The sequence below is a fragment of the Borrelia persica No12 genome, assembly GCF_000500045.1.
Lineage (GTDB): Bacteria > Spirochaetota > Spirochaetia > Borreliales > Borreliaceae > Borrelia > Borrelia persica.
On the sequence record NZ_AYOT01000223.1, the window covers coordinates 1 to 57,671 of the forward strand.

Here is a 57,671-nt window from a genome sequence, read left to right on the forward strand (position 1 = left end):
TTGTAATTATCATTGAAATTGTCATAGAATAATTTTATAAGTTTTGTATTATTAGGATGTTCCACGTAGAACATTCTTTTTTTTGTGGTTGTGATTTTAATTGTAATTATCATTGCAGTTGTCATGGAATAACTTTGTAAAATTTTGTATTATTAGGATGTTCCACGTGGAACATCCTTTTTTTTGTGGTTGTAATTCTAATTGGAGTTGTCATAGAACAACTTTATAAAATTTTGTATTATTACAGGAGGGTTTTGATAAAATGGATGAAGTTTTAAAAATTATAGATATAAATCTTTTAGATATAGATAAATCACAGCCTAGAAAGTCTATTAATCTTGCTGAGCTTGAAGAATTAAGTATCTCTATAAAAGAAAATGGGATATTGCAACCTATTGTTGTTTATCCTAATAATAGTAGGTATAACCTAATAATAGGGGAGAGAAGATTTAGGGCTGCTAAACTGGCAGGTATGAAACGGGTTCCTGTGATAGAGATAGAGCCTTCTAGGCGAAATAAAGATTTTATGTCCTTAATTGAAAATATTCAACGGGAAAATTTAACTCCTGTTGAAGAAGCATATGCTTATAAAAATCTTATGGACAAGCATGCTTTAACTCAAAAAGCCTTATCTGAAAAAATAGGTAAAAATAGATCTCATGTTGCCAATTTGGTTAGAATTTTAGAGCTTGAACAAGAGATATTAAATTCTTTGCATAAAAAAGAAATATCATTGGGGCATGCTAAAGTTTTATTGTCACTAAAGGATAGTCAAGATAGATATGCTCTTTATCTTTTAATCATTAAAAAAAAATTGTCTGTTAGAGATGCAGAGAATTATGTTAAAAATTTTTATAAGGCTGTCAGTGATAAATCAGAAATTTCTAGAGATCCTTTTTTAAATAGCATTAAGGAATTTTTAATAAGTAGAATACAAACTAAAATAAGTATTAAAGGAAGTAAGGAAAAAGGGAAAATAGAAATAAGTTATTTTACATCTTCTGATTTAAAGAGAATTATTTCTATTTTTGAGAATATTAGGTAATTTTTTTATATTATTTATTTTTTGTTGTATTTCTTTTAAAATGAGCATAAATTCTTTTTTGTTTTTTATCTTGTCTATATCACTGTTTTTAATTTTTTCTAATTCTTCTAAAAGCGATTTTATTAATTTGATAATGTCTTCTTTTTTAAATTGAATTTTTGTATTATTTTGATTGTTATTATCTTTTTGATTGCGTAATTTAAATTCTTTTAAAGTTTTTATCTTTCCATTAAGAACTTCCATTTTTAGATCAGTAGGACACGATTTTTTAGAAATCTCATACGATAGTGATAGTGGTAGATTTTTTATTATTAATTGCTTGTCGGAATTTTCGACAAGCAACTCATATCGGGAAATTAATGAATAAACTTTGTCTTTTTTAAATCCCATGCTAGTAAACCATTTATAAAAAAGGCCGTCATGTTGATTATTTCCACGTAGTGTCTCTTGTGCTTCTTTTAATATTCTTCCGATTTCTGTGTATGTATTGTTAAATATATGAAAGATTTCGTATTGTTTCTTTTTTAAAAAATCGGCCGTTTCTTTATCTAATTTTTCATATTGAAAATTTTTCTTTTGAATGACTATTAATTCTTGTTTAGTTAAAGTGTTTTCATCTTTTTCATGTTTATTTAATTTTTGGCCCATTAAAGCCATTAAAGTATCTAAATTATCTGACATTTTTACCTTCAATTTTTTTTATTATTTCTTTTGTAAGTGCTAAGAAATCTTTTGCAGCATTGCTTTCTTTATTATATATGTATACTGGTATGTTTTTTTCTTGGGATTTAGAAATACTGATGTTTTTTCTTATCTTGGTATTTAAAAATTTGTCTTTAAATACTTTTTTTAATGAATCTATGTATTTTTCTTTACTTTTATTTCTAATATCATATTTATTGATGAATACCCCAGCAATTTCTAGATTGTTATTGATCTGTTTAACGGCACTGATTGTGTCTAATAATAGATTAATTCCTTCAAATGCAAAAAATTCTGTTTCTATTGGTATTAAGAGGTATGTACTTGCAATAAGAGCATTTATTGTAAGTATTGATAGGGTAGGAGGACAATCAAGGATTATGAAATCATAATTGTCTTCTTCGTATTTTTTTAAAGCATTTTTTAGAAAATTTTCTCTTGCTATTTCGTGTATTAATTCTTTTTCAAGTAATGCCAATTTTAGACTTGAAGGGATTATATCCAAATTGAAATTTCTGATAGGTGTGATTTTTTTCTTTTTGTAAATCAGTTCATAACTTGAATTTGAGGTTTCTTTTTTTGAAACATTGACCCCACTACTGGTATTTCCTTGTGAATCAATGTCTATTAAAAGAGTTTTTTTATTAAGCAATGTTATTGAATATGCTATGTTTATAGCACTAGTTGTTTTTCCAACACCACCTTTTTGATTAATAATGGATATTATTTTCATATAAATTTTCTCTTATTATTTATTTTGATAACATTTTATTGTAAAACATAAATAATAAAAATAATACTATGCTAAAAATTATTTCTAAATAATTAACTAATAAATTTAATGATATTTACAATTTAGACATTTAGATTGATTTAATGTCTAAATTGTGATAAAATTGTATGGGTAGATTGTAAATTAATTTAATATACGGAAACTTATATGAGTGAGTTTTCTTGTAAAAATGCAAGAATATTATTTTTGTGTTTTGTGTTAAATTCTATTTTAGTGTTTATTTTATCTAAAAAGTTTGCATCTATAATTTTAATTCCCATTTTGTTTTGCATGCGTGTTAGTAAATTGTATTGATTGTAATTGAGATTAAGAGATACTGTTTCAGTTGTTTCCTTTTCTATTAAATTTGCTTTGTTTATTACTTCATATGCTGATTTAGAGTATGCTCTGCTTAGGCCTTGTTTTCCAAGTAGAGTGCCACCAAAATACCGTACTGTAAGTATAAGAGTATCTGTTAAATTTTTGTTTAATATGGCATCTAAAGTAGGTTTGCCAGCTGTAAGTTTGGGCTCTTTGTCATCGCTCATACCATTCATAAATGAGTTTGAGTTACCAATTCTAAATCCATAAACTACATGAGTTGCTGTTTTAAATTTTAATTTGTATTCTTTTAATATTTTATTTATTTCTTCTCTTTTCTCTACATGGAAAATGTATGATAAGAAAATTGATCTCTTTACTTCAATTTTTGAATAAATATTTTCTTTAGGAATTAGCATCATCTAATTTAATAATATATCATCTTTTTTATGTTGAAGTATTTTTAATTTATGTATATTATTAATAAGGATTATTTTTTTAAAGAAATTTTGGGTTCAAGTGTTTAAGAGGGTTTTATAATGATATCAGGCTTAAATCCTACATTGAGGTTGTTTAAAGAACATAGAATACTTTACTCTAATATGGAGAGGGGTTTAAAACCTCTTTTAGAGGTTGATAATTTTATTAATAAATACATTCAAAATAAAGAAGGTTTAGAGATTTATGACAAAGTTGTAGGCAAGGCAGCCGCTGTTATTATTTATAATATTGGGTTTCAAAATGTTCAAGCAGGTGTTATTTCACAGCCAGCTAAAGATTTTTTGGAAAGTAGAGGAGTAAAGGTAAGTTTTAAGAAACTGGTAGAAAAAATAAATGATAAGACTGAAAACTTAATTGAAAGTTTGGAAAATCCAGAAGAAGTGTATAAATACCTCATTAAAAGAGGAATTATTGTAAGTAATTTTTAGGTTTGAATTTTATTTACTCTTTGTTTTAGAATATATAGAAAGGATTAATCCTATGTTGTATATTAACATTAATAGGCTTCCCCAACTTAAGTAAAAATTTTCCTTTTCATAATCAAAAAGCCATATTCCCGAATAAGTTCCCAAGAATCCTCCGATTGCAGAGGTAAGCATAATTATATTTGGACTTATTGTGTGTTTAATAATTTGAGTCTTACCATCTTGAATAGTTTGTTTTTCAGAAAATTTACTGTCAATGAAAACCATAGCAAGTCCAGCAAGTGTGATACATAGAAAATAGATTATGAATATCTTTTTAACAAGTTTTAACATAAAACCCTACCGCCTCTTAGCTTTCGATTGTTAAATTTAAGTAACAATATAAATATAACATAAAAATAAATATTTTCTTATATAGGTATATGAAAACTATGTATTTTTATTACAGTGTATATATTTTACGGATAATTAAGTTTATATTTGATTTTTTGCAAATTGGCTTTTATTGAGTATTAAATATTATTATTAGACAGTATTAAATTAATTTAGTTCTTATAGATTGATATATCAAATTTTGAAGGAGATTATGTGTTATATATTGTGGGAACACCTATAGGTAATTTAGGTGATATTACATACCGTGCAATTGATATTTTAAAGTTGGTTGATGTTATATTTGCTGAGGATACAAGAGTTGCTAGAAAGCTTTTATCGCATTATGGTATCGTTAAAAAATTAATTTCTTGTAATGCGATAACAGAACATAGGCGAATTGGTTTATTGTTGAGTTATTTGTCTGATGGAAAAATTGTGGCTTTTATTAGTGATGCGGGAACTCCTTGTCTTAGTGATCCTGGTAGTTTGCTTGTTGATGCAGCTTTGCAAAACGGGTATAAAATTTGTCCTATTCCGGGTATTAGTTCTTTTAATACAATCATTAGTGTTAATCCTTTTAAAGACAAAGTTATAGTGTTTGAAGGTTTTTTGCCGAATAAAGGAGTTAAAAGGGTAAAGAGAATTGAAGAGCTTTATTGCAGAGGAGATGCATTTATTTTGCTTGAGTCTAGTCATAGAATTTTGAAATTATTGTATGAGATTTCTTTGGTGGATTTAAATGCCAATGTTCTTGTTGGTCGTGAAATGACTAAGTTGTATGAAGAATATAAAATTGGTAAGCCTTTGGAGTTGAGAGAATATTTTGAAATGCATAATAAAAATAAAGGAGAATTTACAGTTTTGATTAGTAGAAAATCTAAAAGCTAATATTATTTTTGATTTTTTTATAAATAAATGATTTTAAATGACTTTATGTATTAATTTTTTGCAAAAATGTATTTGTGTTTGGTTGATATTTTAAACATTGATTGAGTGTTTGCTGGTGATTGATGGAGTTTGTATAACATGATAATATTCTTTCTTTAAGTAATGATGTAAAAAAATAAAGATTAAGTATTGACAAAGAATAGAGTATGTTATAAAGTAGTATGAGTTGATATTAAAAATTGGCAGAGAAGAGAAGGGAAGAGTTAAGTAAGGTTTAAAAGCCAAATGAATAAATAACCTGTTAATTTTAAAAGAAGAAAATAAAAATAACGAAGAGTTTGATCCTGGCTTAGAACTAACGCTGGCAGTGCGTCTTAAGCATGCAAGTCAGACGGGATGTAGCAATACATTCAGTGGCGAACGGGTGAGTAACGCGTGGATAATCTACCTATGAGATGGGGATAACTATTAGAAATAGTAGCTAATACCGAATAAGGTCAGTTGAGATGTCAATTGATGAAAGGAAGCCTTTAAAGCTTCGCTTGTAGATGAGTCTGCGTCTTATTAGCTAGTTGGTGGGGTAAGAGCCTACCAAGGCTATGATAAGTAACCGGCCTGAGAGGGTGAACGGTCACACTGGAACTGAGATACGGTCCAGACTCCTACGGGAGGCAGCAGCTAAGAATCTTCCGCAATGGGCGAAAGCCTGACGGAGCGACACTGCGTGAACGAAGAAGGTCGAAAGATTGTAAAGTTCTTTTATAAATGAGGAATAAGCTTTGTAGGAAATGACAAGGTGATGACGTTAATTTATGAATAAGCCCCGGCTAATTACGTGCCAGCAGCCGCGGTAATACGTAAGGGGCGAGCGTTGTTCGGGATTATTGGGCGTAAAGGGTGAGTAGGCGGATATGCAAGTCTATGCGTAAAATACCACAGCTCAACTGTGGAGCTATGCTGGAAACTGCATGACTAGAGTCTGATAGGGGAAGTTAGAATTCCTGGTGTAAGGGTGGAATCTGTTGATATCAGGAAGAATACCAGAGGCGAAGGCGAACTTCTAGGTCAAGACTGACGCTGAGTCACGAAAGCGTAGGGAGCAAACAGGATTAGATACCCTGGTAGTCTACGCTGTAAACGATGCACACTTGGTGTTAATTGAGAGATTAGTACCGAAGCTAACGTGTTAAGTGTGCCGCCTGGGGAGTATGCTCGCAAGAGTGAAACTCAAAGGAATTGACGGGGGCCCGCACAAGCGGTGGAGCATGTGGTTTAATTCGATGATACGCGAGAAACCTTACCAGGGCTTGACATATACAGGATGTAGTTAGAGATAATTATTCCCCGTTTGGGGTCTGTATACAGGTGCTGCATGGTTGTCGTCAGCTCGTGCTGTGAGGTGTTGGGTTAAGTCCCGCAACGAGCGCAACCCTTATTGTCTGTTACCAGCATGTAAAGATGGGAACTCAGATGAGACTGCCGGTGATAAGCCGGAGGAAGGTGAGGATGACGTCAAATCATCATGGCCCTTATGCCCTGGGCTACACACGTGCTACAATGGCCTGTACAAAGCGAAGCGAAACAGTGATGTGAAGCAAAACGCATTAAAGCAGGTCTCAGTCCAGATTGAAGTCTGAAACTCGACTTCATGAAGTTGGAATCGCTAGTAATCGTATATCAGCATGATACGGTGAATACGTTCTCGGGCCTTGTACACACCGCCCGTCACACCACCCGAGTTGAGGATACCCGAAGCTATTATTCTAACCCGCAAGGGAGGAAGGTATCTAAGGTATGTTTAGTGAGGGGGGTGAAGTCGTAACAAGGTAGCCGTACTGGAAAGTGTGGCTGGATCACCTCCTTTCTAAGAGAAAGGTATTATTAAAGGTTAAATTATACTTTAACTCTTCCTTTGTTTTCTTAAATGCCATTTTTTGGGGGTTTAGCTCAGTTGGTTTAGAGCATCGGCTTTGCAAGCCGGGGGTCAAGGGTTCGAGTCCCTTAACCTCCATTTGTTTTTAGGTCGAATAAATGGAGGTTTTGCTTTTTAGTATTGCTACGTGAGTTGTATTCGATTTTAAAACTGTAGTAAAATCCATCAAATTTATTATAGTCTTTATCCTAGAATAAATTGTTTTTTATAATTTTTGTATATTATTCATTTTTATTTGTGTTCTTTAAGTAAGTTCGTGATTTTAAATATGCGTGTTAGTGCTTTGCTTTAACAAGCATTGAGCTTGAGCTTTGTCTTTAAAATATTTGATTATTGCTTAGATGGACCTTTATCGATTTTCATTGATTGGGACCAGGAGGAGTTGAACCTCCGACCTCAGGTTTATCAGACCTGCGCTCTAACCACCTGAGCTATGATCCCTTAAATGTTCTTATCCTATAAGATTCTATTGAACTTTATTAGATTTGTCAATATAAGATTTATTTTTCTATGATTTTATTTTTCTTGTGATAATGGTTTATTGTTGTCAAATTGTTATTTGACGTACGTTTTGATTATAAGAAATTTTGAATTTGATTTTTATTTTGTTTAGAATTGTATTAATGAATAGAGAGTTTTTTATGCATGATGCTGTTATTGTTGCTAGATCTTTACTTGGACATTTATTAGTGAGGAAGATAGATGATAGAGAAATTGTGTCAAGGATTGTTGAAACAGAAGCGTATATGGGTGTTCTAGATAAAGCTTGTCATGCTTATGGTGGAAAAATAACGAATCGTACTGGTGCCATGTATAATATTGGCGGATATGCTTATATTTATATGATCTATGGTATGTATTATATGTTAAATGTCGTGGCATCTGATGAGCATAATCCTCATGCTGTTTTAATAAGAGGAATTGAACCTATTTTGCCAAAAATTGACGGGGTATTGACTAATGGGCCTGGTAAACTTACCAAGTTTTTGAATATAGATTTAAGATTTAACAAAATAGATCTTTTGAGTAATAGTGAGCTTTTTTTAAGGAAGGGTTTATCTTTGGATTTTGAAATTTCATGTTCCAAAAGAATAAATGTTGATTATTCAGGTGAAGAGTATGCAAATAAACTTTGGAGATTTTATATAAGAGGTAATAAATTTGTTTCTAAATATTAGTTTGATGATTATTATTCAATAATAGGATCAATTGTTTCTTTTATAAAATCTTCAACTTGAGATGGTGCAAACCCTATATTGTTATTTGGATTTAAGATCTCCTCTATGTCTTTGGATGTTAATTTAAAACTTTCATCATTGAGGATTAATTGAATTAGATTGTTTTCACTTATTCCTGAGTATAACTTTTCTTTTACTTGCATTGCATAATTTCTTATCTTTTCGTGTAAAATTTGTCTATCGCCACCATTTTTTGTTGCTTTCATTAGTATGTCTTCTGTCAATATAAATGGCATTTCTGTTTTAACATGTTTTTCAATTATTCGTTCATTTACCTTAATATTGTTAAATATTTTATTGAGTAATATCAAGATAGCATCAGCAGATAGAAAAGCTTGAGGAATATTGAGTCTTTTGCAGGCTGAATCGTCTAAAGTTCTCTCAAGCCATTGAGTTGTTGCTATAAATCCACCACTGGATTGTAGACTCATTATAAACTTGGCAAGTGAAGCTACTCTTTCGCTGTAGATAGGGTTTCTTTTATAGGGCATTGCTGATGATCCTATTTGATGTTTTTCAAAATTTTCTTCGATTTCTTTAAGATGTTGCATGAATCTGATGTCATTTGTAATTTTATGTGCACTTTGAGCTAGATTGCTTAAAAAATTTAGTATTGATGAGTCAAATTTTCGATCGTAAATTTGACTAGTTATTTTGTAAACTTTTTCAAATCCCATTTTTTTTGCTAGATTAATATCTAGATCTTTTACTTTTTCAAAATTAGATAGGAATAATTCTTTAAAGCTACTTTGATTGCCAACTGTTCCCTTTACTCCTCTGAAACACATATTTGACATTATGAATTTAAGTTCTCTAAAGTCAAAAACTAAACTTTGCAACCACAGACTACTTCTTTTTCCAAGAGTTGTTAGTTGTGCTTCTTGTAGATGTGTATATGCAAGTGTTGCTAGATCTTTGTATTTTATTGAGAATTGTTTTAAAATTTTTATTAATTGTATTAGTTTTTTTTCAATTAATAATAAAGCCTCTTTGATTTGGATTAGATCTGTGTTATCCATTAAATATGCACTTGTAGTACCAAGATGTAAAATTTTTCTAGCATCCTTTCCAACTAAATCGGCATAAGCATAAAGATGTGCCATAACTTCATGTTGGAATTTTGCCTCATATTTTTCTACAAGTTTAAAGTCAATGTTTTCAATTTGTAGAAATAGTGCGTTAAGTTGGGTATTATTGATATTTAGTCCCAATTCTTTTTGTACCAAAGCCAAGTTATACCATAGTTTTCTCCATGTGGTGTACTTAAATTTTGGTGAAAAAATGTAAAGCATTTCTTTGCTTGCATATCTTGATTTTAATGGGTTTAGGTATTGATCCACTCTTGATTCCTAAAAATAGTTTTTTCTCTTTCTGCTCCAATAGATAAAATTGAAATTTGAGTACCTACTTCTTTTTCTATAAATTCAATGTATTCTCTAGCCTCAATAGGTAATTCATCATAATGATTAATATTTTTAATATCTTCTTTAAATCCTTTAAAGACTTTGTATACGGGCTTAACTTTTTCAAGTATTTCGCAAGAAGCTGGTATATAATCATATATTTTACCTTGAAATTCATAGGCTGTGCAAATCTTGAGGTATTCTATATTATTTAATATGTCTAGTTTAGTTAATGCTAAATGATTTAATTCATTAAGAGCTATTGCTTTTTTTATTGTCAAAAGGTCAAGCCAACCAATTCTTCTTGGTCTTTTTGTTGTTGAGCCGTATTCTTGTCCCTTTTCCCTAATTTCATCTCCAATGTGGTCGAAAATTTCAGTTACAAAAGGCCCTTCACCAACTCTTGATGAAAATGCTTTTACTATTCCAATCTTGTGTTTGATTTTTGAAATAGGAATACCACATCCTGTTGCCGCTGTAATTAATGTGTTGCTTGAAGTTACAAATGGAAATGTGCCATGTTCAATGTCAAGCATTGTGCCTTGTGCGCCTTCTATTAAAATATTTTTTTCTGAATTGATGGCATTATGTATTATTGTTTCTATATTGGTGACTTTAGATTTAAATATCTCTATATATTGTTTATACTCATTTAGAACCTCTTCATATTCAAAAGGTTTGTCATTATATATTTTTTTTATAATTTCATTTTTTTCTTCTAAATTTGTTTTTAATTTTTTTGCAAAAATTTCTATATTGAGTAAATCAATAGTTCTTATTCCTATTCTGTTGATTTTGTCAGCGTAGCATGGCCCAATTCCCTTTTTTGTGGTGCCAATTTTATGGATACCCTTTCTTTGTTCACTAAGTTCATCAAATTTAATGTGATAGGGCATTATTATGTGTGCTTTATCGCTTATGAATATTTCTGTTTTTATATTGTTATTTTTTAGTAATTCTAGTTCTTTAATTAAAATTGATGGGTTAATTACTACACTAGGTCCAAGTATGCATTTTGCTCCCTGCAAAACACCTGATGGTAATAGATTAAAAATGAATTTTTTGTCATTTGCAACTATTGTATGTCCAGCATTATTTCCGCCGTTAAATCTTACAACATAATCTATTTTTGATGAGAGGAAATCTATAATTTTTCCCTTTCCCTCATCACCCCATTGAGTTCCAACAACTGCATAAATTGTCATTCCTATCTCCTATTGATTTATTTTTGCTACATTCTTTAGAGTCCTATGTTTTTCGTTGAAATCAATGCCATATCCTACTATGAAATCATTTTTAATTTCAAATCCTGTATAGTCTATTTTGACTTCTGTGAGTCTTCGAGATGGTTTATTGAAAAGAGTGCAAATTTTGATCTCTTTGGGTTTTTTAGTTTGTAAGTGTGCAATGACTTTTTTGTATGTAAGTCCGGTATCTATAATGTCATCAAAAATTATTACATAACTATTTTCTATATTGATTTCAATATCTTTTTTAATTAATACGTTTAATGAAGATAGGGTTTTATTTCCATAACTTGAAGCTTGAAGAAAATCTATTTTTGCGTTAAGTCCAATCTCTCTTGTAATATCTGCAAAAAACATGAAAGAACCTTTAAGAAGTGATATAAAAACGATATTATTTTTGTCTTTATAATAATTTCTAATTTTTTGGGCCAATTCTTTAATTTTGCTTTTTATTTTTCGCTCTGTAAACAGAGTTGAAATTTTATCACTCATTATTTTTTACATTTAACTCTCTGTTTTTGACCTTTGTAGACATAGTAATTATATTTTTTTTATTGATTTAATTCAAGCGACAATTGTGATTCATAAATTTGGTATGGTATTATTTATTAAAAAAGAGGGTATTCAAATGAATGTTAATTATAAAAAGTATAAGATGTTAGTTTTTGATCTTGATGGGACTTTGCTTAACAACAATCACAAAATCACACCATTGACTCTTAAAGTTCTATTAAGATTAAAGAATGACTTTCATATTATTATTGCTACTGGTAGGAGATTGTATGAGATTAGGGATGTCTTGGATCAAGTTAAAGATTTAAAGATTGATGAGAGTTATATTGTAACAGCCAATGGAGCTGACGTATTTTTGAGAAATGATTTATTCTTAAGATATAAGATTGATTATGGTATAGTGAGGGAAATTTTTAAGATAAGACTGGAAGATATTGATATTAATCTTTATGATCTTCATGATTGGTATTCTGATGGAGATATTAGAAGTCCCATTATGAATCATTTTATTTCGGATTTGGGAATTAAACCAATTATTACCGATTTATCTGAACTTAAAATAGATGCTTGTTCTAAAATAGTTTATTATTCTCCTGATTGTTTGAAGCTTGAAGAGTTTGCAAATAAAATTAGAGAGAAAAATTTTAAAGACATAAGCATATTTTATTCTACTAGCGATCTTGTGGAAATCACGAGTGTTGCTGCTAGTAAATATAATGCTATTAGGGATATTGCTTTGTCTGAATGTATTGATGTTGGTTCTATTTTAGCATTTGGAGATAATGATAATGATTATGAGATGTTGCTAAATGTTGGGAAAGGCATTTTAATGAAAAATGCAAATGATCGTCTTAAGAGTAATTTACCAAATAATGAGATTACAGCGTTTTGTAATGATAATGATGGGGTTGCAAGATTTTTAATTGAGTTTTTTAATCTTGATATTGATATTTAGTATTTTTTCTTTTATTTTCTTTTCTTTGATTTAAAAAAATATTTTATAAAAAGTTTGATAATGGTATTGACATAGTAAAATTAAAAGTATATATTATCTTATGTTGTATAAACGATTGGCAAATTAGAGATGGAAGATAAAAATATGGTCAAAGTAATAAAGAGTCTATGGTGGATGCCTAGGAGCTTTAAGGCGAAGAAGGTCGTGGTAAGCTGCGAAAAGCTTGGGGGAGAAGCAAACATTCTATGATCCCAAGATTACCGAATGGAGTAATCCAATTAGCTAGATGCTAATTATCTACTACTTATGTAGTAGAGGCGATACCAGGGGAAGTGAACCATCTAAGTACCCTGAGGAAAAGAAATCAAAGAGATTCCCTAAGTAGTGGCGAGCGAAAGGGGAGGAGCCTAAACTTTAAATGTGTCAAGCTGCAGAGCGTTGCATTTAGAGGGTTGTAGGACACTTGAAGCTTAGTCTGCAATAAGCTGAGAAGTTACAAAATATTTATATATAAGAATAACTTGGAAAAGTTAGCCAGAGAAGGTGAAAGCCCTGTAATTTAAATGTAAATATCTTCTTAGAGATGTTCCTAAGTAGGACGGGACACGAGAAACCCTGTCTGAATCTGGGGAGACCACTCTCCAAGGCTAAATACTATAAAGCTACCGATAGTGAAGAGTACCGTGAGGGAAAGGTGAAAAGAACCCCGGGAGGGGAGTGAAATAGAACTGAAACCGTGGACTTACAAGCAGTCAAAGCCATGAATATTCATGGTGATGGCGTGCCTTTTGCATAATGAACCTGCGAGTTATCATGTCTAGCAAGGTTAAGGCATAGTAGTGCTGGAGCCTCAGCGAAAGCGAGTCTTAAACGGGCGATTTAGTTAGATGTGGTAGACCCGAAGCCGAGTGATCTATTTATGGCCAGGCTGAAGCTTGGGTGAAACCAAGTGGAGGGCCGAACTCTAGTCTGTTTAAAAAGGCAGGGATGAGCTGTGAATAGGAGTGAAAGGCTAAACAAACTCGGAGATAGCTGGTTCTCCTCGAAATGGATTTAAGTTCAGCCTTATTTTAGTGCAATAGAGGTAGAGCACTAATTGAGCTAGGGCCTGTCAAAGGGTACCAAACTCAGTTAAACTCCGAATGCTATTGTATGATGAATAGGAGTGAGACTATGGGCGATAAGGTCCATGGTCGAGAGGGAAACAACCCAGACCAACAGCTAAGGTCTCAAAAATGTATTAAGTGGAAAAGGATGTTTAGGTACGTAAACAGCCAGGAGGTTGGCTTAGAAGCAGCCATACCTTTAAAGAGTGCGTAATAGCTCACTGGTCGAGTACTTGAGCGCCGACAATGTAACGGGGCTAAATACATTACCGAAGCTTTGGATTCTAATTTCGATTAGAATGGTAGAGGAGCGTTCTGTAAGCCTTTGAAGTTAAACTGAGAAGTTTGATGGAGGTATCAGAAGTGAGAATGCAGGTATGAGTAACGAAAAAATGGGTGAGATCCCCATTCGCCGAAAACCTAAGGTTTCCTGGGTGAAGGTCGTCTTCCCAGGGTTAGTCGGCCCCTAAGGCAAAGCTGAAGAGCGAAGTCGATGGGAAACGGGTTAATATTCCCGTACCTCTTATAGTTTCGATTGGAGTGACGCATGAGGTTAACTACTGCTAGGCGATGGTTGTCCTAGTTTAAGCATTAAGGTGTTGATTTTAGTAGGCAAATCCGCTAAAAGAGCTGAGATGTGATGATGAGTGTTGTTTCGGCAACACGAAATGTAGGTAGTCAAGGTGCCAAGAAATAACTTCTAAGGTTAGGCTATAAGGGACCGTACCGCAAACCGACACAGGTAGGTGGGATGAAAATTCTAAGGCGCGCGAGAGAATCCACGTTAAGGAACTCTGCAAAATACATACGTAACTTCGGGATAAGTATGACCTAAGAGATTAGGTAGCATAAAAATGGTCCAAACGACTGTTTACCAAAAACACAGGTCTCTGCAAATCTGTAAAGAGAAGTATAGGGACTGACACCTGCCCGGTGCTGGAAGGTTAAGAGGAGATGTTAGTGTAAAAGCGACGCATTGAATTCAAGCCCCAGTAAACGGCGGCCGTAACTATAACGGTCCTAAGGTAGCGAAATTCCTTGTCGGGTAAGTTCCGACCCGCACGAATGGTGTAACGATTTGGACGCTGTCTCAACGTGGAGCTCGGTGAAATTGAAGTATCGGTGAAGATGCCGATTACTTGTGGTTAGACGGAAAGACCCCGTGAACCTTTACTATAGCTTGGTATTGAGATTTGGTTAAATATGTGTAGGATAGGTGGGAGACTTTGAAGCTATCTCGTTAGGGATAGTGGAGTCGTCCTTGAAATACCACCCTTGTTTAATTAAGTTTCTAACTCATAGCGATATGAGGAGAGTGCCAGGTGGGTAGTTTGACTGGGGCGGTCGCCTCCCAAAGAGTAACGGAGGTGCGCAAAGGTTACCTTAGAGTGGTTGGAAATCACTCTGTAAGTGTAAAGGCATAAGGTAGCTTAACTGTGAGACTGACAAGTCGAGCAGATACGAAAGTAGGTCTTAGTGATCTGGCGGTAGCGAGTGGAAGCGCCGTCACTTAACGAATAAAAGGTACTCCGGGGATAACAGGCTTATCCTTCCCAAGAGTTCACATCGACGGAAGGGTTTGGCACCTCGATGTCGGCTCATCGCATCCTAGGGCTGGAGCAGGTCCTAAGGGTATGGCTGTTCGCCATTTAAAGCGGTACGCGAGCTGGGTTCAGAACGTCGTGAGACAGTTTGGTCCCTATCTGCCACAAGCGTTGGATATTTGAGAGGCGCTATCTCTAGTACGAGAGGACCGAGATGGACGAACCTCTGGTGTACCAGTTATCCTGCCAAGGGTAAGTGCTGGGTAGCTACGTTCGGAAGGGATAACCGCTGAAAGCATCTAAGTGGGAAGCCTTCCTCAAGATTAGATATCCTATTAGAGGGTCCTGGAAGAATACCAGGTTGATAGGTTAGAAGTGTAAGTATAGTAATATATTAAGCTGACTAATACTAATTACCCGAATCTTTGACCATATTTTTGTCTTCCTGTAAATACCCTGGTGATTAAAGAAAAGAGGAAACACCTGTTATCATTCCGAACACAGAAGTTAAGCTCTTATTCGCTGATGGTACTGCGAGTTCGCGGGAGAGTAGGTTGTTGCCAGGGTTTTTTTGTTTTATTATACTCTTAATGTGTATCTTAAGACATATAAATAGCATGAATTATGCGAAGTTTAAATGTTTTTTTAGTTGTACTTTTTTTTTCTTATATCAGTTTGTCTGCCAAACAAATTCTTAAATTTAAGCTTGTGGATCAATATTATCCGTTATATTATAAAAATCAAGAAGGTAAGATTACGGGTATGATTTTTTATCTTCTTGATAAATGGGCAGAAGATTATGGTTATGAGATTAGTATAGAGTCTATTGACTATGTTGATCAAAATACAATCGAAGATGATGTGGTTTATTTGGGATTAACATATAATTCAGATTTAAGTGAGCATCTGTATTTTAAAAATGAAATTAGCAAATGTGTAACAGCATTGGTTTATAATTCAAATAAAAAACAAAAATTTACAAATTCATTTTTTTCAAAAGATTTGCGTGTAGGGGTTGTAAAAAATAGCTTATATGAAAATATTTTAAGATTGCATGGTCATGATGACAATATTTTTTTATTTTCAGATACAGAACAGTTATTCTTAGCATTAAAAGATAATAAGATTGATTTGATTTATGGAAGTTATAAATCATTATATTTTTTATGGCATATCTATTTTGATCCATCTTTTTTAAAAGTATTTAGTTCTGATTATTTTTATAGTTTTGGTATACGAGCTGCTATTAGTAGAAATGCTATTAGTGAACTAAAAGGCTTAAATATTGATCTGTTAAGTTATATGAAAGCCCTCTCTAAGAGAGAGTATGCTTCTTTTAAAGAATTGGATTACTTGTTTAAGCTTGATGTTGGAATATATAATGATTATCCTCCTTTTAGTTTTATTAATTCTAAAGGTCAATTTTCAGGAATTTTAGTTGATTTATGGAATGAGCTTTCTAGAGAATATTGTTTTTCAGTAAAATTTGTAGGATTTCCAAAGGAAAGCATTAAATGGGGTCTGGATGATAAATATGTATCTGTTTGGGGTGGAATCATTGAAGATAATAATGTTTTAAATTCGAGGATATACAAGGCAACAGATCCAATATGTTTACTTGATTTTAATTTATACTTTACTAATTCTAAAAATAGTAATAAAGTTTTAAATTCACAAATGATTGATTTTTCATTAACTGGAGTTACATCGGATAAAAGTACAGATATAGTTAGTAATTTTACAGATATAATTAGTAATTCGCATGGATTTATAGAAAATTCAATTACCACAAACTATTTATCAAGATTGTATGGACATAATAATGTGTTAAAGTTCAAAGATTCAAATTTTAATAAGCAGAAGTATTTGGTATTTTTTATTAATAGTAAAAAATTACAATTGTTTTCGTATATGCTAGATGCGTTAACAGCAAATATTTTATTTAATACTTTTTTAGAGATAGGTAAAAATTGGCTTAGTCAGAATGGGATTGAAGATTATCAAAATCATTTTTATGGAAATGTAAACAGCACCAATTTTAATATTGAAGAAAAAATTTGGTTACAATACAATGAAAAATTAAATCTTGCTGTTAAGGATTGGTATCCTATTGATTATATTGATTCTGGTCGTTACAAGGGAATAAATGAATGGTTAATTAAAAAGATAAGAAGACTAACAAAGTTGAATTTTAATATTATAAATGCTCCTGAGAAGGAGCTTGAAGAGTTGATGAAGTTGGGGAAAATCGACATATTGTCTTCTAATTTGGATAGTTCAAATACAGATTATGTTTTTAATATTAAGTCAGTTTCAGGGATTCCTTTGTATATTTTTTCTAATAAAACAAGCTTATTTGTTCCCAAAACATCTGATCGTATTGCGGTGCTTGATTTTTTGTATTCTAAAAAATTGGAAACGCAAGTAAAAGCACAATTGGTACAAGTAGGTAGTTTTAAAGAGGCTTTGGATCTTATATACAGGGGAAAGGTTAATGGAATTCTTAGTGATGAGTATACTGCTAATATTAATTTTGAAGATTTAAATGTTAGAGATATTAAAAAAATTATTACTGTTTCAAATTTATCATTTGATTTAAATATTGCCGTTTACAATCAAGATTATATTTTGGGGAGAATTATACAAAAAATTTTATTTCGTACAAATCTTAGTAGTAAATTATATTTTGATGATTGGGTATTTAATATCTATGAGCATTCTAAAGATATGAGATTGAAAAAATCTGGCATGTTAGTATTAACTGTTGTCTTTTTTGTTTTAACTATTTTAATGTCTTTCCTATTTAAGTTATTGAGAGAAATAGGATTTAGAAAAAAAATGTATTCTTATGTAATTAGTGAAAAAAAAGTTATTGAGGATGCTATTGCTGCTAAAACTATTTTTTTAGCGAGTATGAGCCATGATATTCGTACTCCCATCAATGGAATAATAGCGGCTACCGAACTTTTATGTAATACAGATCTTTTGGGCGTTCAAAAAGAGTATGTTCAAATGATCAATTATTCATCTACTTCATTACTCTTTTTAATTGATGAGATATTGTATATCTCTAAAATAGATATGAATGGTATATATATTGAAAATAATGAGATAGATTTAGAACATGAAATTGAAGAAGTTGTCAAAAGTTTTCAGTCGCAAAGTGCAAAGCAAAATCTTGATTTAATTTTTTATTCAAAAACAGACTTAAAAAATTATTTAATAGGGGATAGGTCTAGACTTAAAAAAGTGCTTATTAATTTGATAGGTAATGCTTTTAAGTTTACCCAGGACGGAATTATAGTTATAAACTATGAAATGATATTTTCTGGCGAAGATAATGATGGAAACAAAACAATTACTATTGAATTTAAAGTCAGAGATACAGGTAAGGGAATTAAAGAAGAAAATATACCCGTAATATTTGAATTGTTTAAACAGGGAGATGATTTTGATTCAAAAAAATATGGAGGAACGGGACTTGGACTTGCAATATCTAGAAAGCTTATCAGTTTGATGGGTGGCCCTGGCATTGCGGTTGAGAGTGAACTTGGCAAGGGAACAACTTTTTCATTTATGTTGCCTTTTATTTTGGGTAATAAGATTAAAGATAAGGAGACAAGTAAATTTGAATTAGTTAAGAATAAAAAGATTTTAATTTTGTTTTCAAGTAAGAGAACAGTTACTCTGTTAAATGAGATAAGTGAAATTTTGGATTATAAAGAGAATGTAATTAATTTTTATTCTTATGAGGATGCTTATAAAGAGTGTTATAAATATCCTTATTATGATTTTGTTTTTATCAATGTTGATGATTCTGGTTTACACAATTGTTTGCAATTTGCTGATCGGATTAAAAAATTAAATTTAAATGTAAGAATAGTATTTGTGTTCTACTATTTAAAGAGTGATGAGATCATTAATTTTAAATATGAATGTATTCAAAAACCTTTTAAAAGATGGGATTTTTATTCTGACTGGATTGTAAATGGTTCACTTGTAGATACTCCAGTAATTAGTGATTCTAATGTCCTTAAACTTAAGGATAATATTGGTATATTGATAGCTGAGGATAATGAGATTAATCAAAAAGTTTTAAAAAATATTTTGATTGTTATAGGTGTTAGGGAAGAGTATATTGATATTGTGGATGATGGTGTTAAGGCTATTGAATATTTAAAGACAAATAAATATGATATGGCTTTTATTGATATAAGAATGCCAAATTGTGATGGATTTACGGTATCTAAGAAAATACGAGAGTATGAAAGCCAAAATAACTTAAATCCATGTGTGTTGATAGCTGTTACTGCACATGCTTTAAGAGAATATAAGGATAGATGCTTGGAGAATGGAATGAATGATTATCTTGCAAAACCCATACGTATTAGTTCAATTAAGTGTATTTTAAAAAAATACTTACATATTGAAGTTAAGGATAATAGTGTTATAAGAGATGTAAGAGATGAGAATTTGGATGCATTGTCTGATTTTACCAATTTAGATATTAATCGTGCCTTAGAAGATTTAAATATTTCTTATGATATGTATATTGATTTATGCAGGGGCTTTGTTGAGATGAGTGATAATATTATACGTGATTTTGATGAGGCATTTAGTGTAAATAATGTGGTGTTAATAAAGGAATTGGCACATTCAATGGCAGGTGCTCTTGGTAATATGCGTAGTGGTTTATTTGATGCTTTTAAACAAATTGAGAATAGTCCAGATTCAATACGTGAACTTAAAATACTATACTCTAAGGCACGTCAAGACTTAGTTTTGCTTGTGACACAAATAAGAGAGCGTATATTGGGTATTGTTGAGATTGATAATAATCAGAAGATGGAATTTCAAAGCAATGATGAGTTTTTAGGTATTATGCAAAACCTTTTACATGGTATAGAAAGTAGGAATCCAAAAGAATATAAGAATATGCTTGAAATTCTTAAAAAATATCGTTTGGAGGGCGATAATATTGTATTATTTGATTCTCTTGTTACATATTTAAGATTATATAAATTTAATGAGAGTGTTAACATTGTTAAACGTATGATAAGCAATAATAAGATAGAGAAGTCATGATGCAAGGTATGATTTTAGATAGTTTTGAGGAAATTGCAGTTGAACCTCAAAAATTATTACTTGTGGATGATACGCCCACAAATTTGGATTTGTTAGTAGATATATTGCAACATGATTATGATATTAGAGTTGCACTGAGTGGGTTTGATGCTTTAAAACAAGTGGAGGCTGATAAGCCAGATTTAATATTACTTGATGTATTACTTCCAGATCTTAATGGTTATGAGGTTTGTAGCAGACTTAAAAATGATCCTGAAACTAGAGATATTGCTGTTATATTTATAAGTTCAAGAGATTCTATTGATGCTCAACTTGAAGGATTTAATGTTGGTGGTGTTGATTATATTTTAAAACCTTTTAATGCAAAAATTATTAATGCAAGAATTAAAACCCATCTTGAACTTAAAAGACTTAGGGATTATTTTAAGAATCTTGCAAGAATTGATGGATTAACCCAAATTCCTAATAGAAGGTTTTTTACAGATCAATTTGCCAAGTCTTGGATGCAGGCATTGGAACAAAAAAATAATGTTATTGTAGGAATGTTAGATATTGATTATTTTAAAAAATATAATGACAATTATGGACATACCAATGGTGATGAATGTCTTAAATTAATTGCAAAAAGTTTAAATAAAATTGCTATTAAGTATAAGATAGATGTTGCACGTTATGGCGGTGAGGAATTTATTTTATTTTCTGTAAATAAAAGCTTAAAAGAAATGATCGATATTGTAAGTATTTTAATTGAAGATATTAGAAATTTAGCAATAGTGCATGATTATAGTAGTGTTTCTAATTTCGTTACAGTGTCAATTGGTCTTGCAGAGCAAATTCCACAAGATTCCAATTTTACTAGTATCATTAAACTTGCTGATGATAAATTGTATGAAGCTAAGATTTCAGGACGTAATCAATTTAAATATTAATTTTTAAATAAAATTAAAACTTATAAGTCAAAGAAAATCCAATAGAGTCATAATAAATATACGAATTATTTGTAATTATTCTTTTTGTAATGTCAGCTAGTCCTATTGTATTTGCTGTATATACAGGCGCTGTTGAGAATTTTAATAGCATATCTAATGTTAGATTTTCTATAATTTGAATTTTTGCAACAAAGGATAAATTGTGGTAAAAGAAGTCACTTCCCCATCCTTTATTTTTTGTTGTACTTATACCTCTTGCATTGCCAATATATGTTTGACCTTCATATAAGAATCCAATTAAATTAAGCGGTATTGGCATTTTATATGCCAGAAGCGCATAAGGGCTCGTTATAAGTCCATTTACATTTTTGCCCTCATCAGCCTTATATTTCCAAAGTTGATTACTATGAGCATGAGGATTATTTCTATATGTAAAATTATTTCCAGCTACTGTTATAATGTGTGTCCACTCTCCATCAAGTATGGCATTTAGATCAAATTGTAGCCTACCTCCCATCATAATTTCAGAATAAAATTCAGGAGAAGTTGAGTATTCCCCATTGCCAAGATGTACTCCAACGCCTTTAAATCCAAATCCTTGCCAACCCATTCCAAATTCAATTCCTGTGTATAAATTTACAAATGCTATGGGAGTAAAACTGACTTTTCCTTGCAATAGTGCAATTACGGGTGCAAGTCCAAAACAGGCATCAATGTCTATTCCATTATTTTGAAGTAAAGGTGAATCGGGATTATCTGCTAGTTTGAAAAACTTATGGTATCCAAAATATGATATCAATTGAGCACTTCCCCAAGAGCTGGATTCAATCTGTTTGTTTGGTGCTACCGATTCGAATTTAGGAGTAATAAAACTTGGAGAAAATTTACTATCCAAAGTTCCAAGTGCATTTGGTGGATAATAGGCCATTTGAATGTTTATGTAGAAATATTCTGTTTTGTCTTGTTTTTTTTCTGACTCTTCTTTTGAGTATCCCAAAGTAGCTTTTAACAATATTAGTATTGTAAATAATTTTCTTAACATATGAAACCTTTAACACCTTTTTTATATAAAATATTTTCATTGTTTATTTTATTATACTTTATTTTTTTGCATAAAGTTAATTGTTTTAATTGTAATTTTAGATTACTTTTCAAGTTTTTGATATAATATCGATTAAGCTTTTTGCTACTTCATTAATATCTTTTGATGCGTCTATATTATGAAGCCTATTGCTTTGTGAGTAAAAATTTATTAGTGGTTTTGTTTGTAAATTATATTCTTGGAGTCTAATTTTTAGAGACTCTTGTGTATCATCTTTCCTTTGGTAAAGAGTACCTTTGCAAAAATCACAAATCTCTTTTTCTTTTGTTGGAAGTGTGTATATGTTGAATATTCCGCAACAAGATTGGCATATTCTTCTTCCAGAAAGCCTTTTTACTAAAAGTTCTTCGTCAATTAAAAAGTTTATTATTTTAATATTATCTAATAATTTATCTAATTCTATGGCTTGATTGATATTTCTGGGAAATCCATCGAGAATAAAGTCGTTTTTATGTTCAATAGTATTGATTTTATCTGTGACGATTTTAATTGTAATTGAGTCGGGTACTAGTTGTCCATTTTCAACTATTTGTTTGATTTCTTTACCAAGGGGTGTAGCATTTGCTATGCTTGTTCTAAACAAATCACCTGTTGAAATGTGATAATAATTTAGTTTATTTGATAAGATCTTGGCAATTGTACCCTTTCCAGAACCTGGAGGACCTAAAAAAACAAGTTTCATAATATAACTCCTGTATAATTTATTTGATATTTAACTGAAGATATTTAATAAGAATTTAAAACCAACAATTGTTCCAATTGCGGATCCGATGTTTACGAAAAATACTATTAATAAAATTTTTGTAACTTTATTCCTAAAATATCCTTTTATGTTGTGCAAATCTTCTTGTAGTTTTTCAAAATCTTTTATTTTTGGTTTATTGATATATGCCTCAACGAGTCCTGCTACCATACCTGTTCCAATAAATGGTATTAGAGAAAATATTGGAGCGCCAAGTGCTGCTGTTAGTATGGTGATGATATTAGCTCTTAGTAAAATGGCTGCAATGCCTGCAAATACAGAATTGCATATTATCCAGATCTCTAAGTTTTTATATGCAAATGCAAAGTCTTTAAAGTAGAATGAACTTGCTATCAGCATAATAATTGAGATTGTTATTAAGTAAGATATTAATTTGCCGATTGTGAACTTATTTTTAGGTACAGTATTGAGTTCGTCAATGTTAGTATTTTTTTTATTATCTTGAATTTCTCTTAAGTTTTTTATTATTCCCTTTACATGACCAGCTCCAACAATGGCAAGAATTGTTCCTGAGCCTTCGAGTATTTTACTTGCTATAAATTCGTCTCGTTCATCAATTAAGACTTTTTTTACAGTGGGGATTTCTTTTGCAAGTTCTTCCATCATATTTGATAGGGCATCTTCTTCTTTAAGTTTTTCAATTTCGTCTTCTGTAACTTTTATATCTGAAAATGAAAACAGACTTGATATTATTTTGGCTTTTTCAAAAATTGGCACAAGGTTCCAAGCTCTCTTTAGTGTTGTCTCTACTTTTCTGTCTGCAAGTATTAAAGGTATGTTATATTCCTTGGCTTTTAAAATGGCTGTTTTCATTTCTTCTCCAGGGTTAATTCCTTGTTCTTTTGCTAATTTGTTTTGAAAGTTACTTAAAATGATTTGTACTATTAATAAAAATGCCTTTCCTTGTTTGATTACCTTGTATATGTCTAGATTGCGCCATTTTTCATTTTCATCTGTTTCTAAAATTTTATGGTAACGAGCCTCATCAAGCTCAACTGCGATAAAGTTTGGTTTTAATGTATCAATTAAATCAGCTGTGTCTTGTGAGCTTTTTTTTGATACATGTGCTGTTCCCAGTATATATATTTTATATTGGCCTATTTCGAGAGTATTGACGTGTGAAAAGCAGTTTTTTGTGTTCTCTTGTTTGTTTTCCAAAAGTTATCCTTGTCTTTTTAAAATTTAACCATCAAGAAGGATGGTTTCTAATAATTTTACCACATGACCTATTGAAACTATATAGTCTACATTATTTTCTTCTATTGCTATTTTGGGCATTCCAAATACTACTGAGCTTTCTTCATCTTGTGCAATAGTCACTCCGCCAGCTTTTTTAATGTCTCCAATTTCTCTAGAACCGTCATTTCCCATTCCGGTCATTATAAAAGCTATAGCTTTGTCTTTGACGTTTTCTGATATTGATTTAAATAGTACTCCTATAGAAGGTTTATGTCCGTTGACATTTTCCGCATCAAAAATTTCTATTTGATAATTATTATTTACCCTGTTTATTCTTATATGATATCCTCCGGAACCTATGTATATAAATCCTTTTTTAATTATTTCTTTATTTTGTGTCTCTTTTACACTTAAGTTACAAATGTTATTAAGGTTTTTTGCAAATTCTTTGGTAAATCCTTTTGGCATATGTTGAACAATCACTATTGGAATGGGAAAATTTTTGGGAATTTTTGGCAAAATTGTTTTTAATGCTGCAGGACCTCCTGTGGATATTCCAATAACAATTATTTCAAATTTTCTATTTTTAAGTTTTTTTAAATCTTTTTCGTCTACTATTTGTTTTTGATTAAGGCTTGTTATTGTGCTTTTGTCTTTTGTGTTAGCTAAGTTACGATTTGTTATTTTTATTATATGCAATTTATCTTCTTTGGCTTTGTTCTTTGTGGGAGAATTGTGTGTTTTTGAATTAGAGTTAATATTAGTTATGATTTTGGTCTTTATGGTTTTATTTCCATAAATTGTAAGTAAATTTATGATTTTATCTTTTATTTTTTCTAATTTGTTGTCAATTTTTATTATAGAATCATCAGCGCCTTTGATTATGGCATCTATTGCAATGTCTTTGTTGGATGATAGTATGATGACGGGAATTTTTTTGTTGATATTTTGCTTTTTCTGTATGAATTCAATTTCTTTTATAGTTTCTGTTTCTAAGCTGAGTAATACTACATCTGGTTGCTTTTTTAATTTTTTGAGTGCAAAGTCTGTATTTGCTGCGGTTGCAACAACTTCAAGTTTTGAAGAGGAATTTATTATGTCTGATATAGTCTTTCTATTGACAGACGAAGCTTCAATAACGAGCACGTAAATTTTTGTTCGCATTTCTTTTTGCTCCTATAGACCTGCTTGTGTCGAATTATAGTTTATATTTGTTTCGGAACGTTAGTTTTCCTTTGGGAATATTATCGTCATCCTTTTCATATATTATGGTCCAAGGTGTCCTTAAGAATTTAAAAGGAAGATTTAGACCAAAGAGCGATTCTGAATGCCCAATAAATAAATAACTTTTCATTGCCATAGAAGAGTAAAACTTGTTTAAGACTTTAATTTGTGATTTCTCGTCAAAATATATAAGTACATTTCGACAAAATATGACATCTATATTTGAAAATCCGTTTTCATAATTTAAATTATGATAATCAAATCGTATGTGTTTTTTTATGTCGTCTACTACTCTATAACCATTCATGTGAGGTTTAATGTATTTTCTATACTGTGCTGGAATATATTCACATTTTTGAGTTGAGTAATATCCGTCTTTTGCTATCATTAAAGATTTTAAGCTTAAATCGGAAGCTATAATAATAAAGTCAAAATTTTCTGGAAGATAATATTTAAGCACAAATGCCAATGAATATGGTTCTTCTCCTGTTGAGCATCCTGCAGACCATATAACAATTCTATTTTTATTTTCTTGTGTTTTAATATTTATTAATTTTGGAATTATAAATTTTTCAAAAGTTGTAAAATGAGCTGTATTTCTAAAAAATCTTGTTAAATTTGTAGTAACTAGATCTAAGAAATATTCTTTTTTCAATTTATCTGAAATTATTAGTTTATATAGTTGTTGTGGGGTATTGATATTTTCAAGTTCATGTATTGCATCGTGAATTCTACTTTTTAATACAATCTTGTTTTTTTCATCAAAACAAATACCACTATTGTCATATATGAAATTACAAAATTTGATTAGCAGTTCATCATTAATGTTCAACATTTATAAAGTCCAATTATATGAAATTTCTTATATATTATTAACATAGTATTATTAAATTGCTTCAAATTTCCAGTGAATTTACATAATTTTTTTCAAAAAAATTGTACAATTAGTGCTGGTAAATTTAATTTGAATATTAGTCTTTAGTTTAAGGAATACATTTGTGAATAAATATTTATTGTGTTTTGTTATTATTTTAATGCTAGTAGCTTGTTCTAGCAAAAAGGAAGATTTAATGAAAAAAAATGGAATATTTGCATTAATTGATACAAATAAAGGTACTATAAAAATTGAACTTTATTATAAACTTGCTCCTTTAACCGTGATGAATTTTATTGGTCTTAGTGAATGTGTTATTAAAAATTCTGTTACAAATCAACCTTATTTTGATAATCTTATTTTTCATAGAGTTGTTGATGGATTTGTTGTTCAAACAGGTGATCCTACTGGTACTGGTACTGGAGGGCCTGGTTATGTATTTCCTGATGAGTTTAGTAAAGATTTAAGTCATAATGAGGCAGGTATTGTTTCCATGGCTAATGCAGGTTCTGATACTAATGGGAGTCAATTTTTTATTACTCTTTCAGATAATCTTACGTATCTTGATTATAAGCATTCAATTTTTGGTAAGGTTATTGAGGGAATGAACATAGTTCAGAGTATAAGTCAGGGAGATAAAATAGAGAAAGTAAGGATTGTTCGTGTTGGTGATGATGCAAATTCTTTTAAAGTTGATGATGAAGAATTTGCAAAGTTGAAAAGTAGTTATGAAGCAAAAAAGAGAGAAGAAGTTGAAAAATATATGTCTTTGCAACTTGAGATAATTGATAAGGATTACAAAGATTTTAAGAAAGATAAAAGTGGTGTTTTGTATAAATTGACAAAATCGGGAAGTGGTAAATGCGTTAAGGATGGTAGTGTTGTAAGAGTAGATTATGAAGGTTTTTTGCTTAATGGAGTGAAATTTGATAGTTCTATTGATAGGGGCAATCCAATAGAGCTTGTGGTTGGTAGTGGTCAAGTGATTGAAGGTTGGGATGTAATGTTGTCAAATATGTGTGAAGGAGAAGAGAGAGTGATAATAATTCCTCCAAATCTTGCTTATGGAAATAAACAGATTGGGGATCTTATCAAGGCAAATTCTTTTTTAAAATTTAATATTATTTTAAGGAAAGTTACTTAATGTTCAATCGAGTTTTTTTTGACGAAAATATTAAATATGAATTTTATAGAAAATTTTTTCATATCTCTACTTTAGTATTTTTATTGCTTTATAAAGTAAATTTTTGGATAGGTTTTTTTGCTAGCTTATTTTTTATGGTTGTTTACTTAATATTAGAATTATTAAGAATCATGGAAAAAAATTTGTTTTTTTTCAAAAATTTATCAGATATATTGGTGAAGACTAGGAAAGTACCTTCTTGTAAGATATATCTCTCTCCAATATTTTTGATAGTAAGTATATTTTGTACTTATTTTTTTATAGAAAAACCTTTTAGTTATATTGGGATATTGTCTGCATGTCTTGGAGATGGTTTTGCAAGTCTTTTTGGTAAACTTATTCCGTCTTTTACGCTTGTAAATAATAAAACATTTGCAGGAAGTTTTTCTGTGTTTTTAGTTGCTTTTATAGTGTGCTATTATTTTTTTCCAAATTGCTTTCTGGCGTCAATTGTTGGGATGGGAGCTATGCTTGTAGAACTTTTTGATTTTGCAAAATACGATAATTTGTTTTTACCTTTAGGGGTTGCAACTTTATCTTTTTTATTGGTAACTTAAATTTATTGGTTTTAGATTACAGCCAATAAAAGAAAAGTTTGCCTGCTTCTTTTAAATATATTGGCACTCCTATTAAAATTGGGATAAATTCGTAAGGCATTTCTGTAAAATTGAGATATGTTCCAAGTATTATTGATGATATTGATATGAAAAGTAAAAAGTAACTTAAATTTTTTTTCCTTAAACAGGCTACTAAAAAATTTATTAATATTAGTAGTAGGAATAAATAAACATAAAATTTATTTTCTCCTATTGGCGAGAGAAAGTTATTTGTGTTTTGATAAGTATTGATAGGTATTAGGTAGCTATAGATCATAGAAAAAGTAAAAATTAAATAAATGGCATAAGTTATTGATTTAATTTGAAAATCGCATATGTATAGACTTAAAAAAAATAGATTTAATAATGAGAATATAACTATTAAGTGATAAAATTTCATAAAGAAATAAAGTTCTAAACTCAATGTATTGCTTAAAAGATAGTATTTAAAAATTGCAATGGGCTCAAGTATATAAGAACAAATAAAACAATAAAAAAATACAAATTGTATATTGTTTGTTCTCTTGTAATTGATATATGTCCAAATTGATCCTATGACTCCGATGTTGAATATAAAGAATTTATTAACCAAGGTCAATAAATTTGTATTATAGATTTTAATAAGATAGTTATAGAAGTTTATGCTAGTATGTGCGTAGTAAATAAATATTGATATAACAATTATTCCTAAGCTTAAGGTTGTTAATAAAAAAAAGTTTAATTTTAAAAATAATGTTTTCATTGAAATTCCCAAGTAGATATATCTTTTTGCATTTTAATTATCTTTTTTATTTTAGCATCAAGTCTAGCAAAAAAATCTATTTGTGTTTTCTCTTCAATTGAATCGACATTCACAACATAATTTCTTAAATCTGTATCTTGTGCTTTTTCGTTTGGGATAATAAAAGCTACAATTTCATAATTATTACTATTATTGTTTAATGCCAACACGATTTTGTAAAAGTCTTTTGGTATTAAAATCTTGTTATCTCCAATAAATCCTATGTTTTCTGTTAAAATTCCTGCGCTAATAATATAGATCTTTTCTTTTGAAATAGCCCATTTTCTAACTCTTTGTTCAAGTCTAAGCCAGATTCCTGAGTTAAATGACCTGTCTTGAGGAGAAATGTTCGATAAGAAGTAGGTTTCTAGCATTGCTTCTTTAGAAAAAGACATATCAGCGGAACTGATGATATGTCCCCTATCATATCCGCTGTGTAGATAGTCACTTAGTTTTGGTGCAATACCTTCTATATCTGGATCTTCAAAAAATCTTCTACTTCGAGTTATTTTTCTTTCTCTAAGTAAAGTTAAGGCCAGTTCGACCATTTCTCTTTTTAATTGGTAAGCTACCCATTCTGATTGTCTTGCGCTCTCAGCATATCCTAAGGAATAATATTTTTTGTGTAATACTTGGGTAGTAAGATATCCTTGTGGTAATAGGTATTCTTCTTGTAGTTCTGCTGGAGTTTGAGGTCCGTAAATCCTATCTTTAATGGCTTCTAAGCAATTAGAAGCCATTTCCTTCATTTTGTCTACGATTTTTGGATTTGTATATAAAAATAAGATTCCTAGTATAATTGCTATATTAAGAGCGATCAGATTTTTTAGCTTTTTTTTCATTAATTTTCTCCTTTTTGATTATTTAGATTATATCTGATACCAAAGTCAAAAGAAATGTTAAAAGTATCAAGAAATAGGCATTCAATTTTTGAATATATATTGAGGTTAGAAATGGATTCTTTTGTCGAAAATTCAAAAAATATGTAAGGTTCTATTACGTAGGGTATTCTTTTATAAAATCTAAAATTTCCTATTAGATTTGTTGCTAGATAAAATCGTCCTCCAATACCCGTGCTAATAGATAAGTACTTTGATTGGTTAAATAGGTTTATGATATTCCAATTTATTCCTATACCAATATAAGTACTTGAAAATTGGATTTTTTTGGATATGTTATAGTCTTCAATCATTAGAATCATACAAACGGCCATAAAATCAAGATTATTGGTTGCAAATATATAGTAGGGTCTAAATATTATGTGATTGGTTTTTGCATTTAGAAAAAATCCCGTTCCAAGTCCTATGCCTGTTGAATAAGTGAAACCTCTATCTATTAAAAATAAACTATTTTTCTTTCCTTTTTCTTTTGAAGTTGGATTTTCTTTATTATTTATTTCATTATTTAATGAATATAAGTTAACGCATAATAGTAAGTAAAAATATATTCTTTTTTTCATAATTAAATTATTTTAAATAATATACAATAATTTGCAAATAAAGAAGAGTGAGTGGGATGGAGAATAGAAATTTAATCTTTATACTGTGATAAAATTAATTTAAGTACTTAGGAGGTTTAAGGTTATGTTTTTAGATTTTTTAAAAAAGGAACTTATTTTTGTATCGACTAATATTAGTGCCAAGGATGAAGCAATTGATTTTTTAGTAGATCAAGTGAGTGAAAGAGGTTATACGTATGATAAATCAGAATTTATGCAAGGATTACTTGATAGGGAAAATGTTGGTGATACATCTTGGGAGAATGGAGTTGCTGTTCCACACTTTATAGGAGATGTTTTTAAAACAAGTTTTATTTCATTACTTTACATAAAGGGCGATGGTATAAAGTGGTCTGATGACAATCCACCTGTTAATTTAATATTTTTGATTTGTATGTCAAAGGATCAACAAGGTACTGAACATATTAAGTCAATTGCCTTCATAGCCAGATTGTTTGAGGATGATGATTTTAAAAATTTTTTAAAAGATAAAAATAATCCTGATGAAATTTATTCTTACATAGAAAATGTTGAAAATAATTGTTCAGAGGGTGATATTGGTATTCATAAATCAGACAAGATATTGGCTGTATGTGCTTGTCCTGTAGGAATTGCACATACATATATTGCTGCTAAGAAACTTGAATTTGAAGCTAAAAGACAGGGATACGATATTAAAATAGAGACCCAGGGTTCTATTGGTATTGATAATCCTTTAAGTAGAGAGGATATTGAGGCTGCGGATGTTGTAATACTTGCAGTAGATAAGGATGTTGATGAGGCAAGATTTGCGGGTAAGAGGGTTTATAAGACTTCAACGGCAAGGGCTATTAATGATGTAGAGAATGTTATTAGAGAAGCATTTAGTGCTCCAGTATTGGCACTTAAAGATATTCATGCCTTTAAAGATAAGTCTAATAAGGGCAAATCTGGTTTTTATAAATATTTAATGAGTGGTGTCTCTCCCATGGTTCCAATTGTGGCAAGTGGTGGTATTTTAATAGCTCTTGGAATATCTCTTGCAGGAATTGGTTCTGATGGTCCAAATTTTGCTCAATATCCTTTTTATGAAAAAATTACAAATATTGGTGGCGTGGCTTTTAGTATGATGTTACCAGTACTTGCGGGATTTATTGCAATGTCAATTGCTGATAAGCCAGGTCTTGCACCAGGTCTTGTGGGAGGAGTACTTGCCAGAGATGTTAAGGCAGGGTTTCTTGGAGCAATACTTGTAGGATTTATGGCAGGTTTTATTGCACGATGGATAGCAAGAAGACAAGTACCTGAATGGCTAAGACCTGTAATGCCTATATTTGTAATTCCTTTAATAAGTACCGTTATTATTGGATTTTTTATGATGTATGGAGGTGTTTATATTAGTCGATTTATGGAAGTTCTTGAAAATGGTCTTAGGGAGCTTCAGGGTAATTCAGAGGTGCATGGCATTATAGGAAAGTTGTTACTTGGGGCAATACTTGGCGCTATGGTATCAATTGATATGGGAGGGCCTTTTAATAAAGTTGCATTTTTGTTTGGTGTTGGTATGATTTCTCAGGTTCCACAAATAATGGGTATGGTTGCATCAGCTATTCCTGTTGCTCCTATGGCTATGGGACTTGCTACTTTTATTATGCCTAAATTATTTGAAGAAGAAGAGAGAGAATCTGGAAAAATATCATTCTTGATTTCATTTATTGGTATTAGTGAGGGTGCTATTCCTTTTGCTGCTAGTGATCCTGCACGAGTTTTGCCTTCAATAGTGCTTGGAGGTGCTGTTTCAAGTATTGTTGCAGCATTTTGGGGTGTTGCGGATCACGCTCCACATGGAGGACCAATAGTGTTACCTGTTGTTGATCATAAATTTGGATTTATTATTTCAATAGCCATTGGTGTTGCTGTGGCTACGTCTATGGTTCTCTTCTTAAAATCTTTAAAGGTTAGGGTATCTAAATGAATGTTGATAATATATTTTTGATGAAAAATGAAATTAAAGAGTATGATTGGGGTGGAGCTAGCTTCATTCCCTTTCTTTTAGGTCAAGAGGAAGATGGTTTACCTAAAGCTGAAATGTGGCTTGGGGCTCATAAGACATTTTCTAGTCAAATATTGGTTGATGGGGAGTATGTTTCTCTTTGTTATTTTTTAAAAAAACATACAGATCTCTTGGGACTTAAGAATGAATTGCCATTTTTATTAAAAATTCTCTCGGCTTATAAACCTTTGTCAATTCAAATACATCCTTCAAAAGATCTTGCGTTAAAAGGCTTTGAGCTTGAAAATCATAAGGGCATAAGTATTAATGATTCTAAGAGAATGTATAAGGATGAAAATCCTAAGATAGAACTTATTTATGCTTTAAGTGACTTTTATGCTATTAAAGGTTTTTTGCCTCTAACTGAAATTAACCATATATATAGAAGATTGGGATTGGATTTTAATTTTGCAACGCATGAGTCATTTGTAAAAACGGTATTTGATTTACAAGAATTCGAAATTGATAATGTTATTAATAAAGTGATAGGCAATTTAAATTTTATAGACGAGTTTAGAGCTTCTTGGTTTAGTGGAATTTATAAGATTTATGGTGTTGATATTGGTCTTTTGTTATTTTTAGGAATGTATATTTTTAAATTAAAACCAGGTGAAGTGATTTATACGGAGAGTCGGGAAGTACATGCTTATCTTAGAGGTGAGTGCATTGAACTTATGACTAATTCTGATAATGTGATTAGAGCAGGTATTACGACTAAGCATGTTGACAGAGATGAAATTTTGAAGGTTGCGAGGTTTGATGAAGGAGTGTTTTCATTGTTAAAAAGTGAAAATATTGATGGTTTTAATGTATTCAAATTACCAGGTACCAACTTAAGTTTGTTTCAAAAGTATATAGTCGGAGAGAGTTACTTTAAAAGAGTTGGTGTTATGATATTGTTGGTTATAAGAGGAAAATTGTGGATTAATAATAAGATTGCTCTTAAGATGGGAGAGAGTGTGTTTATAGGAAATTGTGATTGTGAGAGAGAATTACTGATTTGTGGTGATGGAGAAGTTTTTATTGCACTTTCTTTGTGATTAGTATGTTTCATATGTTAATTTTTGGTTTTAAGGTAAACTTAATGTTTATATAAGTTTTATATAGATATTTTAATAAACCCAATTGCGAAAAACTTAAATCGCATTCCTTCGAATATTATCTTTGGTTCTGTTAAAAATATTGTTGGACCAAGTGTGGGGTAAATTTTAAATCCTAACAATAAATTCTTGGTTATTTTGTATTCTATTGATAGGGGTAGCCTGGTTACTATTCCTATTCTGTCATAAGGTGATGGCTCTGTGGCTTTCTTAGGAGTTAAATTTGCTTGGGACCAATCTGCTCCGATTCCAAAACCTCCTCCGACTATTAAATGTTTTCCTATTTGTTGTCTAAAAATTAAATCGATGGCAATTAAATTGTAAGGTTTAAAGTTTTGAGTATTGAAGTACAAAAAGCTACCATATCCAAGATCTATGTCTATGTATGGAATTGAAATTAAAAGATTAACGAAAGGATTTCCTGTTCCTGTTCCTGCTGCAAATGAGTACGGATGTTTGTTTTTCTTATTACTTGCAGCCTTATGTGGTTTAGGTTCTGGCTTAGGTTCTGGTTTAGGTTCTGGCTTAGGTTCTGGCTTAGGTTCTGGCTTAGGTTCTGGTTTAGGCTTTGGCTTAGGCTTTGGTTTCTTGGGAACAGTGGGTTTGTTATTGGTGGTACATATAGTTCCATCATTTTCGTGTTTGCATTCTATAAAATACATACTATCAGATTGAGAGAAGGCAGAATGGTATAAGCTGAAGATTAACAATAATGTAAATATTTTTCTAGTCTTTTTTTTCATTCATTTTCCTTTATATCATGTTTTACATGTATAGTTTTATGAATCCAAAACCAAGAAAACTAAATCTTATTCCTTCCATTGATGTGCTGGGATTAAATTTTATTGTTCCACCAATTGTTGTAATAGCTTTAAAACCTATGACAACATTCTTTAAAAAAGCATATTCCAATATAATGGGAAGTCTAAGTGTAATGCCCAATCTGTTGTTGGATGAAGTTAATGAAAACTCTTCTTGTTTATTTTGATTTTGGTTATTTAGTGTTACATTGGAAGCATCTTGTTCGTTTTGTTTTACTTGAGATAAGTCAACACCTATGCCAACTCCACCGGTAAGAGTTGTATTGTGATAGACTTCTTCTTTAAATAAAATATCAGTTCCAACGACAATGTAAGGTATAAAATTATTGGGATGTAGTCCGTTAAAACCTCCATATCCAAAATCTACTCCTACATAAGGGAAATCGAACATGATATTGGTTATAGGGTTTCCAATTCCAAATCCTATGCTAAACTGTTGTTTTTGATGAGAGCTGTTCTTGGAATGTTGTTTATTTAATGCTTTATTGAGCGCGTCTGTATCGATGGTTGTTGCGACAGATAAACTTATGCTCATGAAAATCATAATTATTTTTAATTGTGTTTTCATAAATTTTCCTCCAATTTATGTTTGATTAGATGTGTATGATTTTAAAAATTATATTTCATAAAATGCAAGATGTTTATGTTTTCTTGTATAGTCGATATTGTTTGCTTTATTTTGTTTATTGTATATGTTTTTTATATTGATATTATGTGCGTATTACCATTTTTCTAATAATTTAAATTATTAATAGTTTTTAATATGGATATAAATTTATATAGATTTTGCTTATAAATTATTTTTTTTATTGTTTGATATCATTGTAAAATTAATTTTTAATGTAGAATTTATTAAATATCTTTATTTTGTTATTGTTCTAAGGTTATGGTGTGAATGAATTTAGAATATTGAGATAATGTTGGGATTGAGCTTATTATATATATTATTATATATAATAAGAGCTTTATGATAAAAAATAAATTTTTTGCTTTTAAGTGCAAATTATTTTATGTCTTTATAGGTAGGTTTTAAATTTTTAGGTAAGGTGAAGTTTATGGATGATTTTATTGCTTCAAAGGAAGAAGAATTTTCTAAGTGGTATTTGGATATAGTGCAAAAGGCTAAACTTGTTGATTATAGCCCTGTTAAGGGTTGTATGGTTATTATGCCTTATGGATATGCTATTTGGGAACGAATTCAGAGTATACTTGATGATAAATTTAAAGAGAGTGGACATGAGAATGCGTATTTTCCATTGCTTATTCCTTATGAATTTTTAGAGAGAGAAAAAGAGCATGTTAAGGGATTTTCACCAGAATTTGCTGTTGTAACAACAGCTGGTGGTGAAAAGTTGGCAGAACCTTTGGTTTTAAGACCTACTTCTGAGACAATTATTTGGAATATGTATAGCAGATGGATAAAATCTTATAGAGATTTACCTATTAAAATAAATCAGTGGGCAAATATTGTTCGTTGGGAAAAGAAGACAAAACCATTTCTTCGTACTACTGAATTTTTGTGGCAAGAGGGACATACTGCTCATGAAACTTCCGATGAAGCTAAGGAAGAGACTCTATTTATTTTAAATCTTTATAAAAAATTTGTTGAAGATTATTTAGCTATTCCCGTATTTTATGGCAAGAAAACAGAGAAAGAAAAATTTGCGGGTGCTGTATCTACTTATACAATTGAGGCGTTAATGCAAGATAAAAAGGCTTTGCAAGCAGGAACATCGCATTATTTGGGATTAAATTTTGCCAAAGCTTTTGATGTTAGATTTCAAAATAAAAAAGGTGAGATGGATTATGTTTTTGCCACTAGTTGGGGAGTTTCAACGAGGTTAATTGGTGCACTGATTATGGTTCATTCTGATGCTAAGGGTTTAATTTTGCCGCCTAAGATAGCGCCAATTGAAATTATTATTGTTCCTATTTTTAAAAAGGATGATGATATTAATAAAAAAATTCTTGAATATACAAATAGTATTTTTGATATTTTAGTAAACGAAAAATTTAGGGTTAAGATTGATAAAGACTTTAAAAACACACCAGGGTTTAGATTTGCTGCTGCAGAATTTGCAGGAATTCCAATACGAATTGAAATAGGTTCTAATGATATTGTAATGGATTGTGTTACTGTTGCAAGAAGAGATAGAGATAAAAATTCTAAGTATCAAGTATCGGTTAAAGAGTTGTTGTCTAAAATGAAAGAAGAACTTGAAGATATGCAGTGCGAATTATTTAATAAAGCGTTAGAGTTTAAAAATTCAAATACCAAGGAAATTATTGGAGTTGAGGGAAATGATTATGGTACTTTTAAAACTTATATCAATGAGCATTTAGGGTTTGTACTCTCTTCGTGGTGTGGTGGTGAGGTTTGTGAAGAGAATATTAAAAATGATACTAAGGCTACAATACGGTGTATTCCAGAAGGTTTACAAAATACAAAATCCTTAGATAGTGTGACTTGTATTTATTGCAATGCATCGGCTAAGCATTTTGTTTTATTTGCAAGGGCTTATTGAGTCCTTACTTTTTTAAAATCAAGATGTTAAAGATGCTAAGTGTCTTTTGATTCATTAAAATCTATTATTTGCATTATGGCAATGCTTGAGGCAAAGTCGATCATTATGGCTAGTGATGTTAGGATTGGAAGGATTGGTATTATATTTGAATAACTAAGTTCAATTCCTTTTGTGTAAGTTGAGCATAACATTGTAATGATGTAAATTAGACTATTTGGAATGTGTGGAAATGCAAAGGTAAAGATGAATGCCAATATGCTCATGTAGCTTGTTTCGTAAATTGCTATGGGTAAGCTAGAATAAGATTTTAAAATAATGAAAAAAGAAATTGTTGAAGTGAAAATTGTGCCAAATTTAGAGACAAAGTTTATTATTGGTATGTTTATAATTATCGATTTTTTGATGTTTATTTTTTCGCTTTTGATGTTTGCTATTAAAAGCGAATAGGGAGCATAAGCATCCATTGTTAAGCCTGCAAATATTATATTGTGAAGAGATGTTAATATGTTTTTATATGATAGTTTGAAATTTTTAGTTAATCGATAACTCATCATTGGGATTATTATTAAAATAATAACAACTGTGCATGATGATAGCAAAATTATGCTATCAATGTAATATTGATAATTCTTAAAATTTTTTAGGTTAGTGGTATATGCTGCTGTTATGAAAATAATTCCAAATTGTGATATTTTAACAATAATGTCGTTTGTATTATAAAAAAGATTGGATACGCTTAATAGAAGTTCTTTGACGATTCTTCCTTTTTGTTTGGCATAATAAAAACTGATACCCATAATTATTGAAATTAAATAAATACTTAAAAGATTTGGATTACTGTTTATTAATATGGTGAGAATATTTTTTGGGAAAAAAGTTTCAAGAAATACTTTTTTGTCGAATAAATATTGATGTTGAATATTTTTGTCTAATATTGGAATTCTTTGTGGTAGATATATTGTTGCAACAGCAATGGACATGATTATTCCTGCAATATTAATTAATATGCCATAATAAATTATTTTTCCAAATAGCCTTTTAAATTTTTTATTTTCTATAATGTTTTCTATTCCAAGTGAAATTGCAAATGTTAAGAAAGGAATTAAAGCAAAATAGGTTAGTCTTATGAAAATGTGTGCTAGTGTATTGTAAATTTCATATGGAAGAAGTAGTCCAAATAATATTCCAATAGGTATGGTGAGAAAAAATTTTATTTTTTCATTCATAAATTCTTCCTTTTTGAGTTTGTAAAGTAGCACTTAATAGTATAATAAATTTTACTAGATTTTTGTAAATATAGATCTTGATAGTATATTCTCCATGACTCAAATATATGAGCACTATTTATGTGCAAATATTTCTTTGCAAATTTTAATTTTGCTTATACATACGATATTTTATATTATTTTGTGTTTTTTTAAGATGTTTATTATTTTTTTATTTTTTAGTTTTTTAATTTCTTTTTTGTATTCATCTTTGATATAGACATTTTTTTTAAGCAATAATTCAATGAAATTTATGTTTTCAGTTTCTATTGCGGCTTGTATGGGTGTTTTTCCATTTTTAAGAGTGAAGCTTAAATCGGCCCCCTTTTCTTTTAAAAGGTTAAATATTTTTTCATTATTAAGATATATTGCCCAAAATATTGATGAATATTTTGTTTCGTCTGTTTTATTAATTTTAATACCATAATCTATTAATATTTTGGTGGTTTTAAAATCATTGTTAATTATTGCAATTGATAGAGGAGATATTTTATATTGAAAATTTATTTCTGCAGATAGACTTAGAGCTATTATAGTGCCCTTTATATTTTGAAAATATACGGATGTTATAAAAAATTCATTTTTGATTTTTTGTAATTTTTGTACGATATTTTTGTTATATAAGTCTATTGATTCTATAAATTTCTCTAGTTTTTCTTTATTTGTTTCGTATTCTTGATTGTTGAAGTTATAAACCGTTTTTGATAATTCTTCTATTATTTTTATGTCTTCATTTGCATTTAGAGGTATGATAAGTTGTGTTAATAATAGTATCAATATTATTTTCATTGATTTCACCTCTAGATAATTTTTTGCAACCTTTTTGTAATAATGTCTTGGTTTGAATATTCACTGTGAAATATAATAATTACGATTTTGTTTTTATCGTCTTTGATTATCAAGTTGTTTTCTACATTTTTATGAGATATGAATATAAGTTGTAATGCGTTATTTGTATAGTCTATCAAACAAAAATATTCTTTGCCCTCTTTGTTTGTAAGCTTTAAGGCATTTTTATATGATATTTGCAAATTTGGATTTAATCCTATTATTTCAAATGTTCCGGAACTTGGTAGATTGTAAATTTTATTATCTATTTCCCAAATAAAAGTTTTGTCATTGTTAAATTTGATATTTCCGTATTGTGTATTCATTAAGGTCCCGTAAGAAGTTAATCTGTTTATAAGGTTTTGATTTTGTCTCTCATATTCAAGTATGATTTTTTCAATGTTTTGTTCCATAATAATGAAATTTTCTTCAAGTTGCTTTTCTTTAACTTTTATGTTTATTTTGTAATAATTTTGGTTTGTTTTTGTTATTAAAATAAAATCTTTTTCTGAGTTTTTGGATTGAAATAAAAATCCATTAGGTTTTACCTTTTCAACAATATCAAATTTAAAAATTAAACTCGATTTGGGCGTATTAATTTTTATTTCATTTCTTTGTGTGAAAAATAATCCATATTCATTTTTTAATAGATTTTTATCATAGGTGTTATTTGCAATCATTTTTTCAAAATACAGTGGCCTTAAGTATTTAATGTTTTTAAATGTGTTTATTACATTATCTTGTGAGGCTTGATCTAGTGGAGTTTTAATTATTTTTCCAGGAATATTATCAAAAATTTCAACTGCATAGTCAAAAACATAACCCTTGTGTCCATTTTTTGTTAATGCGTATAGCCATTTTCCTTTAAGTGCACCTGCTTCTGTTTCGTCTCCAATATGTATTATTTTGAGTATGGTGTCTTTTGGTATTCTGTGTATTATGTTTTCTCTGTAATTATTTGGAGATGTTCTTAGGGGTAAGAGATCTTTTTTGCTTATAGCATATTTATTGATATATGGTTGAATGCTGTTCTTAAATTCTTCTGCGTCTTCTTTTGTTTGAAATTCTTCTATTGTAAATTTATGTACAATAAATTTTATTCCATTATAATTTATCGTTATTTTGTTCTCTTTATTAATGTTTTCTATTTCTACAAGAGATCCATTTGGTAATTTTTTTCTATCGTTTGAATCTAAAACAATACCGTACTTATTATTTTTATTAAGACAAGATAAAAATAATAAGTACAATAAAAGATGGATTAATTTTTTATTCATATTATATCCCAGTAGTTGTTATTTAACTTAAGATGTGTTTTGTTATGCATGACCTTTATTATATAATAAAAACAATGAAGTTATTAATTCGAGCGTTTGGACTAGTGTTAATTTTGAGCTGTTATAAAATTAAGCAGAGTGAAATTCAGAGTCTGATGAGTCTTTTAGAAGCTTCAAACAAAAAAGGCCTCGATAGATTTCTTATCATTGATAGGATTGTTGATATTCATATGCATAATAAAGATTATGAAGATGCTTTGAGATTTGTGAATCAAGGAGTTGCTAATGACGAGAGTAATGAATATTATCCTTTATATTTTTATTTGATGGGTAATATATATTCTTCTATTAAGGAAGATTCCGTAGCTTTTACTTATTATAGATATGTTGTTGATAATTTTGATGATTATATTTATGAAAATAGTTCCATAAAGTTAGATATTGCAAAGAGAGTGATCGGTTTAAATATTGATGCTGGATATAAAGTAAACTACTATAAATTATTGCTTAATTATGATTCTGAAAATCTTACTAATGAGGATAGAGGTAATTATTATTATAATCTTGCTTTAAGTTTAGAGAGTATTCAAAGTTATGATGAGGCGTATTTTTATTATAAAAAATTACTCACAATACCAAGAGCAAACTTGAAAATAGATTCAAGAGATTATTCTGGTGTTATTACCAAAGTTAATTATTATGATAATCCAGATTTTGTGATTTATAGAAATTTGAATGATTTGATTTACTATGTTAAGAGGTATATTTTTTCAGGCAATACTACAAGCTTATTAAGTATAAGAGATAAGCATAATTTTTTTATTCAAAGTTGGGATCAACGAGGTGGAAGAAGTAATTCAATTAATACAAATAGCTTTTTGACAACTATGATTAAGCTTAGTAGTAGACGAAAAAATGGCATACAGTTCGCAACTACTTTTGAAGAGGATTCTAGTGATGATATATCTTATCTTGGATCTACTGGTTGGGAGCATATTCGGGAATGGTATTTTGTTTTTAAAAAGATTTCTTATCCAAAAGATCCAGAAATTAATAATGGTTGGGCTTGGATAGGTGTTTACTTGGGTAAAAAATAGGGAGATTTGTGTGAATTTACTTAATGGTCTTTTGAATTTTTTATTTTTGTTTTATTCTAATGTTTCTACTATAAATGATGTTTCATCTAAATCTAGCATAAAGAGAACAATTGATTGGAATGAAAAATTGGTTTATTTTGACATTATTAAACCCGTAGATGAAGACAGATTTGGTAAGGTTGGGATTGATTCTACTTCTAGATTAGTGTTTAGTGTTAATGATTTTAAGGATACTTTGATAAGAGAGTCTCTTTTTGAAATGATAATTGATTCTGATTTTACTTTTAAAGACTATTTTGATTCTGATCCCCATTTAATAATGTATTTTTCAGGACTTGATAGTATTTTAAAAAGGGGATATATGAAGTATTCGGAAGATTTAAAAAGCATAACCGTTAGGTATGAGCTTTGCCTTTTCCCTGATTTTATAAATTTGTTTTTAGGTCATATTAAGCCTTATAAAGCTTTCTATCCATTGGTTAATACAACTGCTGAGCAGTTTGTATATACAGGAATTATTATTTATGCGGGTGATGATTATAAATCTTCTTCTAATTCTGTTGTTAGATTAAATGATGCTTTTTTTGTTAAAATTTATGATGAAAATATTAAGCTTTATTTTGACAAAAGAATGGTTGAACCAGATGCTCTTAAAAAATGGGGCATGCTTGAATATACAAATGATATCTCTTATAAGAATAAAGACAGGATTGGAGATTATCCTTTAAGATTGGTTGCTAAAGGGGTTTATGGGAAATATCACTCAGATATTATACTTGATGATTATTCTATAAATAAGATCTTTTCAAATGAAAATAATATCAATCTTTTAAGAGAGGGTAAGTTTGTTGTTATTAAGTGATAGTCTTTAAAATTTGAATTATACTTTAATAATACTTGTCTTTTTTGGGATAATAAATTAACATGTTATAAGGGCTTATTATCATGATAAGTAATGCCCTTATAGCTCAGGTGGTAGAGCACCACCATGGTAAGGTGGCGGTCGTCGGTTCAAGTCCGATTGAGGGCTTTTTTATATTCAGGAGTTTTATTATGGGCAAAAAAAAAGGTAAAGGGGCTGTTGAGCTTATAGCTTTGGTATGTGAGGAGACAGGGATTAGAAATTATACTACTACTAAGAATAGACGTAATAAGCAGGAAAAATTGGAATTGATGAAATACTGTCCGGTTCTCAGAAAGCATACTCTTCATAAAGAAGGCAAAATAAAGTGATTAAAGTGATAGGTCAGTAGTTCAATGGTAGAACGGTGGTCTCCAAAACCACATGTTGGGGGTTCGATTCCCTTCTGACCTGTTGTCTGTATTATTAAAGAGAGGCTTTTAGATGTTTAAATTTTTTAAAGAAAGTATTTTAGAGCTTAAAAAAATAACGTGGCCTAAATATGGTGAAGTAATAGGAAGTGGAAAACAAGTTTTTTGGTTGGTTGTTTTTATTTCTGTTTTTTTGGGTATGGTAGATTATATCATGTATCTTGCTATAACTCGTATATTTTAAGGAAAGATTATGTCTAGGGCCTGGTATGTTTTGCAAACTTTTTCTCAGTATGAAAAAAAAATAGAACAAGAAATAAAGCTTTTAATTAGGGAAGGTGTTTTTGGTAGTAATGTTTTGGATGTTAAGGCTCCTATTGAGAGAGTAGAAGAGATAAGAAATGGAAGAAAACGAATACGTGAGAGAAAAATTTGGCCAGGATATATTCTAATTGAATTGGATCTTCCTGATCAGGATTGGAAAAGTACTGTGGCTAACATTATTAAGATACCTGGTGTTGTAAATTTTGTTGGTACTACTAAAGAACAAAAACCTCTTCCAATTAGTGATGAAGAAGTTAAAAGTGTATTTATGCTTGCTGGAGAAATTAAGGCAGATAAGTCTATTTTTATACTTTATGATTTTGAGGAAGGTGAGCGAGTAAGAATTAAGGGGGGACCTTTTGATTCTTTTGAGGGTGTTATTGGATCTATTGATTATGAAAAGAAAAAATTGAAAGTTGCAGTTCAAATTTTTGGGAGGTCAACACCTGTTGAAGTTGATTTTCAACATATAGAAAAAATTTAGCAATAAGTTTAATGGGAGCTTTGATAGCGTTATTACCATAAGGAGTTTTTTATGTCTAAGAAAAAAAAGGAAGTTGCTTGGATTAAGCTTCAAGTTCCGGCTGCTCAGGCTGCTCCAGGAGCCAAAATAGGACAAGCTCTTGGGCCTCATGGTGTTAGTGGTCCTCAATTTGTTAAGGAATTTAATGAGAGAACTGCTAAAATGGAGCCAGGAATTGTTGTTCCTGTTATTATTACTGTTTACAGTGATAAAAGTTTTTCATTTATTGTTAAAACCCCGCCAGCTTCGATTTTAATTAAGAAAGCTGTTGGAATAGAAACAGGTTCTAAGAAAGCAAATACAGATAAGGTTGGAACTATATCAAAAGAAAAAGTAATGGAAATTGCAAGGGTTAAGATGCCTGATTTGAATGCAAAAACAGAACAGGCAGCATTTAAGATTATTGCGGGAAGTGCTCGTTCTATGGGTGTTGAGGTGGAAAAATAATGGCTAAGAGTGGAAAAAAATATATTCAAGCTCTATCTAAGGTGGATAAGCTTAAATCTTATAATATTGATGATGCAATATCTTTATTGAAAGAGATTAAGTTTGTGAAATTTGATGAGACTATAGATGTATCTATTAATCTTAATCTAAAGAAAAATCATACAGTTAGAGATACAGTTGTTTTGCCGCATCAGTTTATGAGGGAGAAAAAGATACTTGTTTTTGCAAAAGGTGAAAGGGCTGAGGAAGCACGAGAATGTGGTGCTACTTATGTTGGGGATGATGATCTTATTGATAAGATTAAAGGCGGTTTTAGTGATTTTGATATCGTTGTTGCAACGCCTGATATGATGAGAGATGTGGGAAAACTTGGTCCAATTTTGGGTAAAAGAGGGTTGATGCCAAATCCAAAAACGCAAACGATTACAAATGATTTGAAAAATACAATAGCTAGTCTTAAGAAGGGACGTACAGAATTTAGGGCGAATAAAAATGGTGTAATTAATTTTTCTGTTGGTAAATCTTCTATGGATAATAATAAGATAAAAGAGAATTATGATGAATTTATTAAAGAATTACTTAAGAGACGCCCAAGTGATTTAAAGGGTACTTTTGTGGATAGTGTTTATGTTTCATCTACTATGGGACCTTCTGTAAAGATTGATTTTATTTAGGAGTTGCATTATGGATAAAAAGATAAATCCTAAAAAGGTTGAAATGTTTGATTCGTTAAGAGGATTTTTAGATGGTAAGGATAATATTTTTTTCTTAGATTACAGAGGTTTAACAGTAGCACAACTTACTAATTTGAGAAACAAAATTGAGGATGAGAAGGGTGCGTTAAGAGTTGTTAAAAATAATATAATGAAAAGGGTTTTGAAAGATAAAAATATCGAAGGTCTTGATTCTTATCTTTTAGGTCCAACAGCTGTTGTTACTGCTGTTGATGAAGCCAATGTTGTTGCAAAAATTTTTTATGAATTTGTAAAAACTAGTACTTTAAAGGTCAAAGGCGGTTTTGTTTTAGGAGAAGTTTATGATGAAGCTAAACTTAATGCATATAGTAAGCTTCCTACTAAGCTTGAAGCTATCTCTTTGTTTATGAGTGTGCTTAAAGCACCAATGTCCAAACTAGTCAGAACTTTAAAGGCTTTGTCTGATGTTAAAGCGTAAAGCAGTGTTAGTCTTAATAGAGTGCATGCTATCACTGTTTAAAATAAATGTGAAAGGAGTTAAGTTAATATGGCACTAAATAAAGAAGATATTTTAACATGGCTTGAAGAAGCTAAAACAAGTGAAGTTGTAGAACTTATAACAGCTATTGAAGAAAAGTTTGGAGTTACTGCTGCTGCTGTTGCAGTTGCTGCTGGACCTGCTGTTGCTGGTGGTGGTGCTGAGGAGCAGACAGAGTTTGATGTGATGCTTGTGTCTTTTGGGGATAGTAAGATAAACGTTATTAAAGAAGTAAGAGCTATTACTGGACTTGGACTTGGAGAAGCGAAAGCTTTGGTTGAATCTGCTCCTAAAGCAGTTAAGGAAGGTGTTTCAAAAGCAGATGCTGATGAGATAAAGAAGAAACTGGAAGCAGTTGGTGCAAAAGTTGAAATTAAATAGAGCATTAAAAATATGCCAAATTGTTTATTCCACATGTCATTTTAGTGGCATGTGGTTTGTTGTGTCTTAAAAAAGGAGTCTTTTAATGATAAAAAGGGTTCATCTAGGACAAGGAAAAGCCGAAGAGATCTTAAACTTACCTAACCTAATAGAAATACAATTGAATTCGTATGAAAAATTTTTGCAACTTGAGAGATTGAAAAATAATAAACCTTTACTCAATGAAGGCCTTGAATCTGTATTTAGAGATGTTTTTCCTATGAAAAGTAGCAATGGTGAAGTTGCTCTTGAGTATGAAAAATATTATATCGAATATGATTCTCTTAGTTTTACTGAGAAAGAATGTAAAAGAAAAGGGCAAAGTTATGAGGCTGTCTTAAAGATAAGATTAAATTTACAGTTTCTAACGACAGGAGAGATAAGACAAAAAGATGTCTATATGGGAACTATTCCTTTAATGACTGATAGGGGAACTTTTATTGTTAATGGTGCTGAGAGAGTCATTGTATCACAAATCCATAGATCTCCTGGGGTTGTGTTTTATAAGGAAAAAGATTTGTACTATGCTCGTATTATTCCTTATCGTGGTTCTTGGCTAGAGTTTGAAATTGACTCAAAGAAAGATTACCTTTATGTTAAGATAGACAGGAAAAAAAGAATACTTGTTACTCTTTTCTTAAGAGCTTTGGGACTTGATACTAGAGAGAAGATAATAGAGACTTTTTATAAGATTAAAAAAATTGAAGTGAATGATGATACTAAAAGGGAAATTACAGGACAGTATTTGGCAACAAATGTTACTATAAAAGAAAATATGACCTATAGAGCAGGTGATAAGATAACTTTGCAAGACATTGAAGATTTCTTGCAGAATGGAGTTAAAGAAATAGATCTCATTGATTTTGAGGGATATTATAGTGTTCCTGGAAAACATTTCATTAGTTCCGATGTTATTTTAAATTGTTTTGAAAAAGAAGATGCTTATTTTGCTTTGAAAGATGGATTTAAAGAGCTATCAAGAGAATCTGTGATGCTTGCAGTTTATAGTGTGCTTTTACCTGGTGAACCAATATCTATTGATAATGCTGAGAATGATTTGAGAACTGTGTTTTTTTCAGAAAAAAGATATGATTTGGGTCATGTAGGAAGATATAAGCTTTCTAAAAAGTTTGGTCTTGATGATCTTACAACATCAGTTCTAACTATGACAGATATAGTAAATACTATATCTCATCTCTTAAGGATATATGATGGACATGATGTTCTTGATGATATAGATCATCTTGGAAATAGAAGAGTTCGTTCTGTTGGTGAGTTGCTTACAAATATATATAAAGGTGCAATGTCAAGAGTAGAAAAGATTGCAAAAGACAGAATGTCTAATAAAGAGGTATTTAACCTTAAACCTCAAGAATTAATCAGTGTGAAGCCCGTTGTTTCTGCTGTTAAAGAATTTTTTGCAACCAGTCAGCTCTCTCAGTTTATGGATCAGGTTAATCCTTTGGCTGAACTTACTCATAAGAGACGTCTTAATGCTTTGGGTCCTGGAGGACTCTCAAGAGATCGAGCAGGCTTTGAAGTAAGAGATGTGCATTATACTCATTATGGTAGGATGTGTCCTATTGAAACCCCTGAGGGACCAAATATTGGACTTATTGTTTCTTTGGCTACCTATTCAAAAGTAAATGATTATGGTTTCTTAGAGACCCCTTATAGAAAGGTGGTTGATGGTAAGGTAACTGATGAGATTGAATACCTATCTGCGATTGATGAGGAGAAGAAATGTATTGCTCAGGCAAATGCTTCTGTTGGAGCTGATGGTAATTATACTGATGACTTGGTTTCTGTTAGAATTTCTGGTGATTATACTACGATGATGCCTAAAAATATCGATTACATGGATGTTTCACCTAGACAGTTAATATCTGTTTCCTCAGCATTAATACCTTTTCTTGAGCATAATGATGCAAACCGTGCTCTTATGGGTTCAAATATGCAGCGTCAGGCAGTTCCTTTGTTATTTCCACAACCACCTATTGTTGGTACTGGTATGGAAAGAATAGTTGCAAAAGATTCTGGTGTTGTTATTAAAGCAAAAAGAGCGGGCAGAGTTGTATTGGCAACAAGTAAAAAAATAGTTATCAAACCTGAGGATGCAACTTCTGAGAAAGATTTAGATGAATATGAGCTTGCTAAATATGAGAGAACAAATCAGGATACTTCTTTCAATCATTTAGTTTTGGTAAAGAATGGCCAAATGGTTAGTAAGGATGAAATTATAGCAGATGGTCCTGCTACCAGATATGGAGAGTTGGCACTTGGTAATAATCTGTTGGTTGGTTTTATTCCTTGGAATGGATTTAATTATGAAGATGCTATCTTGATTTCTGAGAGAATTGTAAAAGAAGATCTCTATACTTCAATTCATATTAAAGAATTTAGTATTGAAGTAAGAGAAACTAAGCTTGGGCCTGAAAAAGTTACGGCTGATATTCCTAATGTTAGTGGCAAAATATTAAGTAAACTTGATGAAAATGGAATTGTGCGAATAGGTACTTATGTAAAACCGGGTGATATTTTAATTGGTAAAGTTACTCCAAAATCGGAAGGAGATATTACTCCTGAATTTAAACTTTTAACATCTATATTTGGTGAGAAAGCAAAAGATGTTAAGAATAATTCATTAAAAGTCCCTCATGGTACTGAGGGTACTGTAATTGATGTTCAAAGAATCACTAAAGAGGATGTTAGCAATCTTCCACCTGGTGTTGATGAAATATTAAAGGTTTATATTGCAAAAAAAAGAAAACTTAAAGAAGGCGATAAAATGGCGGGAAGACATGGAAATAAGGGTGTAGTTGCCAAAATTCTTCCTGTTGAAGATATGCCATATCTTGCAGATGGAACTCCTCTTGATATATGTCTCAATCCCTTGGGAGTGCCATCTCGTATGAATATTGGTCAATTGATGGAGTCTCAACTTGGTCTTGCTGGTAAGTATCTTGGTGAATATTATGATGTTCCTGTGTTTGAGTCTGCTACAAATGAGTGTATTCAAGAGAAATTAAAAAAAGCTGGATTTAATGAAACATCAAAGGCCATCTTGTATGATGGATATACAGGAGAGCCATTTGAAAATGAAGTTATGGTTGGGGTTATATACATGCTTAAGCTTCATCACCTTGTTGATGATAAGATGCATGCAAGATCTACAGGTCCTTATTCACTTGTATCTCAACAACCTCTTGGTGGTAAGGCTCAGTTTGGTGGGCAAAGGCTTGGAGAGATGGAAGTTTGGGCGCTTGAAGCTTATGGGGCTGCTCATACTCTCCAAGAGTTATTAACAGTAAAATCAGATGATATGTCAGGAAGAGTTAAAATATATGAAAATATTGTTAAAGGTATTCCTACTAATGTATCTGGAATTCCTGAATCTTTCAATGTTTTGATGCAGGAACTAAGAGGTCTTGGTTTTGATTTATCTATTTATGATGATGATGGAAATCAAATTCCTTTAACAGAAAAGGAAGAGGAGTTAATTAATAAGACTTAGGTTTTGAGGATTTTATGAAAGAGATAAAAGATTTTGAAAAGATAAGAATAAAGATAGCATCTCCCGATCAAATTAGAAGTTGGTCTTATGGAGAGGTTAAAAAATCTGAGACCATTAATTACAGAACTTTAAGACCTGAAAAAGATGGTCTTTTTTGTGAGCGAATTTTTGGTACGACTAAAGAATGGGAATGTTATTGTGGAAAATTTAAGTCGATAAGATACAAAGGCATTATTTGTGATCGTTGTAATGTTGAAGTGACTCATTTTAAAGTTAGACGTGAGAGGATGGGACATATTGAGTTGTCAGCTCCTGTTGCTCATATCTGGTATTATAAATATATTCCTTCTAGAATTGGTCTCTTGCTTGATATTACGGCTTCTAATTTGAATTCTATTCTTTATTATGAAAAATATATTGTTATTGAACCAGGTGATACTGACCTTAAAAAGATGCAACTTTTAAATGAAGATGAATATTCTGAAGCAAAAGAAAGATATGGAATGTCTTTTAGTGCTTCAATGGGTGCTGAGGCAATTAAAACTTTACTTGAAAATCTTGATCTCGATGAGCTTTCATCTAAACTTAGACTTCAGATGATTGATAAAGATGATAAGACCGATAAAAAACTCTTAAGACGTCTTGAGATTATTGAGAATTTTAAAGTTTCTGGCAATAAACCGGAATGGATGATTATGGATGTTCTTCCTGTTATTCCGCCAGAAATTAGACCTATGGTTCAACTTGATGGTGGCAGATTTGCAACTTCTGATTTAAATGATCTCTATAGAAGGGTAATAAATAGAAATAATCGATTAAGAAAACTTTTACTTCTTAATGCTCCTGAGATTATTGTTAGAAATGAAAAGAGAATGCTTCAAGAATCGGTTGACTCTCTTTTGGATAATTCACATAAAAGAAAGGTTGTAAAGGGAACGTCTAATAGACCTCTTAAGTCTCTATCTGATGCATTAAAAGGTAAACAAGGTAGATTTAGACAAAACCTTCTTGGAAAGAGAGTTGATTATTCTGGTCGTTCGGTTATTGTTGTTGGGCCTGAACTTAAGCTTCATCAGTGTGGTATTCCTGCAAAAATGGCCCTTGAACTTTTTAAGCCATTTGTTATTAGAAAATTAATTGAGAGTGAATCAGTATTTAATATAAAAAGAGCTAAAAGCTTAATTGAACAAGAAGTAGATGAAGTATGGCAAATTTTAGATAATGTTATTAAAGAGCATCCTGTACTTCTAAATAGAGCTCCAACGCTTCACAGATTGGGAATACAGGCTTTTGAACCAGTTTTAGTTGAAGGAAAGGCCATTAAATTACATCCTCTTGTTTGTCATGCATATAATGCCGATTTTGATGGTGATCAGATGGCTGTTCATGTTCCTTTAACTCCTGCAGCACAGACTGAGAGTTGGGCTTTGATGTTGTCAACCAATAATTTGTTAAATCCTGCAAATGGACATCCTATAGTATTCCCATCTCAAGATATTGTGTTGGGTCTCTATTACTTGACTATGGAGAGACGGAACGTGGTGGGAGAGGGGCGTAAGTTTTCTAATTTTAATCATGTTCTTCTTGCAATCAATAATAGAAGCTTGGATTATAATGCGCGAATTTATGTGAAGGTTGATGGTGAATATGTAGAGACTACGGCAGGACGTGTTGTATTTAGTGAGGCATTGCCAGAAAAAATTTCTTTTGTCAATAAGACTCTTAGTGATTATGAATTACAAGTTTTGATTTCTGAAGTTTATGTTACTTGTGGATCTTCTATTGTAATTGAGATGTTGGATATTATTAAAGAACTTGGATTTAAGTATGCTACTAAGTTTGGCTGTACAATAAGTATGAGTGATATTATTGTTCCTGAAGAGAAAAAAATATATGTGGAGAAGGCTAATAGAGAGATTGCAAAAATACAAAATGATTATACTAAAGGTGTTATTACTGGTGAAGAGAGATATAACAACGTTGTTTCTGTTTGGTCAAAGACAAATGAAGAGCTTACTAATAAAATGATGGAAATTCTTAAAAAAGATAGAGATGGATTTAATGTGATTTACATGATGGCTGATTCTGGTGCTCGTGGTAGTAGAAATCAAATAAGACAGCTTGCAGGAATGCGAGGATTGATGGCTAAGACATCGGGTGATATTATTGAACTTCCAATTATTTCTAACTTTAAGGAAGGACTTTCCGTAATAGAATTTTTTATATCTACAAATGGTGCAAGAAAAGGGCTTGCAGATACTGCTCTTAAGACGGCAGATGCTGGATACTTAACACGACGATTGGTAGATATTGCACAAGACGTTGTTGTTAGAATAGAAGATTGCGGAACTATTAATGGTATAAAAGTTGAAGCTTTAAAAAATGGTGAAGAAATAGTTGAACCTTTACGAGAAAAAGCCGTTGGGAGTTATTCAATTGAACGAATTAAAAGTCCTATTACTGGAGAGATTATTTTAGATGTAAATGAAGAGATTACAGAGGCTAAAATACAATTATTAGAAACGGTTGGTATTGATAAACTTATCATTAGATCTGTTTTAACTTGTGAGGCTGAGCATGGGGTTTGTCAAAAATGTTATGGACGAGATTTTTCAAATAATAAACCTGTGAATATTGGAGAGGCTGTTGGAATTATAGCTGCACAGTCAATAGGTCAGCCAGGAACACAGCTTACTATGAGAACTTTCCATATTGGAGGAGTTGCACAAGCTGGTAGTGAAGATGATAAGATTGCATTTAAGAATGCCTTTATTCTTAATGGGCTTGAAGGTTTTAATGTACAAGTTGATGGCGGATTGCTTTTTACAAGAAAGGGAATCTTAAAAGTGATAAATGTAATTTATGAGGAATATATTAAGGAAGTGAAGGAACTTAAGGTTTCAGATTCTCAAAAAGTAATTAAGGGAATGCCTTTGTTTGTCAATAAAAATGGAGTTGAAATATTATCATCTCATATTGGTTATATTAAGATTAGAGATAAAAAGTTGATGATTGTTTCTGAAGAACAAGAAGTTTCTCTAAAAGTTGGGACAATACTTGAAATAAATGTGGGCGATTATGTTGAGGCTGGACGTGTCATTGGAACATTTGATCCATTTGCAGAACCAATTATTGCTGAAGTTAAAGGAAAAGTTAAGTTTAAAGATATTATTTTGGGGACAACTCTTAAGGAAGAAATCAATCTTGAGACAGGAAATATTGAAAAAAGAATTACAGACCAAGTTTTTGAATCTCTTGATCCTAGAATTTTAGTTATTAACGATAGAGGGGTTGAGGCTGCATCTTATGTTTTGCCTGGAGATGCTTATTTGCAAGTTGAAGATGGGCAAGATATTAATATAGGAGATATCATTGCTAAGCTTTCTAAAGGATCTGAGAAAACTCAAGATATTACGGGTGGTCTTCCTAGGGTTAATGATTTGTTTGAAACAAGAATTCCTAAAAACTTAACTGAAATGGCCAAAGTAAGTGGGGTTGTGCAATTTAAGGCAATTCAAAAAGGTAAAAGACTTATTAATGTTTTAGATGAATATGGCGTTGAACATAAACATTATATTCCTGCTGGAAAACATCTCTTAGTTAGAGATGGAGACGTTGTTAAAGCTGGAGATATGCTTTGTGATGGAAGAATTAATCCTCATGATGTTCTTGAGATTCTTGGTGGAATTAGTTTGCAAGAATTTTTATTGGCGGAAATTCAAGATGTTTATCGAAAACAAGGTGTAAGTATTAATGATAAGCATATTGGTGTTATTATTAAACAGATGATGAAAAAAGTTAAGATTGTTTCTGTGGGTGATACTAATTTTGTTTATAATCAAAAAGTAGATAAGCATGCTTTTTATGAACAAAATAAAAGGGTAATTGAGCAAGGTGGTGAGCCTGCGGTAGCTAGTCCAATTCTTATTGGAATAACAAAAGCATCTCTTAATATTGATTCATTTATTTCAGCTGCTTCTTTCCAGGAAACAACTAAAGTGTTAACAGATGCATCAATTTCTGGTAGTATTGATGATCTTAAAGGTCTTAAAGAAAACGTTGTTATTGGTCATTTGATTCCTACAGGAACAGGAATGAATTTGTATAAAAGAGTGAGGGTGAGAGAAAATTCGAGCTCTAATTTGTAACTTGAAAATAAATCATATATTTGATACCATTTACTGGTAAAATTAGGAAAAAGGGAGCATAGATGCCTACAATTAATCAACTAATTAGGAAGCCAAGAAAAAGTCAAAAAGAAAAGACAGCGTCTCCTGCGCTTCAGAATTGTCCTCAAAAAAGAGGAATTTGTACTCGTGTAATGACAGTTACTCCTAAAAAACCCAATTCAGCTTTAAGAAAGGTGGCTCGTGTTAGGCTTTCAAATGGGTTTGAAGTAACAGCTTATATTCCAGGGATTGGTCATAATTTACAGGAGCATTCAGCTGTTCTAATTAGAGGTGGACGAGTTAAGGATTTGCCAGGTGTTAGATATCATATAATCAGAGGAGCTAAAGATACTCTTGGCGTTAATAATCGAAAGAAAGGTCGTTCTAAGTATGGGACTAAGAAACCAAAGGCTTAAGAGGTATAAATTGAATGTCACGAAAAAGTAAAAAAATTAAGAAAAAAGTCTTTACAGATTCTAAGTATAATTCTCCATTAATTGTTAAATTCGTAAATAGAATGATGTATGATGGAAAAAAATCTGTTAGTGAATCTATAGTTTATAATTCAATTGATGTTCTTGCAGAGAAACTTGAAGAGGTTGATAAGCTTGCTGCTTTTAAAAAAGCTTTAGACAATGTTAAACCTTTAGTAGAGGTTCGAAGTAGGAGAGTTGGTGGTTCTACTTATCAAGTTCCAGTTGAAGTTAGAGAGGAAAGACGTGAGGCTTTGGCAATAAAGTGGATTATCACAGCTGCCAGAAAAGCTAGTGGAAAATCGATGCAAGAAAAATTAGCAAATGAACTTATTAATTCTTACAATTCGACGGGTGCTGCTTGTAAAAAGAAGGAAGATACTCATAGAATGGCAGATGCAAACAAAGCTTTTACACATTATAGATGGTAATATAACAATAGATTGATTTTTCCTGTATTCTTATTTTGTGCTTTGTTTGAGCTTCAGTAGAGGTGGCCGGAGGTTTATGTATTATGTTAAGAAAGGTTGTTTTGTTTTTACTCATCTTAAGTTGTTCGGATTCACAAGATAAAGTTTCATTCTCTAATACTGTTTCTGTTATTGTTGATGGAACTTTTGATGATAAGGGTTTTAATGAAAGTTCTTCTAAGGCAATGACTCAAATTAAGGAAGAATTTAAGGTTAATGTAATTCAAAAAGAGTCCAGAGCTTCTGATTATTTATCTGATATTGTAAGTTTAGAAGAAGGTGGTTCAAGTTTAATCTGGGGGGTTGGTTTTAAGTTTTCAGATATATTTTTACGTAAATCTCTTGAAAATTCCGATTTAAATTATGGAATTATTGAGGGTTCTTACTTAGAAGATGTTAAGTTGCCCCAAAATTTGGTAAGTATAAATTTTAGATCAGAGGAAGGAGCGTTTTTAGTTGGATATCTTGCGGCTAAAATATCTAAAACAGGTAAAATTGGGTTTTTAGGTGGAATAGAAGGTGTTGTTCTTGATGCGTTTAAATATGGATATGAAGCTGGTGCTAAGTATGCAAATAGAGATATTGAAGTAAGTTCTCAGTACGTAGGAACATTCTCTGATCTCTCACTTGGACGCTCAATGGCAAGTAAAATGTATTCGTTTGGGGTTGATGTTATATTTGCAGCAGCAGGTCTCTCAGGTCTTGGTGCTATTGAGGTTGCAAAAGAACTTGGGCTTGGACATTATATTATCGGAGTTGATCAGGATCAGTATTATCTTGCTCCTGACAATGTACTTGTATCATATGTTAAGCGAGTTGATGCAGTTATTTGCGATTTAACAAGATCTTATTTAAAACTTGGTAAGTGGCAGGGTGGAAATTTAGAGTTTGGACTTAAAGATGGAGCACTTGATTTGATTTTTAATGAAACAATAAATTTAGATTTAATCAAGAAATCTGATTTTTTATTAGAGATTAAAGAAAAAATCATTAGTAATGAGATTAAAGTTCCTAAAGATGAAATATCCTATGATAATTTCATTACTAATTATTTACACCAGAATTAATATTAGGTGAGGGATTTTGCTTTATGAATAATTTTATAAATAAATTTGTGTTGTTAATTTTGGTGGTATTAATTTTTTTAGGATGTAGTAAGAAATCATCTATTTTTGATGCTTCAAAAAAACCGGTAATCTCTTTAATAGTTGATGGTACTTTTGATGATAAATCATTTGGTGAAGATGCTTTGAGAGGTGCTAAGATATTAGAAGGGGAATTTGGAGCTGAGATTGTTGGAAAAGCTTCAACAAGTATTACTTATGCTGGTGATCTGGAAAATCTTAAAGATAAAGGTTCTGATATTATTTGGGGAGTTGGTTTTAGGCTTAAAGAGGCTATTGGTCAGTCTGCTATGCTTAATCAAAATGTTCATTATGGGGCTATTGATGTTGTCTATGAAGATGATGCCAATATTCCTGATAATTTGCTTGGTATCTCATTTAAAGTTGAAGAGGCTTCATTTTTGGCCGGGTATCTTGCTGCTAAGACATCTAAAACAGGTAAAGTGGGGTTTTTAGGTGGAATTAATAGTACAGTTATCAATGCATTTAGATATGGGTATGAAGCTGGTGTTAAATATGCAAATAAAGATATTAAATTGGATTCTCAATATTTGGGATCTTTTGTAGATGTCTTCTTAGCTAGGACTATTGCTGTAAAAATGTACAAAGATAATGTTGATATCATCTTTGTAGCAGCAGGGCTTGCAGGTCTTGGTGTCATTGAGATTGTAAAAGAACTTGGAGATGGACATTATATTATTGGAGTTGATCAGGATCAGTCTTATCTTGCTCCTGATTACGTATTGACATCGGTTGTTAAGAATGTTGGAAATTCTATTTATGAGGTAACAAAAAATTATTTAAAAACGAATAATTTTGATGGTGGTAAGGTATTGAAATTGGGACTTAAAGATAATGCTGTTAGCATTGTTAAGAGTAGTGTTAAGATTAAAGATGAACTTCAAACTGAGATTGAAATTATAGAAAAGAAGATAATTGACAATTCTTTTACGGTGCCAAATGATTTTGAAAAATATAATGAATTTTTAAATTCATATCTATTAAATTAATTCTTTTCTTAGGGAGAAGAGGTTTCATTCCATTAATGTTTGATTTCTGATTTGTTTTCATGTGTTGATTAAATTTTAATGCTTATAACTTATTTCTTGTTAATAGTTTATAAGTTTTTATTAAGAAATCGAAAATAATTAAAAAGGTTGTATTATATGAGGAGAGGACAAGCTATGTGTAGAGGCTTATGTTTTATTTTTTTGTTTTTTTTATTATTCATGTCTTGTTTTAATTCAAAAAGTAATTTTTTAAATAGTTCTAATAATATTAATGAGCGTGTAGTTATGGGAATGGTAGCTTTGGGTAATTTTGATGATAATGGATATTTACAAACTTCTTTTGAGGGTGCCGTTCGTGTCAAAGATGAATTTGGAATTAATTTTATTTCCAAAGTTACTACACCTTCTTATTCTGTTGAGGGAGAAAGGATAATGACTGCTGATGAAGTGTTATCAAAAGATGTTTATTCACTACAAAAGGAGGGAGCCAATTTTGTTTGGTTTATTAGTGCTCATTTCTCAGAGCCTGTTATAAGATTTGTTCACGAAAATCCGAATATTTTTTATGGAATTATCGATCCTTTTCATTATGATGATGTTTTAATTTCTAAAAATTTTTTAGCTATTAATTTTAGATCAGAGGAAGGAGCATTTTTGGCTGGATATTTGGCTTCTAAGAAGAGTAAGAGTAATAGGATCGGATTTGTAACAGGTGTTCGTGTAGATTATGTTGAAAGATTTTGGGTTGGATTTAAAGCAGGAGCATTTTATGCAAATCCTAAAACAAGAGTTATTTTAAAGAGAATGTTAGATGATGTTAATGAAGTTTCTGGCAAATTGTTTGCTGAGTATATGTACACTGAAGATGATATTGATGTTATTTTTCCTGTAATGGGTCCTGCTTCACTTGGTATGTTTATAGCTGCAAAGGAACTTGGAGATGGTCATTATATCATTGGGGTTAATAAGGATCAATCACATCTTGCACCTGGTCATGTTATAACTTCTGTAATAAAGGATGTTGGAAAAGCAATATATGAAAATTCGATAGATATTATAAAAGGTCATAAATTTCATGGTGGTAAAGTCATTAGTGTGGGAATTAAGGAAAATTTTATAGATATTGTTAAGGATCCTAGTGTTCTTGATAGTGATTTAATTGATGCTCTTACAAAACTTCAAAATAAAATAATTAATAAGGAAATTATTGTTCCTGTTACTGAACATGAATTTGATCTATTTAAATTAAGATAATAAACTTTAATTATAGATTAGGAATTGCGTTAGATTGACTTTGCTGAAAAAGGGAGATATGTGTGATAAATTTATTTTTAATTTTATGTTTTTTGTATTTTTCGTGTTCTGCTTCTGAAGTTGATGGTGGGACTATTAAAGTTGCTGTCTTACTGGATGGTCTTTTTAATGATGAGTCTTTTAATGAAAGTGCTTGGAATGGCATTCAAAAAGTGAAAAAGGAATTGGGATTAGAGATAATTGTAAAAGAATCCAGTGCAAATTCTTATTTATCTGATTTAAATTTACTTAAAATAAATGGTTCTAATTTT

Annotated in this window: 49 protein-coding genes, 4 tRNA genes and 3 rRNA genes (1 of these 56 running past the window's edge); 35 read left to right on the forward strand and 21 right to left on the reverse strand. The window is 30.8% G+C overall.

Going from position 1 to position 57,671, the window contains the following annotated elements:
• Nucleotides 1-262 precede the first annotated feature (262 nt).
• On the forward strand, nucleotides 263-1,045 hold the full coding sequence (locus U881_RS0107650; protein ID WP_024653845.1) for a ParB/RepB/Spo0J family partition protein: 783 nt from the start codon (nucleotides 263-265) through the stop codon (nucleotides 1,043-1,045).
• Here U881_RS0107650 and U881_RS0107655 read toward each other — a convergent pair.
• The 3 genes from U881_RS0107655 to U881_RS0107665 form a co-directional block, all read right to left on the reverse strand.
• Nucleotides 1,007-1,726 (reverse strand): hypothetical protein, encoded by a 720-nt coding sequence (locus U881_RS0107655; RefSeq protein ID WP_024653846.1) that lies wholly within the window; start codon nucleotides 1,724-1,726, stop codon nucleotides 1,007-1,009. The two genes, U881_RS0107650 and U881_RS0107655, sit on opposite strands and share 39 nt — an antisense overlap.
• Nucleotides 1,716-2,480 carry a ParA family protein gene (locus tag U881_RS0107660; protein WP_024653847.1) on the reverse strand — a complete coding sequence of 255 codons (765 nt, stop codon included), beginning with the start codon at nucleotides 2,478-2,480 and terminating at the stop codon, nucleotides 1,716-1,718. The genes U881_RS0107655 and U881_RS0107660 overlap by 11 nt, the downstream gene beginning before the upstream one ends.
• Nucleotides 2,481-2,683: 203 nt before the next feature.
• Nucleotides 2,684-3,262: a YigZ family protein gene (locus tag U881_RS0107665; protein WP_024653848.1), complete on the reverse strand. Its 579-nt coding sequence runs from the start codon at nucleotides 3,260-3,262 to the stop codon at nucleotides 2,684-2,686.
• A gap of 117 nt (nucleotides 3,263-3,379) precedes the next feature.
• Here U881_RS0107665 and U881_RS0107670 point away from each other — a divergent pair, with 117 nt between their 5' ends.
• On the forward strand, nucleotides 3,380-3,769 hold the full coding sequence (locus U881_RS0107670) for a DUF1893 domain-containing protein (RefSeq protein ID WP_024653849.1): 390 nt from the start codon (nucleotides 3,380-3,382) through the stop codon (nucleotides 3,767-3,769).
• 9 nt (nucleotides 3,770-3,778) lie between these two features.
• Here U881_RS0107670 and U881_RS0107675 read toward each other — a convergent pair whose 3' ends face one another.
• The gene (locus U881_RS0107675) at nucleotides 3,779-4,099 is read right to left on the reverse strand and encodes a hypothetical protein (protein WP_024653850.1); all 321 of its coding nucleotides are present in this window, start codon (nucleotides 4,097-4,099) and stop codon (nucleotides 3,779-3,781) included.
• A 255-nt stretch (nucleotides 4,100-4,354) separates the two neighbouring features.
• On the opposite strand from U881_RS0107675, the gene rsmI reads away from it, so the two are divergent.
• The 3 genes from rsmI (at nucleotide 4,355) to U881_RS0107690 (ending at nucleotide 7,040) form a co-directional block, all read left to right on the forward strand.
• Nucleotides 4,355-5,029 (forward strand): 16S rRNA (cytidine(1402)-2'-O)-methyltransferase, encoded by a 675-nt coding sequence (rsmI, locus tag U881_RS0107680; RefSeq protein ID WP_024653851.1) that lies wholly within the window; start codon nucleotides 4,355-4,357, stop codon nucleotides 5,027-5,029.
• Nucleotides 5,030-5,355: 326 nt separating this feature from the next.
• Nucleotides 5,356-6,893: ribosomal RNA gene (locus U881_RS0107685) — 16S ribosomal RNA — on the forward strand.
• Nucleotides 6,894-6,965: 72 nt separating this feature from the next.
• A tRNA-Ala gene (locus U881_RS0107690) sits at nucleotides 6,966-7,040 on the forward strand.
• 289 nt (nucleotides 7,041-7,329) lie between these two features.
• On the opposite strand, the gene U881_RS0107695 is transcribed toward U881_RS0107690, so the two are convergent.
• Nucleotides 7,330-7,403 (reverse strand) — tRNA-Ile (locus U881_RS0107695).
• Between the two features lie 182 nt (nucleotides 7,404-7,585).
• Between U881_RS0107695 and U881_RS0107700 the strand changes: the two genes are divergently transcribed.
• A complete protein-coding gene (locus tag U881_RS0107700; protein ID WP_024653852.1) occupies nucleotides 7,586-8,140 on the forward strand; it encodes a DNA-3-methyladenine glycosylase in 555 nt (184 codons plus the stop codon).
• An 11-nt stretch (nucleotides 8,141-8,151) separates the two neighbouring features.
• On the opposite strand, the gene purB is transcribed toward U881_RS0107700, so the two are convergent.
• From purB to hpt, 3 genes are read right to left on the reverse strand one after another with little or no spacing between them, the layout of a single operon-like run.
• Nucleotides 8,152-9,540, reverse strand: coding sequence for an adenylosuccinate lyase (gene purB, locus U881_RS0107705; RefSeq protein ID WP_024653853.1), 1,389 nt, complete (start codon nucleotides 9,538-9,540; stop codon nucleotides 8,152-8,154).
• A complete protein-coding gene (locus U881_RS0107710) occupies nucleotides 9,525-10,808 on the reverse strand; it encodes an adenylosuccinate synthase (RefSeq protein ID WP_024653854.1) in 1,284 nt (427 codons plus the stop codon). Before U881_RS0107710 ends, purB begins: the two co-directional genes overlap by 16 nt.
• 9 nt (nucleotides 10,809-10,817) lie before the next feature.
• Nucleotides 10,818-11,342 (reverse strand): hypoxanthine phosphoribosyltransferase, encoded by a 525-nt coding sequence (gene hpt, locus U881_RS0107715; protein ID WP_024653855.1) that lies wholly within the window; start codon nucleotides 11,340-11,342, stop codon nucleotides 10,818-10,820.
• 136 nt (nucleotides 11,343-11,478) lie between these two features.
• Between hpt and U881_RS0107720 the strand changes: the two genes are divergently transcribed.
• From U881_RS0107720 to U881_RS0107740, 5 genes are all read left to right on the forward strand, one after another.
• Complete coding sequence (locus tag U881_RS0107720) at nucleotides 11,479-12,318, forward strand: Cof-type HAD-IIB family hydrolase (RefSeq protein WP_024653856.1); 840 nt, start codon at nucleotides 11,479-11,481, stop codon at nucleotides 12,316-12,318.
• 146 nt (nucleotides 12,319-12,464) lie between these two features.
• Nucleotides 12,465-15,401 (forward strand): 23S ribosomal RNA (locus U881_RS0107725).
• Between the two features lie 22 nt (nucleotides 15,402-15,423).
• Nucleotides 15,424-15,534, forward strand: a 5S ribosomal RNA gene (gene rrf / locus U881_RS0107730).
• 58 nt (nucleotides 15,535-15,592) lie between these two features.
• Complete coding sequence (locus U881_RS0107735) at nucleotides 15,593-20,053, forward strand: ATP-binding protein (RefSeq protein ID WP_024653857.1); 4,461 nt, start codon at nucleotides 15,593-15,595, stop codon at nucleotides 20,051-20,053.
• The gene (locus U881_RS0107740; protein ID WP_084538455.1) at nucleotides 20,050-20,982 is read left to right on the forward strand and encodes a GGDEF domain-containing response regulator; all 933 of its coding nucleotides are present in this window, start codon (nucleotides 20,050-20,052) and stop codon (nucleotides 20,980-20,982) included. The genes U881_RS0107735 and U881_RS0107740 overlap by 4 nt, the downstream gene beginning before the upstream one ends.
• Nucleotides 20,983-20,995: 13 nt before the next feature.
• On the opposite strand, the gene U881_RS0107745 is transcribed toward U881_RS0107740, so the two are convergent.
• The 5 genes from U881_RS0107745 to U881_RS0107765 all read right to left on the reverse strand — a co-directional run bounded on the left by U881_RS0107745 (nucleotide 20,996) and on the right by U881_RS0107765 (nucleotide 26,085).
• A complete protein-coding gene (locus U881_RS0107745; protein WP_024653859.1) occupies nucleotides 20,996-22,024 on the reverse strand; it encodes a hypothetical protein in 1,029 nt (342 codons plus the stop codon).
• Between the two features lie 109 nt (nucleotides 22,025-22,133).
• Nucleotides 22,134-22,766 (reverse strand): adenylate kinase, encoded by a 633-nt coding sequence (locus U881_RS0107750; RefSeq protein ID WP_024653860.1) that lies wholly within the window; start codon nucleotides 22,764-22,766, stop codon nucleotides 22,134-22,136.
• A 30-nt stretch (nucleotides 22,767-22,796) separates the two neighbouring features.
• The gene (locus U881_RS0107755; protein WP_024653861.1) at nucleotides 22,797-24,005 is read right to left on the reverse strand and encodes a TraB/GumN family protein; all 1,209 of its coding nucleotides are present in this window, start codon (nucleotides 24,003-24,005) and stop codon (nucleotides 22,797-22,799) included.
• A 24-nt stretch (nucleotides 24,006-24,029) separates the two neighbouring features.
• On the reverse strand, nucleotides 24,030-25,190 hold the full coding sequence (gene cheB, locus U881_RS0107760; RefSeq protein ID WP_024653862.1) for a chemotaxis protein CheB: 1,161 nt from the start codon (nucleotides 25,188-25,190) through the stop codon (nucleotides 24,030-24,032).
• Between the two features lie 34 nt (nucleotides 25,191-25,224).
• A complete protein-coding gene (locus tag U881_RS0107765; RefSeq protein ID WP_024653863.1) occupies nucleotides 25,225-26,085 on the reverse strand; it encodes a CheR family methyltransferase in 861 nt (286 codons plus the stop codon).
• Between the two features lie 235 nt (nucleotides 26,086-26,320).
• Between U881_RS0107765 and U881_RS0107770 the strand changes: the two genes are divergently transcribed.
• Both U881_RS0107770 and U881_RS0107775 read left to right on the forward strand, forming a co-directional pair.
• A complete protein-coding gene (locus U881_RS0107770) occupies nucleotides 26,321-27,268 on the forward strand; it encodes a peptidylprolyl isomerase (protein ID WP_235048163.1) in 948 nt (315 codons plus the stop codon).
• Entirely contained in the window at nucleotides 27,268-27,864 is a 597-nt protein-coding gene (locus U881_RS0107775; protein ID WP_024653865.1) for a diacylglycerol/polyprenol kinase family protein, read from the forward strand. The genes U881_RS0107770 and U881_RS0107775 overlap by 1 nt, the downstream gene beginning before the upstream one ends.
• 16 nt (nucleotides 27,865-27,880) lie before the next feature.
• On the opposite strand, the gene U881_RS13600 is transcribed toward U881_RS0107775, so the two are convergent.
• From U881_RS13600 to U881_RS0107785, 3 genes are read right to left on the reverse strand one after another with little or no spacing between them, the layout of a single operon-like run.
• Complete coding sequence (locus tag U881_RS13600) at nucleotides 27,881-28,645, reverse strand: hypothetical protein (protein WP_084538456.1); 765 nt, start codon at nucleotides 28,643-28,645, stop codon at nucleotides 27,881-27,883.
• Complete coding sequence (locus tag U881_RS0107780; RefSeq protein WP_024653866.1) at nucleotides 28,642-29,526, reverse strand: DNA/RNA non-specific endonuclease; 885 nt, start codon at nucleotides 29,524-29,526, stop codon at nucleotides 28,642-28,644. Before U881_RS0107780 ends, U881_RS13600 begins: the two co-directional genes overlap by 4 nt.
• Nucleotides 29,526-30,143 (reverse strand): hypothetical protein, encoded by a 618-nt coding sequence (locus U881_RS0107785; protein WP_024653867.1) that lies wholly within the window; start codon nucleotides 30,141-30,143, stop codon nucleotides 29,526-29,528. The genes U881_RS0107780 and U881_RS0107785 overlap by 1 nt, the downstream gene beginning before the upstream one ends.
• Nucleotides 30,144-30,267: 124 nt before the next feature.
• Between U881_RS0107785 and U881_RS12025 the strand changes: the two genes are divergently transcribed.
• Nucleotides 30,268-32,136 (forward strand): fructose-specific PTS transporter subunit EIIC, encoded by a 1,869-nt coding sequence (locus tag U881_RS12025; protein ID WP_024653868.1) that lies wholly within the window; start codon nucleotides 30,268-30,270, stop codon nucleotides 32,134-32,136.
• On the forward strand, nucleotides 32,133-33,254 hold the full coding sequence (gene manA, locus U881_RS0107795; RefSeq protein WP_024653869.1) for a mannose-6-phosphate isomerase, class I: 1,122 nt from the start codon (nucleotides 32,133-32,135) through the stop codon (nucleotides 33,252-33,254). The genes U881_RS12025 and manA overlap by 4 nt, the downstream gene beginning before the upstream one ends.
• Nucleotides 33,255-33,313: 59 nt before the next feature.
• Here manA and U881_RS0107800 read toward each other — a convergent pair whose 3' ends face one another.
• Nucleotides 33,314-34,057: a DUF3996 domain-containing protein gene (locus tag U881_RS0107800; protein ID WP_024653870.1), complete on the reverse strand. Its 744-nt coding sequence runs from the start codon at nucleotides 34,055-34,057 to the stop codon at nucleotides 33,314-33,316.
• 22 nt (nucleotides 34,058-34,079) lie between these two features.
• The gene (locus tag U881_RS0107805) at nucleotides 34,080-34,703 is read right to left on the reverse strand and encodes a DUF3996 domain-containing protein (protein ID WP_024653871.1); all 624 of its coding nucleotides are present in this window, start codon (nucleotides 34,701-34,703) and stop codon (nucleotides 34,080-34,082) included.
• Between the two features lie 487 nt (nucleotides 34,704-35,190).
• Between U881_RS0107805 and proS the strand changes: the two genes are divergently transcribed.
• Nucleotides 35,191-36,660 carry a proline--tRNA ligase gene (gene proS / locus U881_RS0107810; RefSeq protein WP_024653872.1) on the forward strand — a complete coding sequence of 490 codons (1,470 nt, stop codon included), beginning with the start codon at nucleotides 35,191-35,193 and terminating at the stop codon, nucleotides 36,658-36,660.
• Between the two features lie 35 nt (nucleotides 36,661-36,695).
• Here the strand turns inward: proS and U881_RS0107815 are convergent, their stop codons facing one another.
• The 3 genes from U881_RS0107815 to U881_RS11195 form a co-directional block, all read right to left on the reverse strand.
• Nucleotides 36,696-37,886 carry a dicarboxylate/amino acid:cation symporter gene (locus U881_RS0107815; RefSeq protein WP_024653873.1) on the reverse strand — a complete coding sequence of 397 codons (1,191 nt, stop codon included), beginning with the start codon at nucleotides 37,884-37,886 and terminating at the stop codon, nucleotides 36,696-36,698.
• A 171-nt stretch (nucleotides 37,887-38,057) separates the two neighbouring features.
• A complete protein-coding gene (locus tag U881_RS0107820) occupies nucleotides 38,058-38,714 on the reverse strand; it encodes an ankyrin repeat domain-containing protein (protein WP_024653874.1) in 657 nt (218 codons plus the stop codon).
• 11 nt (nucleotides 38,715-38,725) lie between these two features.
• Nucleotides 38,726-40,030, reverse strand: coding sequence for a hypothetical protein (locus U881_RS11195; RefSeq protein ID WP_038364121.1), 1,305 nt, complete (start codon nucleotides 40,028-40,030; stop codon nucleotides 38,726-38,728).
• 32 nt (nucleotides 40,031-40,062) lie between these two features.
• Here U881_RS11195 and U881_RS0107830 point away from each other — a divergent pair, with 32 nt between their 5' ends.
• The 19 genes from U881_RS0107830 to U881_RS0107920 all read left to right on the forward strand — a co-directional run.
• Complete coding sequence (locus U881_RS0107830) at nucleotides 40,063-41,127, forward strand: tetratricopeptide repeat protein (RefSeq protein WP_152520713.1); 1,065 nt, start codon at nucleotides 40,063-40,065, stop codon at nucleotides 41,125-41,127.
• Nucleotides 41,128-41,137: 10 nt separating this feature from the next.
• Nucleotides 41,138-41,989, forward strand: coding sequence for a hypothetical protein (locus U881_RS0107835; RefSeq protein ID WP_024653876.1), 852 nt, complete (start codon nucleotides 41,138-41,140; stop codon nucleotides 41,987-41,989).
• A 95-nt stretch (nucleotides 41,990-42,084) separates the two neighbouring features.
• Nucleotides 42,085-42,157 (forward strand) — tRNA-Thr (locus U881_RS0107840).
• Between the two features lie 23 nt (nucleotides 42,158-42,180).
• Nucleotides 42,181-42,360: a 50S ribosomal protein L33 gene (gene rpmG, locus U881_RS0107845; protein WP_024653877.1), complete on the forward strand. Its 180-nt coding sequence runs from the start codon at nucleotides 42,181-42,183 to the stop codon at nucleotides 42,358-42,360.
• A gap of 10 nt (nucleotides 42,361-42,370) precedes the next feature.
• A tRNA-Trp gene (locus U881_RS0107850) sits at nucleotides 42,371-42,442 on the forward strand.
• Nucleotides 42,443-42,472: 30 nt separating this feature from the next.
• Entirely contained in the window at nucleotides 42,473-42,643 is a 171-nt protein-coding gene (secE, locus tag U881_RS0107855) for a preprotein translocase subunit SecE (protein ID WP_024653878.1), read from the forward strand.
• Nucleotides 42,644-42,652: 9 nt separating this feature from the next.
• On the forward strand, nucleotides 42,653-43,207 hold the full coding sequence (gene nusG, locus U881_RS0107860; protein WP_024653879.1) for a transcription termination/antitermination protein NusG: 555 nt from the start codon (nucleotides 42,653-42,655) through the stop codon (nucleotides 43,205-43,207).
• Between the two features lie 51 nt (nucleotides 43,208-43,258).
• Nucleotides 43,259-43,693: a 50S ribosomal protein L11 gene (gene rplK / locus U881_RS0107865; RefSeq protein ID WP_024653880.1), complete on the forward strand. Its 435-nt coding sequence runs from the start codon at nucleotides 43,259-43,261 to the stop codon at nucleotides 43,691-43,693.
• Nucleotides 43,693-44,367, forward strand: coding sequence for a 50S ribosomal protein L1 (rplA, locus tag U881_RS0107870; protein WP_024653881.1), 675 nt, complete (start codon nucleotides 43,693-43,695; stop codon nucleotides 44,365-44,367). Before rplK ends, rplA begins: the two co-directional genes overlap by 1 nt.
• A gap of 10 nt (nucleotides 44,368-44,377) precedes the next feature.
• On the forward strand, nucleotides 44,378-44,866 hold the full coding sequence (gene rplJ, locus U881_RS0107875) for a 50S ribosomal protein L10 (protein WP_024653882.1): 489 nt from the start codon (nucleotides 44,378-44,380) through the stop codon (nucleotides 44,864-44,866).
• Between the two features lie 69 nt (nucleotides 44,867-44,935).
• A complete protein-coding gene (rplL, locus tag U881_RS0107880; RefSeq protein WP_024653883.1) occupies nucleotides 44,936-45,307 on the forward strand; it encodes a 50S ribosomal protein L7/L12 in 372 nt (123 codons plus the stop codon).
• A gap of 85 nt (nucleotides 45,308-45,392) precedes the next feature.
• Nucleotides 45,393-48,860 (forward strand): DNA-directed RNA polymerase subunit beta, encoded by a 3,468-nt coding sequence (gene rpoB / locus U881_RS0107885; protein WP_024653884.1) that lies wholly within the window; start codon nucleotides 45,393-45,395, stop codon nucleotides 48,858-48,860.
• A gap of 14 nt (nucleotides 48,861-48,874) precedes the next feature.
• On the forward strand, nucleotides 48,875-53,008 hold the full coding sequence (gene rpoC / locus U881_RS0107890) for a DNA-directed RNA polymerase subunit beta' (RefSeq protein ID WP_024653885.1): 4,134 nt from the start codon (nucleotides 48,875-48,877) through the stop codon (nucleotides 53,006-53,008).
• A gap of 62 nt (nucleotides 53,009-53,070) precedes the next feature.
• Entirely contained in the window at nucleotides 53,071-53,445 is a 375-nt protein-coding gene (gene rpsL, locus U881_RS0107895) for a 30S ribosomal protein S12 (protein WP_024653886.1), read from the forward strand.
• Between the two features lie 14 nt (nucleotides 53,446-53,459).
• Nucleotides 53,460-53,933, forward strand: a complete 474-nt coding sequence (rpsG, locus tag U881_RS0107900; RefSeq protein WP_024653887.1) for a 30S ribosomal protein S7 — start codon at nucleotides 53,460-53,462, stop codon at nucleotides 53,931-53,933.
• 83 nt (nucleotides 53,934-54,016) lie between these two features.
• Nucleotides 54,017-55,039 (forward strand): BMP family lipoprotein, encoded by a 1,023-nt coding sequence (locus U881_RS0107905; protein WP_024653888.1) that lies wholly within the window; start codon nucleotides 54,017-54,019, stop codon nucleotides 55,037-55,039.
• A 35-nt stretch (nucleotides 55,040-55,074) separates the two neighbouring features.
• A complete protein-coding gene (locus U881_RS0107910) occupies nucleotides 55,075-56,106 on the forward strand; it encodes a BMP family ABC transporter substrate-binding protein (protein ID WP_024653889.1) in 1,032 nt (343 codons plus the stop codon).
• Nucleotides 56,107-56,280: 174 nt separating this feature from the next.
• A complete protein-coding gene (locus U881_RS0107915; protein ID WP_024653890.1) occupies nucleotides 56,281-57,360 on the forward strand; it encodes a BMP family ABC transporter substrate-binding protein in 1,080 nt (359 codons plus the stop codon).
• A gap of 62 nt (nucleotides 57,361-57,422) precedes the next feature.
• Nucleotides 57,423-57,671: the 5' portion of a BMP family ABC transporter substrate-binding protein gene (locus U881_RS0107920; protein ID WP_024653891.1), read on the forward strand. The gene runs 780 nt beyond the window's last position; the window shows 249 of its 1,029 coding nt (coding positions 1-249); it begins with the start codon at nucleotides 57,423-57,425; its stop codon lies beyond the right edge, outside the window.

What these genes read in the sequence shown, in the direction of transcription:
- U881_RS0107665 (WP_024653848.1), bottom strand. Translation starts at nt 3,262, where the DNA reads ATGATGCTAATTCCTAAAGAAAATATTTATTCAAAAATTGAAGTAAAG.
- U881_RS0107735 (WP_024653857.1), top strand. Translation starts at nt 15,593, where the DNA reads ATGCGAAGTTTAAATGTTTTTTTAGTTGTACTTTTTTTTTCTTATATC.
- rpsL (WP_024653886.1), top strand. Translation starts at nt 53,071, where the DNA reads ATGCCTACAATTAATCAACTAATTAGGAAGCCAAGAAAAAGTCAAAAA.
- rpoB (WP_024653884.1), top strand. Translation starts at nt 45,393, where the DNA reads ATGATAAAAAGGGTTCATCTAGGACAAGGAAAAGCCGAAGAGATCTTA.
- U881_RS0107805 (WP_024653871.1), bottom strand. Translation starts at nt 34,703, where the DNA reads ATGAAAACACAATTAAAAATAATTATGATTTTCATGAGCATAAGTTTA.
- U881_RS0107710 (WP_024653854.1), bottom strand. Translation starts at nt 10,808, where the DNA reads ATGACAATTTATGCAGTTGTTGGAACTCAATGGGGTGATGAGGGAAAG.
- rpmG (WP_024653877.1), top strand. Translation starts at nt 42,181, where the DNA reads ATGGGCAAAAAAAAAGGTAAAGGGGCTGTTGAGCTTATAGCTTTGGTA.
- U881_RS0107915 (WP_024653890.1), top strand. Translation starts at nt 56,281, where the DNA reads ATGTGTAGAGGCTTATGTTTTATTTTTTTGTTTTTTTTATTATTCATG.
- U881_RS0107815 (WP_024653873.1), bottom strand. Translation starts at nt 37,886, where the DNA reads ATGAATGAAAAAATAAAATTTTTTCTCACCATACCTATTGGAATATTA.
- U881_RS0107720 (WP_024653856.1), top strand. Translation starts at nt 11,479, where the DNA reads ATGAATGTTAATTATAAAAAGTATAAGATGTTAGTTTTTGATCTTGAT.
- U881_RS0107650 (WP_024653845.1), top strand. Translation starts at nt 263, where the DNA reads ATGGATGAAGTTTTAAAAATTATAGATATAAATCTTTTAGATATAGAT.
- rplL (WP_024653883.1), top strand. Translation starts at nt 44,936, where the DNA reads ATGGCACTAAATAAAGAAGATATTTTAACATGGCTTGAAGAAGCTAAA.
- U881_RS0107800 (WP_024653870.1), bottom strand. Translation starts at nt 34,057, where the DNA reads ATGAAAAAAAAGACTAGAAAAATATTTACATTATTGTTAATCTTCAGC.
- rplK (WP_024653880.1), top strand. Translation starts at nt 43,259, where the DNA reads ATGTCTAAGAAAAAAAAGGAAGTTGCTTGGATTAAGCTTCAAGTTCCG.
- U881_RS13600 (WP_084538456.1), bottom strand. Translation starts at nt 28,645, where the DNA reads ATGAAAACATTATTTTTAAAATTAAACTTTTTTTTATTAACAACCTTA.
- U881_RS0107775 (WP_024653865.1), top strand. Translation starts at nt 27,268, where the DNA reads ATGTTCAATCGAGTTTTTTTTGACGAAAATATTAAATATGAATTTTAT.
- cheB (WP_024653862.1), bottom strand. Translation starts at nt 25,190, where the DNA reads ATGCGAACAAAAATTTACGTGCTCGTTATTGAAGCTTCGTCTGTCAAT.
- U881_RS0107745 (WP_024653859.1), bottom strand. Translation starts at nt 22,024, where the DNA reads ATGTTAAGAAAATTATTTACAATACTAATATTGTTAAAAGCTACTTTG.
- U881_RS0107830 (WP_152520713.1), top strand. Translation starts at nt 40,063, where the DNA reads ATGTGTTTTGTTATGCATGACCTTTATTATATAATAAAAACAATGAAG.
- U881_RS11195 (WP_038364121.1), bottom strand. Translation starts at nt 40,030, where the DNA reads ATGAATAAAAAATTAATCCATCTTTTATTGTACTTATTATTTTTATCT.
- secE (WP_024653878.1), top strand. Translation starts at nt 42,473, where the DNA reads ATGTTTAAATTTTTTAAAGAAAGTATTTTAGAGCTTAAAAAAATAACG.
- U881_RS0107740 (WP_084538455.1), top strand. Translation starts at nt 20,050, where the DNA reads ATGATGCAAGGTATGATTTTAGATAGTTTTGAGGAAATTGCAGTTGAA.
- hpt (WP_024653855.1), bottom strand. Translation starts at nt 11,342, where the DNA reads ATGAGTGATAAAATTTCAACTCTGTTTACAGAGCGAAAAATAAAAAGC.
- U881_RS0107905 (WP_024653888.1), top strand. Translation starts at nt 54,017, where the DNA reads ATGTTAAGAAAGGTTGTTTTGTTTTTACTCATCTTAAGTTGTTCGGAT.
- U881_RS0107780 (WP_024653866.1), bottom strand. Translation starts at nt 29,526, where the DNA reads ATGAAAAAAAAGCTAAAAAATCTGATCGCTCTTAATATAGCAATTATA.
- U881_RS0107770 (WP_235048163.1), top strand. Translation starts at nt 26,321, where the DNA reads ATGAAAAAAAATGGAATATTTGCATTAATTGATACAAATAAAGGTACT.
- U881_RS0107765 (WP_024653863.1), bottom strand. Translation starts at nt 26,085, where the DNA reads ATGTTGAACATTAATGATGAACTGCTAATCAAATTTTGTAATTTCATA.
- U881_RS0107700 (WP_024653852.1), top strand. Translation starts at nt 7,586, where the DNA reads ATGAATAGAGAGTTTTTTATGCATGATGCTGTTATTGTTGCTAGATCT.
- U881_RS12025 (WP_024653868.1), top strand. Translation starts at nt 30,268, where the DNA reads ATGTTTTTAGATTTTTTAAAAAAGGAACTTATTTTTGTATCGACTAAT.
- U881_RS0107660 (WP_024653847.1), bottom strand. Translation starts at nt 2,480, where the DNA reads ATGAAAATAATATCCATTATTAATCAAAAAGGTGGTGTTGGAAAAACA.
- U881_RS0107670 (WP_024653849.1), top strand. Translation starts at nt 3,380, where the DNA reads ATGATATCAGGCTTAAATCCTACATTGAGGTTGTTTAAAGAACATAGA.
- rpoC (WP_024653885.1), top strand. Translation starts at nt 48,875, where the DNA reads ATGAAAGAGATAAAAGATTTTGAAAAGATAAGAATAAAGATAGCATCT.
- manA (WP_024653869.1), top strand. Translation starts at nt 32,133, where the DNA reads ATGAATGTTGATAATATATTTTTGATGAAAAATGAAATTAAAGAGTAT.
- U881_RS0107785 (WP_024653867.1), bottom strand. Translation starts at nt 30,143, where the DNA reads ATGAAAAAAAGAATATATTTTTACTTACTATTATGCGTTAACTTATAT.
- U881_RS0107655 (WP_024653846.1), bottom strand. Translation starts at nt 1,726, where the DNA reads ATGTCAGATAATTTAGATACTTTAATGGCTTTAATGGGCCAAAAATTA.
- rplJ (WP_024653882.1), top strand. Translation starts at nt 44,378, where the DNA reads ATGGATAAAAAGATAAATCCTAAAAAGGTTGAAATGTTTGATTCGTTA.
- rpsG (WP_024653887.1), top strand. Translation starts at nt 53,460, where the DNA reads ATGTCACGAAAAAGTAAAAAAATTAAGAAAAAAGTCTTTACAGATTCT.
- rplA (WP_024653881.1), top strand. Translation starts at nt 43,693, where the DNA reads ATGGCTAAGAGTGGAAAAAAATATATTCAAGCTCTATCTAAGGTGGAT.
- nusG (WP_024653879.1), top strand. Translation starts at nt 42,653, where the DNA reads ATGTCTAGGGCCTGGTATGTTTTGCAAACTTTTTCTCAGTATGAAAAA.
- U881_RS0107675 (WP_024653850.1), bottom strand. Translation starts at nt 4,099, where the DNA reads ATGTTAAAACTTGTTAAAAAGATATTCATAATCTATTTTCTATGTATC.
- proS (WP_024653872.1), top strand. Translation starts at nt 35,191, where the DNA reads ATGGATGATTTTATTGCTTCAAAGGAAGAAGAATTTTCTAAGTGGTAT.
- U881_RS0107820 (WP_024653874.1), bottom strand. Translation starts at nt 38,714, where the DNA reads ATGAAAATAATATTGATACTATTATTAACACAACTTATCATACCTCTA.
- U881_RS0107750 (WP_024653860.1), bottom strand. Translation starts at nt 22,766, where the DNA reads ATGAAACTTGTTTTTTTAGGTCCTCCAGGTTCTGGAAAGGGTACAATT.